Origin of the sequence: Spirosoma arboris (assembly GCF_009754945.1) — a bacterium.
Taxonomy (GTDB): Bacteria; Bacteroidota; Bacteroidia; order Cytophagales; family Spirosomataceae; genus Spirosoma; species Spirosoma arboris.
The window spans coordinates 288,358-346,028 of sequence record NZ_WPIN01000008.1 but is presented as its reverse complement, the minus strand read 5'-3'; the positions used below and the strand labels follow the sequence as shown (position 1 = coordinate 346,028).

Here is a 57,671-nt window from a genome sequence, read left to right as displayed (position 1 = left end):
TGCGTGGCTTTCGGCCTGCAAGGCGATATAGCCTTCGCCAAGGGGAGTATTCGCCCGACTAATCCAATAGTCAGCATTGTCGATGTGCGCTACTTTCCAGTCGCTTCCAGCACTTACGAATCCCCCTCCTACTTCGGGTCGTTCATAGGTCAACACAGTATCTCCCTCAACGATATGATGTATAATCGAATCTCCCAGCACGATGGCTTCGGCGGTTACCCATTGGTCGCCATCGTAGGTTTTCGAGTCTGAATCAATGCAATGTTCGGGGTTAAGTTTCCCATGCATATATACCTGCGTGCCTGGCGTGCATAGATTACCTGTATGGCGCGGACCTTTGCCTAGGCCACCCAATAACTGCACCTCCAGCGAGACAGGAAATGTCTGCCCAATTGAACAACTTGCCGCCGACTGAGAATGAACCATTACACCACTGTTTCGCACATTCCAGGTATCGCCACCAGGCGTTTGATTACCTACAAACCGATATGTAAACCGCACCCGGTAATACGAAAATGGCTTGTTATAGTACATGTGTCCGTATTTACCATCGAAGGTTTTATACTGATCGTAAGCAATACGCAGGATTCCGTTCTCGACGCGGAAGGTGTTTTTGTAATTGTCATTGAGCGGTTGACCCGCAATCTTGATGTCCCAATTCTTAAGGTCTTTCCCATTAAAAAGCTGCACCCATTCCTGACGAGTAGCTGCCGTTTGAGCCAATACAAGTTGAATTGTGATCAGTAAAAATACGAATGTGTGTATCAGTTTTTTCATGCTTTAAGTCTTGGGTTTCAGGTTTCATGTTCCAAGTTTCATGTTGCTTCGAAAACCTGGAACATGAAACCCGAAACAAGTATAACCTATTTCATCACTTCAACCGTGTTCAGCTCTGGTCCTCCACCATGATTGGCCGACCCGGCTACAATGTAGATTTGATTCTTGTAAACAACAGCCTGTGTGCCATGCCGCCCCTGTTTTAGCGTTGGACCTTTTGTCCATTGATTTGTTTTTGGATCAAGGGCTTCGGCTTCATTGTGCGCCAGTAATTGTACGGTTTCCCCGCCAATAATCCAGACTTTACCACCCTGAGTTACGGCTGTACCACCGGCTCGTTGCGTTGGAATATTTGAGGATGCAGGCAAGGTTGTCCATTTGCCTGTTTTGAAATCATAGACATCGACTTCAGCGATAGTGGTTTCCAGTACTTTATTGATCCGCGCCGTCGAATTGCGGCCACCCGCCAGATAGAGTTTATCATCAATAACGGCTGCACTGATATGGTCACGCGTGCGGGGAGCGTCGGGTAGTCGTTTCCAGGTATTTGTTTTGGGATCATATTCATCCAGCCAGGCTACGTGTCCATCGTAGTGTCCATCGATAATGCCGCAGGCCATGTAAATTTTATTTTTATAGACCACCACACCTGCCGAACCCCGGAGCCGTTCTTTAGGAATTTCCGGCCCCTTACGCCACGCTCCCTGTTTTGGGCTGTAGATGTATATGTTCGGTATTGGGGTTTCGTGCGGGTACTTACCCTCAAATGCGCCCATCACATACAGCTCCCCATTATAATTGATCGCCTGAAAATGATTCATTTCGAGCGGAGGGGTAGGCAGTGTTTGCCAAACCAGCGTTTTCAGGTTAAGAGCCTCCAGCGGTTTGATTCCCCGCCCGCCAACAGCATACAGGCTGTCGCCAATAAGGGCTGCTGCATTTTCGTGACGGGTTGAACAGGTATTTTGAGTAGTTACGGGCTGCCAGGTCTGGGCGTGAGCCGCAAAACCAGTACCAATCAGGCTTAAGCAAACGAGCGAAAGGACGCGCATAGATACAGGAAGAGAGATAAATGAGTCTGAATTGTAAACCGCAAATCTGGCGGTTCCTACTCTTTCGAAGTTTCTAAAGTTATCCTCAAATTTCCAAATCAGTCAGGAAATTTGCTCGTTAAAACTTGCCAAACAATCAGACAGGAGCTCCCGCTATCTGGCGAATCGCGTTAAAGCCTCTTCGGCAAAACGTTTGGTCAACTCCCTGGCTGGTAATTCGCGGCCTAAAGCAGCCGCCTGACCTGACCACAGCGACATAAAATCACCTGAACCGAACGGCTCGGTTTTGGCCCGCAAGGGCACGAGTGCACCACCCGCAAGCGGAAACTCGGGTGCACTGTTGGACATAGGGCCAATCTCACGCACCAGGCGATTGATAATACTACGCGCCGGACGCCCTGTAAATAGATTCGTGAGCGCCGTAGTATTGTCCTTCGCCCCTCGTAAAGCTGCTCGATGAACAGGCGATACAGTCGATTCCGGGCAGAACAGATAAGCGGTACCAATCTGTACGGCCGACGCTCCCAAAGCAAATGCCGCCACAATGCCACGCGCATCGGCAATACCTCCGGCGGCAATAATAGGTACCTTCACCGCATCAACCACTTGAGGTACAAGGGCCATTGTTCCCGCTTGCGTCGAAATATCCTGGCTAAGAAATATGCCGCGATGACCACCGGCTTCAGCCCCCTGTGCAATAATCGCGTCGCAGCCTTCCTGTTCCAGCCAGCGAGCTTCGTCAACAGATGTCGCCGAGGATAAAATTTTTGCGCCCGTCGCTTTAACTCTGGCAAGAAGATTTTTGTCGGGAAGTCCAAAATGGAAACTAACTACCTCCGGCTTCAATTCAGCTACCAGATCACACAGAGCAGCATCAAATGGTGCACGATTGGAAATTGGCGTAGGTGCCTGCGGATCAATTCCGAATTCATAATAATAGGGCTCCAGCCGTTTTTTCCAGCCACTCTCCCGATTTACATCAACTTGTGGTGGCTTATGACAGAAAAAATTGAGGTTAATTGGACGTGAGGTGTGTTGCCGGATTCGCGTAAACTCGTGCCGTATCTGTTCGGCAGTCAGTAGCGCACAGGGAAGAGAACCAAGTCCACCCGCTTCAGCGACGGCTATAGCCATTTCAGATGAACCTGACCCGGCCATTGGTGCCAGTAAAATTGGCAATTCAATGCCGAATAAATTCTGAATGCGGTTATCAGGCCAGGTGCTCATTGGTTTTCGGTTAATTAGAGTAAAAATTCGGAATTTTTACTGAGAATTCAGTGCCGACCGTCTCGGTCGGTTGTGGAGTTAACTAGCTCTCTCCTGACCGTCTCGGTCAGCACTTCAGCAAAAAAAGAAAGCCAGACGACCGAAGTCACCTGGCTTTTGTCTCACTTTCGATGGCACTCTACTACAATTCTGATACTACTGCCATCTCGAGCGAAATACAACTATATAACGGGTTGACGGTCGATGTTGTTTTAAAAATTTACAATTTTTTTATAAAATCGGCTCGGTTAACAAACACCTTAGGCCGTGGTCTTACTACCTAAAGCCCTGGCTAATTTCGCCCCATCAGCAACGCCCAGACCTGTACAGGCATCCCAGCCCGAAGCTGCCGAATAGCCCTTATTGCCAGTTGCCGTGCTGTTATTCCCTTGTGTAATATCTCGGAAAACTTTGGGATTGGCGTAAATAATCGGATGAATAAAGCCAACCGATTTCCCTTTTTGCTGATTAATCAGCGCTATTAATCCCGCCATAAGTGGTGCTACAGCACTGGTTCCACCAATGACCAAATTACTGCCGTCCACGCGCACGGCATAACCCGTGGCGGGGTCTGCCACAGCAGCTACGTCTGGAACTCCGCGACCCACACGGGTTTTATCATTGACAGACACAGGAACATGACTTTTCTGTTGGTAATCCGGCAAATCGAAGCTATCGCTTATGCCACCACCCGTAGCACTGGTTTTACTCTCGTGCCAGACAACTTCAGCCGAAACCGAATTTCCCGAAGCGGTAAGTTTTGTCCCTCCACAAGCCAATACATAGGGGCTCGAAGCAGGAAAATCAACGTGCACTTTGCCATCGCCTACACTATCATCAGAGCCCGTGTCGCCCGCAGCGGCACAAACGGTGATACCTAGAGCTGCAGCCGCCTGAAACGCCTGATTAAAGGAAGTAAGCGCCTGTGGCGTCCAGTTTTTTTCGGCAGAACCCCAGCTAATAGAAATTACCGACGGCTTATATTTTGTATCGTGCATAGCCGTAGTGATAGCATCCAGAAATCCCTGATCGGTATTGGGAGCGAAATAAACCACAATACTGGCTCCGGGAGCAACTCCCCCAGCTACTTCAATATCGAGCATGACTTCACCATCGGCTCCATCGGCTGTACTAGGTGCGTTATGCCCACCATCTACCGAAACAGCAACAACTGAGGGTGCCTTTAGGCCCAAACCCGAAAAGTAAGTTGTGATATCGGCTTTACGAAAGCCACCTCCCAATTCAATAATGGCGATACATTGACCTTTACCCGTCACGCCGGTTGGGTAATTATAGAGTCGGGCTAGTTGGGGCGGAGTAAACGAGGTTCCACTGGCACGCGGGGCAATCTGATCGCCTGTGCTTGGGTTGTAGACTTGAAAATGAGCCTGCGCCTGCGGTCGATTATCCAGTCCAAACACTCCTTCGATGCTATCGACCAGTTCAATAGGTACGTTAATGACGCCTGTTCGCCCTCGAAAGATAGTTCCGTCAGCCATTTGATAATTGGCGAGTGCCACCCCAAAGGCACGCTGCATCTGAGCAACCGTTCCCCGTAACAATACACTACGTCGGGCGGCATTTCGGTCCACCAAACTCAGATCGTAAGCCGTTGCAAAGGCCTCTACTTGCTTTATTACAATTGGGTCAGCCCCATATTGGCTGGCGTACTCACTGCGACTAATAACCTTGGATACAACAGATTCAGTGTTAACCAGGGGAGTTAATGATTGTCGTCGACGGATACGAATCGTAACTGTTAAAACTTCATTCGGGTCAAGCGTATCGAGAGGAGCGGCATCCGGGGCCGTTTTTTCGCTACCGGGTAGTGGAACAAGTTGATCAAAAGCACTCATAACAGCCGATTTATTGGAAGAAGTGAATCGTTTACACGCTGCTTAACGATTTTCCCCCTGTTTTGTCGGATTAAAATTCGTTAATGCACCTTCCTAAATCGTATTATGCTTGCTTCGTTAACGAATCAACACCAGAGTTCGCGCAATAATCAACTAAGCTATTTCCACTCAATTACTAAGACTCAAACGGGTATTGTAGTCGAATTTTTCACCTCGGACATGACGAAAAAACTACTAATGTGTAGCGTACCGGGAATAATCGACAATTGTTCCTGGTAAAAATGGTTGTAGGTGTCCATGTCCCGGCTAACAATTTTCAGCAAATAGTCGAAGGTACCCGACACCCGATTACATTCCAGCACTTCGGGCAACTCGCGCACATCGACTTCAAAGGCGGTAAATGAGTCGCGGGTTTGTCGGTCAAGGGTTACCTGACAATACACCATGAGCAGATTTCCAAGTTTTTTCTTATCGACAATAGTCACATACCGCTCTATAATGCCTTCGCGTTCGAGCCGCTTGATGCGCTCATGAACCGGCGTCTTCGAAAGGTTAATCTGCTTGCCAATATCCTGAATCGTTAAGCGCGCATTCTGCTGCAATAGATCCAGAATTTTTCGATCGGTGTTGTCAACATTATCCATAAACGGAATTTTTACGGAATAGCCTCTCTAATGGGCATTCTTATAGAATTATTTCCTATATAATAGCAAAATAACTACCAAATTTCCCAAAGAAAGAATTTCTATTAGAAAATAATTACACTGAATTTAACTTTGTCACATCAAAGTAACAATCTCTCAAACCACACAAGGCTCTATGGTCATTGGTGTTCCCAAAGAAATCAAAAACAACGAAAACCGTGTTGCACTGACACCGGCCGGTGTAACCGAACTCCGCAAATATGGACATGTTGTTTATATACAGGTTAATGCGGGCGAGGGTAGCGGTTTTGAAGACGAAGAATACATTGCAGCTGGAGCGACTATGCTCCCTACCATCGAAGATGTGTATGGTATCGCTGAGATGATCATGAAGGTTAAGGAGCCCATTGCTTCTGAATACGACCTAATTAAAGAGAATCAACTACTATTCACCTACTTCCACTTTGCCTCGTCGGAAGAATTGACGCAGGCAATGCTGGCCAAAGGTGCCGTTTGTTTAGCCTACGAAACCGTTGAGCGACCAGATCGCAGTTTGCCGCTTCTGGTGCCAATGTCTGAAGTAGCCGGTCGAATGGCCATTCAGGAAGGGGCTAAATATCTTGAAAAACCCCTGAAAGGGCGGGGCATTCTATTAGGAGGTGTGCCAGGTGTAAAGCCTGCTAATGTGCTTATTTTGGGTGGTGGCATTGTTGGAACACAGGCGGCTAAGATGGCTGCTGGTCTGGGTGCACACGTAACCATTATGGATGTTAGCCTGGCGCGCTTACGTTACCTGTCGGATATTATGCCGCCAAATGTGCAGACGATGATGTCGAACGAATACAATATTCGGGAGATGATTAAAGTATGCGACCTGATTGTTGGTGCCGTATTGATTCCGGGTGCAAAAGCTCCCCACCTCATTACTCGCCCAATGCTTAAGGAAATGCGGGCGGGTACGGTATTAGTTGATGTGGCTGTTGATCAGGGAGGTTGCATTGAAACCTGTCACCCTACCACCCACGAAAATCCAACCTTTATCATTGACGGCGTTGTGCATTACTGCGTAGCGAACATGCCGGGTGCCGTTCCCTATACCAGTACACTTGCGCTCACAAATGCTACCCTTCCTTATGCGCTGCAATTGGCCAATAAGGGCTGGCAACAGGCTTGCCGCGATAACACAGACCTTAAACTTGGGTTGAATGTTGTTGAAGGCAAAGTGGTTTACAAAGGTGTGGCTGAGGCATTTGGCTTACCACTCACGGATGTAAGCACGGTATTGATCGAAGAAGAATTAGCTCAATAAGCTACTAATAATATTACCAATTCATCGACAGACGCAGGTCGCACTTTTCGGAGTGCGGCCTTTTTTTTGCTCATTTTGCGTTATCTTACTATCGAATTAACCTGTTGACATATATGGAAGCTCAACCAAACAGAACAATCCCAACATTATATGAATGGGCCGGTGGCATGGAAAAGTTTGAAGCCTGGACCGAGCTATTTTACCAGCGCGTTCATCAGGATTCGATTCTGGAGCCAGTCTTTCGATCTATGGCACCTGAACACGCCCGACATGTGGCGCATTTCATTGCCGAAGTATTTCGTGGTCCAGATCAGTATAGCCGTGAAGAAGGAAGTCATTATGAAATGATTCACAAACACCTAGGCAAGCATTTGACCGAAACACAACGAAAACGCTGGATTGAGCTAATTTTGGACACTGCCGACACGATTGGTTTACCTGACGATCCAGAATTTCGTTCGGCTTTAGTTGGGTATCTGGAGTGGGGCTCCCGTTTGGCTGTTATTAATTCAAACGAAGAATCGGTCAGCGAACCCGTAGATGCGCCCATGCCAACCTGGGGTTGGGGCGAAACAGGCGGCCCTTACATTCCCTCGTAACTACTTATAAATACTGCTCTACCAGCAGTTTCCATTCGTCTTCCAGTGAACCATCAAAAAATGAAGCGCCTGCCCGTCGATACCAATAGTTGGCATTGAAGCGATCGCCTTCTTTCCGGTGTAGATAGGCATGCAACCGGTCGTAGGCCTGCGTACCTTCCCGGCTCTGGGCAATGTTGTGGGCAGCCTCCCAGTTATCGTTGGCATCATACCAAAGTCCCTGCAAAATTGGATGAAGGTTGGCAGGAGGCTGTGAGAGCGATAAGGAATCCGTAAATTGGTGTAGTGTCATAGAATAGGCAGATGTAAGTCTATAACCAATCGTCGCGCAGGATACCGTTGAGTTTTTCGTACGGCACCGTTACCTGAATAGGCCCAACAGCGTAAGCTGCAATTTCGTAGGGGTTGTAATAGAAAATCATGCCTTCCCGGCTCGTTCCCACATTGGCGGGTAAAAAGAAGCGACCGTCGCGTAAGAAATACCCCTGTTCTTCAAGATTAGCTTTGGGTAACAGATTCTGCTGCTGCCGAAACGCCTGTTCGAGTACGCCGAGCAAAGCCGTTGTATCGGCTATCATATCGCTCAACGTTAACATCCGGCCCGTTTCCCGGTCAAATGTATAAAAAGAAAGACTGGAGTTAGGATGAGCGCCCCCCGTATAGGCATAGGTTTCAACTTTAACCGTCAGGGCTTTTGAACCCGCATGAACAGTATCTGCTTTGGTGTCAAGTTCCCAACAGCCCCCTAAGCTACCCATTTCTTTCCGCATGGCTTCATAATCAGTAGCAAACAAAGAAGCTGCCATGGCCAGATCTGTCCGGGCATCAGGATGACTTCCTACGGTTGCACTATCGAGCCAGCCTATTACGCTGTTCACGGCCAAAAGCCGCAAACTATCATTAATTTTCCGGGCACCTTCGGTATCGTCGGTTAGCAGAATATAAGAGACGTCAACATCGACGCCAGTATTGCTGGTGGTATCACAACGAGTTGAACCTGCAAATGTATAATGTTGCCGTTCTAAAGCGGGCGGACCCGAATTTGTGGAGTGACAGGCGGAAAGAAAACCGATTAAGCCGAAAAGTAACGTTGCAAAAAGGTACTTCATGAAGAGTAAATATGGTAATTGAAGGAAACAGGTAATTAGCCAGTTAATGGACAGACTAATACCCATTTACATCGAATTGCCAGTATTACAAACTTAACAAATCTTTGAACCGAATAGCCTGTCGGCGGCTAATTTCGATTTTATCTCCTCCGCGTAAAGTAACGAGTAAGCCCCCACTAAACCAGGGTTCAATTTTCTCGATCCACTGCAGATTAATGATATGCTTTCGGTTAGCCCGAAAGAAAGTAGCTGGATTGAGTCGGTCTTCAAGTGCATTTAACGACTTAAGTACCAATGGCTTCTGGTCGTCGAAATAAAGCCGTACATAATTCCCCATCGACTCAAAAAGCCGAACTTTACCCAGTTTGACAAACCAGCATTTTTCGCCATCCTTCACGAATACCTGATCGTTTTCACCCAGAATTTTTGACGAAGTTCCCGACGAGATACCCGACGCTTCCGGAACGTGCTGTTCCTCTTCTACCCGATGAATGGCTTCTGAAAGGCGAGCCAGTTCAACAGGTTTGAGCAGGTAATCGAGTGCATTGAATTCGAAAGCCTTGATGGCATACTCATCATAAGCAGTCGTGAAGATAACTTCAGGCGTTTTGCCTTCGATAGACTGCAACAACTCGAAACCATTTTTGCCCGGCATCTGAATATCCAGAAACAACAGTTCAGGCTCCAGATCTTCAATCATAGGTAGCGCTTCGTCGGCGTTGGCGGCCTCACCAATAATCTGAATTTTTGGAAAGTTTTCGAGCAGCCGGCGCAATTCATTGCGGGCTAAACGTTCGTCGTCAATGATCAGGGTTTTCATAGTGCAAAGGAATGAGTCATCAGGAGCGAAAAGCGAGGAGTTACTAACTCTTCACTCGCCACTCCTCGCTCCTAACGACTGTTTTTCTCGTCGGAACATACCCTCCGACTGGGCGGGAATTATAATATCGGCGCAAACAACCGGGCCACTATTGGGTGTGCCGTCATCGCGATTATCGTCTTCCTGAAAAATATGAAACTGAGCCTCAGATCCATAAAGCAGTTCGAGTCGTTGAGCGGTGTTGGCTAGTCCAAAACCACCCGATGCTTTTTTATCGCCGAGCACGCCCGTATTACGAATAATGATATGCAGTTTGTCTGGGCCATCGTCACGAGATACAATACTGGAACGAACGTCAACAAATCCACCGCCAATGGCCGTTGAAACTCCATGCTTAATCGCATTTTCGACGAGCGTTTGTAGCATCATAGGAGGCACTTGCCAGAAAAGGGTTCGCCCATCTAGGTCAATATGCGAGGTGAGCCGATCTTCGTAGCGAACTTTTTCGAGCGCTAGATAATCTTCTACGGTTTTGATTTCTTCGCGCAGCTCGACAGTTTTCCGCCGGTCGGCCAATAACGAATTCCGAAGCAGGTTTGACAACTGGGTAATGCCTTGCTGGGCTTTGGTTGGATTTTCATACACCAATGCCCGAATACTGTTTAACGCATTAAATACGAAATGAGGATTCAACTGTGAGCGCAATACTTTGGCCTCTGTTTCGCGAATATTCGTTTTGAGCAAAATTTTCTCGATTTCAGCATTGCGATTTTCCTCAAAATAGTGGTAAGCGGTATAGCTAAGCACCCAGGTAAGCATGATTTTACCAAAATTCATGATATAACCAATGACTAACCAGGGTTCATCGACCATATGTTCGGGAACAAGAATCCTATCGACGGGTAAGTTGAGCATGGTCATAATCACGGCCATGACAAAAACAGAAAGCAGAACACGAGGGGCCAGGCGAAAAAAAGGCAAACGCACCCAATTCCAGCGTCGAATCATCAACCGGTAAAGATGCGTTAGCGTAATGCCCAGGAAAATATTGGTAATAGCCAGGTAAAGTGTATCGGGATCAAATCCATCTTCCAGCAAATAGGCCAGGTACTCTACAGCAATGAAGAGCGACCAGCCAAACAACTGACAAATCCAATATACTTTCTGCTTCGACATTCCCATTTCATTACACAGCCACTACCAGGCCATAAGCGAATATACGGCCTTTAGTCAGCAGTTATCAAGTTGCAGTTATCAATGGGTATATACATGGATTATCGGCCGATGCTGCTTGTTAACTGGTAACGCAGGCGATCAATAGTTTACTGCATAAGCGCCAGCGACAGCAGGTGTGCTGTATCGTTAGCCAGTTCAATCGTGAATTGGGCCGACGTGTAATCGTAAGCGAGTTTATAAAGACACAGGTTGCTATGCTCAAAATGATCCATATGGGCGAGCGGCTGATTCGTAATCCAGCAGAGCAAAATACGCATTGCCCGTCCGTGCATAGCCACTAGAATAAGCTCTTCTTCGGGATGCGAAAGAATCACATCAATAGCCACCTTCTGCCGCTCGACTACTTGTTCTGGGCTTTCTCCCTGATCAGTAGTCTGATCTGTGCGCCCTGACTCCCAGGCTTCGATCAGGGTACGATAATATTCGTTATCTAAATTACCCGGAGCCTTCCCTTCCATCGTGCCCCAGCTAATTTCATTCAGACCGGTGAGTTTTTCATAAGGCAAACCCATCTCAATAAACGGCTCGACTGTTTGATAGGTACGTTTCAGTCCGGAAATGTAAATTTTGTTGAATGGTACGTGCTGATAAGCCTGAAAAAATGCCATTGCCTGCGCTCGTCCCATCTCATTAAGGTCAGAATCGACCCCACTACCCTGTACTATCCCCCGGCGGTTATAGTCGGTTTCGCCGTGGCGAATCAGATAAATTGTTTTTTGTGCCAAGCCTTTCCCCTTGCCAACCGGCAATTTTTTCCAAATTTGAGCCGCAAAATTACACAAAACGTGTCAATTAACTGTTTCAAGTGCCAAGTTTCAGATTAATGTTTCAGTTAGTAAACCAGAACATCAAATTAGAAACATGACCATTGAAATTTTTAACCCTATAACACATGAAAGCTGGCTTCGATCTGAATGCGCTCGATTTTATTCATACTGACTCTCTCGGTAAAAACCTTGGTATTGAGTTCACAGAAGCCGGTGACGGCTACTTGATGGCCCGCATGCCCGTAGACAAACGGACACATCAACCGTTCGGTATTCTACACGGTGGTGCCTCAGTGGCGCTGGCCGAAACATTAGGCAGCGTAGCCTCCTTTATGCTCCTGGATGATCCGACTACGCAGCGTGCCGTTGGGCTTGAAATCAACGCGAATCATTTAAGATCGGTTCGCGAAGGCTGGGTATATGGTCGCTGTACACCGATTCATACGGGTCGTACCACCCACGTCTGGGACATCCGCATCACCGATGAACAAGGCAAGCTTGTGTGCGTGAGTCGGCTGACGGTCGCGATCATTAAGGGCTAGTAATACAGGTCTGCACAACGAATTGATTACATAACCCAGCTAACTTTTTCCGTACCTTCGCGCTCCCAACGAACTGTCCTCGACAACGAAACCGTATGCATCAGAAAATTCGGCGTGAAGATGCCCTAGATTATCATTCCAAAGGCCGTCCGGGAAAACTAGAAGTTGTTCCAACCAAAGAATACAGTACCCAGCGCGACCTCTCTCTGGCGTATTCACCGGGCGTAGCCGAGCCTTGTCTGGCTATCGAAGCCAACCCTGACGACGCCTTTAAGTATACAGCCAAAGGTAATCTTGTTGCTGTCATTAGTAATGGGACTGCTGTGCTGGGACTGGGCAATATTGGCCCTACCGCCAGTAAGCCCGTTATGGAAGGGAAAGGACTGCTGTTTAAGATTTATTCTGATATCGACGTATTTGACCTTGAATTGAATACGAGTAATATCGACGAATTTGTCCGAACGGTTAAGATTCTCGAACCCACCTTTGGCGGGGTCAATCTGGAGGATATCAAAGCCCCGGAATGTTTCGAGATTGAGGAACGGCTCAAGCGGGAGATGAATATTCCCGTCATGCACGATGATCAGCACGGTACGGCCATCGTGAGTGGAGCCGCCTTGCTCAACGCACTGGAACTAGTACATAAGCCTATCGAAACGGCCAAATTCGTGATTCTGGGAGCTGGTGCAGCCGCCATCTCCTGTGCCCGACAGTACGTTGCTCTGGGGGCTAAATGCGAAAACATGGTCATGTTCGACGTGAACGGCCCCCTCCGTACAGACCGAACAGATTTGAGTGACCTTATGCGCCCGTTTGCTACCACCCGTGACATCCACTCATTAGACGATGCCTTTGTTGGGGCTGACGTATTTGTGGGACTATCGAAGGGCAACATCGTGAGCCAGGATATGATCCGTTTAATGGCCGACAATGCCATTGTGTTTGCCATGGCAAATCCAAATCCTGAGATCAGTTACGACGACGCAATGGCCGCCCGACCCGACATTATTATGGCAACGGGCCGTTCCGACTACCCGAATCAGGTCAATAATGTACTCGGGTTTCCTTACATTTTCCGGGGAGCGTTGGATGTCAGGGCTACCGAAATCAATGAAGCCATGAAATTGGCTGCTACCTACGCGCTAGCCGATTTAGCCAAAAAACCGGTGCCTGATCTGGTCAATCTGGCTTATGGTGAGTCGAATATGATTTTTGGGCGAACCTATATACTGCCTAAACCTGTAGACCCACGACTGCTCTCGACGGTAGCTCCGGCAGTAGCCAAAGCCGCCATGGAATCTGGTGTGGCGCGATTATCAATTACGGATTGGGACGCCTACGAGCAGCAACTCGCTCGTCGTCTGGGCCAGGACAACCAGATTTCTAGGGTTATTCTGACCAAGGCGAAAGCCAATCCTAAACGGGTTGTTTTTGCCGATGCTGAAAATCTGAAAGTACTGAAAGCCGCGCAACAGGTTCGTGATGAGGGCATTGCCTATCCAATTTTATTAGGTGAACGAGCTAAAATTGAAAAGCTTATTGAGGAAAATAGCCTTGACTTAGGTACTATTCCGATCATTGATCCGCGTTCACCTGAGCAGGAATCACTGGTTCAACGCTTTGGCGATCAGTATTTTGAGAAGCGGAAACGGAAGGGCGTCAATGCGACCGAAGCCCGAAAAATGATGTATGTCCGCAACTACTTCGGCGCTATGATGGTAGAAACAGGTGAAGCAGATGCCCTGATTTCGGGCTTAACCCGCTCCTACCCTGACACGATCCGGCCGGCCTTACAAATTATTGGCAAAGAGCCGGGGGTGAAAAAAGTGGCGGGGATGTACATTCTGCTCACCAAACGCGGACCGTTGTTTTTCTCGGATACGACGGTCAATTTCAATCCGACTTCCGAAGAAATTGTCGAGATAACCGAACTGACCGCGCAAACGGTTGAACGGTTCAATATTAAGCCACGCATTGCGCTAGTTACCTACTCGAACTTCGGTAGTGCCAAAGGCGACGATGCAGAAAAAATGAACCGCGCTGTTGAACTCCTGCAACAACGAAATCCTGACCTGATTGTCGATGGTGAAATTCAGGCGCACTTAGCGTTTAATACTGAATTGCTGCAGCAAAATCACCCGTTTAGCAAGTTAGTTGGCGAAGGAGCTAACACACTCATTTTCCCAAACCTGTCGGCCGCTAACATTGCCTATAACCTGATGAGTGAAGCGGCTGGGTTCGATGCCATCGGCCCCATTCTGCTCGGAATCCGTAAGCCGGTATATGTGTTACAATTAGGTTCATCGGAACGCGAAATCGTTAACATGGTAGCCATCGCCGTCGTTGAAGCACAAGGAAAATGAATTATAAATTTTGAATGATGAATGATAAATAATGGATGATGTTGACGCCAGTTTTAGCTAGCGCAAGCATCATTCATCATTTATCATTCATCATTTATCATTCAAAAAGATGTCACGAATCTTAACAGGTATTCAGTCCAGCGGGCGACCGCACTTAGGTAACATTCTGGGAGCAATTAAACCCGCCATCGAGTTATCAAAACATCCTGATAACGAGTCGTTTTTGTTTATTGCCGACCTTCATTCACTCACGACGATCAAAGATGGTCCCATGCGTCGGGAGTTTACACGGGCCGTGGCTGCAACCTGGCTCGCCTTCGGATTAGATACTCAGAAAAATACTTTCTGGCGACAGTCGCGGGTGGCCGAGCATACAGAACTGGCCTGGCACCTGAGTTGCTTTACGCCTTTTGCGATGCTTAACAATGCCACCTCGTTTAAGGAGAAATCAGATCGGGCAGCTGCTGGTGTCAATGCGGGCCTGTTCGTATATCCGGTATTGCAGGCAGCCGATATTCTGCTTTATGATGCCGAGCTCATTCCCGTTGGCAAAGATCAGCGTCAGCACATCGAAATGACTCGCGACATTGCCAGTACGTTCAACCACCAGTATAACGACGAAGTCTTCGTACTACCCGAAGCTCGTATCGACGACCGGCTCATGACCATTCCGGGAATTGATGGGGCCAAAATGAGCAAGTCATATAACAATTACATTGATATTTTCCTACCCGAAAATGAGCTTTGGAAAGTAATCAAGAAAATCAAATCAGATTCAACACCCCTCGAAGAGCCGAAAAATCCAGATACGGATATTACGTTTCAACTGTATTCATTACTGGCATCTGCCGAACAGACCGCTGAATTGCGCCGATTATACGAAGGAGGCAACTATGGTTATGGTATGGCCAAAAAAGCGTTCTACGAGCTAATTCTGGAACAGTTTGCTACCGAGCGCACACGATTCAATTATTACACAATTGAAAATCCAGATGCCCTCGAAGCCGAACTTCAGGCTGGCGAAGAAAAAGCTCGTGCTGTAGCCGGGAAAACCATAGCACGAGTACGACAGAAGTTAGGCTTCTATTAGTAATCGGACAACATCGAACTCAATTCCGATCCATGAGTAGGATAAGCGAATAGCGTATGATTCAGCTCTTTCACGGAGATATTATGCTTCATTGCCAACGTGAATAGATTAATCAGGTCGTCGCTTCCCGAACCTAACAAATGCGCCCCTACTAGCCGACCCGTCTTGGCATCAACCAGCGTTTTGAAGGCAGTAAATTTCTCGTTGATACGTCGGCTAACATACCAATCGGCTGTTTCCTGAAACGTTACCTTCACATTTCGCTCCTGTTCTCTGGCCTGTTCTTCCGTTAGACCAACAGACGCTAGCGTTGGTACTGTGAAAACAGCCGATGGAATGGGAGCGTCAGTGTAGGTTTGACGATTACCCTTCAGGATATTTGCCGCAACGATCTTGCCCTCATACGACGCTAACGGAGTCAGTGGCGGGCCTTTGTCCGAAGCGTCTCCACATACATAAACCGCAGGATTGGAGACGCTTTGCAGGTATTCGTTAACCGTAACTCCTTTCTCATTTACCTCAACGCCAGCCTTCTCCAGATTCAATTCGGCAACATCGGCAACACGTCCGGCTCCGTGAACGGCCAACTGAGTTGATACCGAGTGTATTTTCCCGCTTTGCCTGTAGCTAACTGTTAGATTGCCTCCTTTGCTTTTTACTGATGTTACGCTGGCCTCCAGAATAATACTTATTCCGATGGCTTCCATAGCCTTCACCAGCAACTTAACCAAGTCGGCATCGAACCCTTCTAACGGACGTTTTCCCTGATGAAGAATCGTCACCTTCGCTCCGGCACGAGCGGCAATATGAGCGAACTCAAAGGCAATGTAGCCGCCCCCAATCATGACGATTTTCCTGGGGAGCTGAGTAAGCTCCATAAATCCGGTACTGTCTGTTAATAGTTCTTCACCGGAAATGTCGAGCGGTTTGGGGCGTTGGCCAGTCGCAATGACAATATGCTTAGCTTGCAGTTCATGACTACCAACGCGTATTGTATTCGCCGACAGAAACGTAGCAACACCATGAAAGGCAGTAATGCCTTCCTCAGCGAACTCCTTTTCGGTTCGTTCCGGCACCGATACTACAAATGTTTTTTTGAATTGAATCAGGTCCGACCAGTTCATGGATGCCTTGGTCTTAATCCCTTTCCCAATCATCTGCTCCGACCGGGCAATGATTTCGGCGGCCCCCACCAGCACTTTTTTGGGATCACACCCGCGCTGCGAACATGTACCTCCGAAAGGTAATTTATCAATGATTGCCACGGTTTTACCTGCCTGACGAACGGCTTCCGCAACCGTTTTCCCGGCCGATCCCGTGCCGATAACAATAAGGTCAAAAGACTGCATAGAATAGTGTCTGGTCGTTTTGTAGAGTATAACTACCAAACATGCATTAGTGGCTAAAAAGAAAATGGGTAATCCAGCAAATTTGCCAGATTACCCATTTTTGAAACGTTTGTTCTATGCTCTACGCCACTGCTTCGTATAACTCCTCACGCTGTTGTTTCACACGTGGGTCGGAGATGAACTCGTCGTAGGTCATCAGTTTGTCAAGAATGCCCGCTGGGGTTATTTCGATGATGCGAGTGGCAATCGTTTGCACGAACTGGTGATCGTGGGAGGTGAATAGAATCGGACCTTTAAAGTCAATCAGCCCGTTGTTCAGCGATTCGATCGATTCGAGATCAAGGTGGTTTGTAGGCTCGTCGAGCATCAGGACGTTAGCTCCTGATAACATCATTTTCGACAGCATACACCGCACTTTTTCGCCCCCACTCAATACCGTTGCTTTCTTCAGCGATTCTTCGCCTGAGAACAGCATCCGGCCCAGGAAGCCCCGAATAAAGCTTTCATCTTTCTCCACCGAATATTGTCGCAGCCAGTCGACCAGGTTAAGATCGGTCTGGAAGAATTTCTCTTTTTCAGCATCCGTCGGAAAATACGACATGGTAATCGTGATTCCCCAGCGGAACGTACCCGAATCGGCTTTACGCTCGCCTGCCAGAATATCCAGCAAAGCTGATACGGCCAGACCATCGCGACTATACAGGAAAATCTTATCGCCTTTGTTCACCGTAAACGACAGGTTTTCAAACAGCTTTGTACCGTCTTCGGCAGTATAGGTCAGGTTTTCAACTGTCAGAATCTGATCACCAGGTTCGCGTTCGGGTTTGAAGTTCACATAAGGATACTTCCGTGACGACGGTTGAATATCTTCCAGTGTGAGTTTTTCGAGCAGTTTAGCCCGGCTGGTAGCCTGTTTTGATTTCGACGCGTTGGCCGAGAATCGGCGGATAAACTCTTCCAGTTCCTTACGTTTGTCTTCCGTTTTCTTGTTCTGATCCTGACGTTGTTTCAGGGCCAGTTGACTCGACTCATACCAGAACGAATAGTTTCCGGCGAAGAGCTTCACTTTGCTAAAATCTACGTCCACAATTTGCGTACACACCTGATCCAGGAAGTGTCGATCGTGAGAAACCACGATGACTGTGTTACTGAAATTAGCCAGGAAGTTTTCGAGCCAGATTACTGATTCTACATCGAGGTTGTTGGTAGGCTCGTCAAGAAGCAGTACGTCGGGGTTACCGAAGAGGGCTTGTGCCAGCAGCACCCGCACTTTTTCGGAGCCATTAAGATCACTCATCAACGAATAGTGCAGGTCTTCCTTAATGCCTAAGCCCGATAATAAAGTGGCCGCATCAGATTCGGCATCCCAACCATTCATTTCGGCGAATTCCGATTCGAGTTCGGCAGCTTTTTCGCCATCAGCATCCGTAAACTCTTCTTTAGCGTATAGGATATCCTTTTCCTGCATAATGTCGTACAGGCGTTTGTTACCCATAATGACCGTTTGCAGAACTGGAAACTCATCGTATGCAGCCTGATTCTGGTTCAGCACCGACATCCGTTCGCCAGGAGTCATCGTTACTGAACCAGTTTGTGGCTCAATTTCACCCGACAGAATCTTCAAAAGTGTTGATTTCCCCGCTCCATTAGCGCCGATAACGCCAAAGCAGTTACCAGGTGTAAATTTTATAGTTACGTCGTCGAAAAGAACCCGCTTACCATAGCGAAGTGAGACGTTTTGTACCGATAGCATGACGTGATTTTGCGTTCAGATTGAACCACAAAGATACGAAATTTTAGCGGGATTTGGGGCAGGTTTACTATCAGCCCACCGCTTTAGCTGTGGGTTTTAACAAAGGGAGTTCACGATGAGGAACCGTTTCAACGGTTTTAGTAAGCAAACCGTTAAAACGGTTCAATTTCATAAATCCAGCGGATTTCTTACCCAAGACTAAAGTCATGGGCTAATACTGTATTTTCATTTATCCCGTACGCACCGAAAGCCAAGGTTATTGCTCCCACTACTTACTTCGCCTTTGCCCCGGCTACCCGCTTTGTAACGAATGCAATACTCATCGCTGCACAGGAACGAGCCTCCCCGTTGAACGCGCTTTACGGCTCCTGGTTCATCAGGGTCGTAGCTGTCCGATGGTCCTTGTGGGTTATTGGTAACCAATTTCGTGTAGTAATCCGGGCGGTAAAAATCCTGGCACCACTCCCACACATTGCCATCCATATCGTACAATCCGTAGGAATTAGCCGGAAATGATTTTACAGGAGCAACGCCCACAAAACCGTCTTCGGTCGTGTTATGATCGGGAAAACTGCCCTGATAAATATTGGCGACCCATTTGCCAGCCGGTTTAAGTTCACTTCCCCAATAGTACGTTCGATTGCCTTTGCCACCTTGCGCTGCAAACTCCCATTCGGCTTCGGTTGGCAAGCGTTTTCCGGCCCATTTCGCATACGCAAGCGCATCGTCATAGCTTACGTGAATAACGGGCTCGTTCTCATGTCCCTTCAGATTACTCGACGGCCCTTTGGGGTGCTGCCAACTCGCTCCTTTGACATATTCCCACCAACGTAATGGGTTCGCCAGTGATACTTTTTCGGCAGGTGGCGTAAAAACAGCTGATCCTGGCACGAGTTGCTCGGCAGGAACACCCGGATAATCACTCGGATTCAGCGGACGCTCGGCGATGGTTTTGTAACCCGTTGCCGCTACGAATTTGGCAAACTCGGCGTTCGTAACTTCGTGTTCGTCCATCCAGAATCCCTTCACCATTACGGAATGTACAGGCCGGGCGTCAGGAAATTCATCTGAACCCATCAGAAACGTGCCACCCGGAATCAATACCATCCCCTCCGTACTGCCCGCTCCCGATTCAACCCCAGCGGCTGCATTACGAATAGCAGCCGATCGGGACGGCATTCCTTTCGCGATACAGGCAGCAGCCGAGTCTTTCGATGCCTGCGCCTGTTCATCCTTCGATTTATTGGTTGAATTACATCCGGCGATTCCTGCCAGCAGTATACAACTCACTAAAACATATCTTACACACATACCATCTACGTCTTTGAACGCTTGATTTAAAACAAATCCACCATTTTCTGTCCTCTCGACGTCAGGAGAGATCTTGAGGTTGACTAATGAGAAAATTGAGATCTTTCCCGACGTCGAGAGGACAAAAACAGCTTATCATGGCTTACTTTCCAATAATTTGAGTGCTTCATCATCCTTGTATTTCCGCATCTGATCCTTCAGTTTCCCTTTCAGATCAGTCGTTATTGCTTCGTAGCCTTTTGTTCCGTACAGGTTGTTCAACTCGTTTAGGTCTTTTTTGAGGTCGTATAATTCCCAAAAGTCTTTAGGGCCATAAAACCGAACCAGCGTGTATTGTTCCGTTCGAAGACCAAAATGCGGATAAACATGATGCGGTTTCGGGAATTCGTAGTAATGATAATAGGCTTCTTTACGCCAGGGTACTTTTTCACCTTTCAATAAAGGCAGGAACGATTCGCCCTGCATTCCGCTGGGAATAGTGGTCCCGGTTAGGTTCAGGAGCGTGGGCGCCCAGTCGATGTTTGACACCAATTCATTGACTTGCGTACCTGCTTTAATAACACCCGGATAACGAATGACAAACGGCGTTTTCAGCGATTCTTCGTAGATAAACCTTTTGTCGAACCAACCATGTTCGCCCATGTAAAAACCCTGATCGGACGCATAAATCACCACTGTATTTTTAGCTAAACCCGTTTTATCCAAGTAATCCAATAACTCCCCGATGTTCCGATCCAGTGAATTCGCTACCGATAAGTAATCTTTCAGATATCGCTGGTATTTCCATTCGATTAATACTTTACCAGTCAGCTTCTTGGCGTCGAACTCTTTACTGATTTTATTTTCGTAATAGTCGTAAAAGGGCTTTTTCTCCTCAGGTGTAAAGCGGTTATAAATGCCACTTTTTTCGTAGTCGGCATGTACTTTAAGGTCTTCCTTCAGGCGCATCGTTTTGTCGATGGTCATGTCCTGATCGTGAGCCGCTATACGCCCTTTATAGTCATCATAAAACGAAGGCGGCAGCGGAAACGTGACCTTATCGTAGGCCCCCAGATCAGGCAAATCGGGTAACCACTCGCGGTGAGTCGCCTTATGGCCTACGACCAGAAAGAACGGCTTTGAGTTATCGCGCTTCGTCAGCCAATCCAGCGATAATTTCGTGACGACATTCGTAACGTAGCCGGGATATTGAACCGTATCGCGCTTCGAATTGACAAAGTCTGGGTTATAATAGTGTCCTTGTCCAGGCAGTACATTCAGATAATCAAGCCCATTCGGTAACGCACCGAGGTGCATTTTGCCAATCCAGGCCGTCTGGTAGCCGTTTTTCTTCAACTCCTCTGGAAAAACGGGCTGATTAACATCAAATACTTTCTCGTTTAGCTTATAGCCGTTCAGGTGGCTGTATTTCCCCGTCAGCAAGGTAGCCCGACTCGGCCCACAAATGGAGTTGGTCACTACATTTGTATGCAAAATGGCCCCTTCACTGGCAATTCGGTCGATATTCGGCGTTTTGGCCAGTTTGCTCCCATAAGCACTAATTGCCTGATACGCATGATCATCGGAGAAAATAAAGATAATGTTAGGCCGATCTGTTTGGGCAATCTCGGCCTGCTTTTTGGATGAACAGGCCGAGATCGTTAGCAGCGCCAGAAAGAGTTGACTAAGGGAATAGAAACGGTTTGTTGCCATGTGTTTAAACGCAGAGAGCGCAAAGGTTTTTATTACTCTACGTACCGTTAAGTACAGGTATCCCTGTTTTTACTTTCAGGCGAATAGAGACTGCGGAGAGAGGAGCATTAACTTAAAAAGCCTGCGCTAGTTCTTGCCACGAAATTAATCCAATGGCCAATACAGCCAATGCCAGGCCAATTCTATTGGCGACTGAGAGCTGTTCCCGGAAAAACAGAGCGGCCATGATAGCCGCCAAAAGTATAACTCCGATGTTATAAATCGGATAGACAAAAGCACCATTGCCACCAAAAGCTGACAGGGCCAGAACCAGCGTATAGAAACTCAGAAAGTTTGGTATTCCCAACGTAACTGCACCAAGCAGACTCCGAGGTTGAAACGTTTCCTTACCCTGAATTAATCGCACAGTCAGCATCAACAATCCAGCCACAATAGCCCCAATAACCATCGTCAATGTTACCTGAATAGTTTTGTCGGCAGATGGAATATAACGCAGGTTCATGTAATTGATCATCGTATTTGTGGCCCCGTAAAACAAAAATACCGCTACTGGCAGCAATACATAAGCTCCCAATCGGCGCGATGCTGGCCTGGCTGATGAGTCGGGATCAACGACTGGTGGTTCTTTTTTATAGGTACTCAGTCCTACCGCGATTACGGCCAACACCAGCCCCAGATAGTTCAGCGCATCGAACGTTTTACCACCCGTCTGAAAAACGAACAGACTGAAACAGACCGGAATAACTAACGATAGATTATTAGCTAAAGACGTAGCCGTAATGCCCATTCGCTGGGTAGATGCACCCGACAGCAGAAAGGTTAAAATAAAGCCTACGCCTAAGCCAAAGGCCAGCCACGTCCAGGTCTGAGAAAAATCGATCGAGAAGGATTGACCAGCAGGCAAGAGCAACAGTCCCGTCAGAAAACAAACCGGGTAATTGAATACAATGGCCTGAAACGTATTGACTTCATAGCGGGGGAATACCCGAAAATTCAGCAACAAGAGCACCGAAAGCAGGATGCTAAGACCTAGAAAAAGCATGAGTACAGAAGTGGGCTGGTAATTTTGAGGCTAAGTTAACCGCTCGATTCGGTTACGGGCGTATCTTTCCGCCCCTCAACTGGCCGTTTTGTCATGAACAGGAGTTTCCTTCTTCTGGTTGCCTTTCTGCTTTTTTCAATGACTCTCTCCTGGAGTCAGCAAACATTATCTATTTCGGCAACACTATTACCAACATTTTCACATACCTATTACACGAACCGATATCTATACCCCGAAAGTGATGGACAGATTGTGGAACCGGTTTATTTAAGCGGTTCCCGTTGGGCGACCGGTTACTCAGCGGGTGTGTCGGTAGCTTATAATTATACTCCCGGCTGGTCTGTATCATCAGGCGTCTGGTTTCAGCAATTAAGCCTTCGTCAGGCGCGCCAACCCATAGCAGGGCCCGGAACGGTGGTGCTTCATAACCGGGTTATCCGCTTTCCACTTTTGCTAAACTATTACTCCTCAGCGCAACGTCTATCACCTTACTTTTCACTAGGCCTATTTGTCGATTTGCCAATCACCTCAAGAGTAGTCGTCACACGGACTGGCGAATCAACACAATACCTACGGCTTCTATCAACGCCACGCCCTATTTTCCATGGATTGTTAGGCGCTGGAGCCCGGTATAAATTAACCAACCGATATACACTGATGGCACAACCTGTCTGGATATACAAGTTTGGGCAATTAGGTGGTGCCACTACCTATGATTCGTCCTTTGAACTTAGTTTATTAACACAACTCGCTTATACGTTCTGAATCAGACAGCAAAAGCTATCCATTGCAAACCACTCAAAAGCCGCGCTATGCAACTGTACTACATTTACTTGCATCTATCGGACACACATTTCTCTCTCAGATTATGAACATAATTTTCCAATTTCGCCCCAATAGCCTATTGATGGTGACTTTAAGCTGGTTAGCATTAGTAACGACTCAAGCCTATTCCCAACAATCGGATCTCAACCCTGTCCAGGTTGATCAATTCATTACGCAACACATGGATAGTGCCAACGTACCCGGACTCTCTATTGCCATTATTCGCGACAACAAACTTGTCTACAGCAAAGGGTATGGCTTCACCAAAGCTGGCTCAACTCAACAAGTAACATCAGCCACCATTTTCGATGCGGCTTCGCTAAGCAAACCAGTTTTTGCCTATGCTGTGTTACAATTAGTTGAAGAAGGAGTTCTGGATTTAGATAAGCCATTATATGAATATCTCCCCTATCCAGACGTTGCGGCCGACGAGCGCTACAAAAAGATTACAGCCCGGATGGTGCTCAGTCACCGAACAGGCTTCCCCAACTGGCGCAAAAACAGGCGATCATCAGAATTGGCCATGCGCTGGGCACCCGGCGAACGCTTTGGCTACTCAGGTGAAGGATTCGTTTATCTGCAAAAAGTAATTGAAAAGATTACAGGTCTTCCGCTAAATGACCTCATGACCAAGCGCGTGTTTATCCCTTTGCAGATGACCCGTAGTAGTTATATTTGGAATTCTACATTCGATGATAATTTCGCCTTTCCACACAATGAAGCGGGTAAAGCAGAATCGCATTATAAATCCAATCAGGCCAATACAGCTTATTCTCTGCAAACCACTGCCGATGACTACGCCCGATTTCTGATCGCTATCTTAACCCCAAAGGGCCTCAAAGCGGCCACGGTTAGCCAAATGCTAACACCCCAGGGTCAATTACCCCAAACATTTTCGGGTAATACCGATACGCTCTCACCAACGCTCAGTTGGGGATTAGGCTTTGGCTTAGAACACGGCCCGAAGGCTGATTATTTCTGGCACTGGGGCGATAACGACACCTACAAATGCTACATGACCGGTTGCCAGAAAAGCCAGGACGCCGTGGTCTATTTTACCAATTCGACAAACGGCTTAACTTTGATTGGCGATATAACCCGACAGTTTATGGGATTCGATCCAACGACAGTGGCGTTTCTAGGCTATAAGCCTTACAAAAAGCGGAAGTAATCACGAGGGCGCAAGAAAATCAATTAGCTGATTGACTGCAAGGAATGTAACTACAGTTTCAAAATTTTTCTTATACGTAACTATTAGTATGTTTTCAAGTAAAGACTACTCTAAAATGACACTTGATGAATTAGTGGCAGAAGAGAAAAAAATGAAATCACAAAAAATCACAACTGCTGTGTTCATAGGTGTTCTAATCGGCATTGCTGTTTATGCTGCTACACATAAAAGTTTTGTCCTTCCTGTTATTTTGCTAATTTTTTCTTTTCTGATTGGCTCCAGATATTCACAAAACCTAAAGAGCATTCAAGCAGAAATAAACCGCAGAGATACTACTCGTTAATTAGCCATACCGTGTTAGGGTATGTCGGACAGGCAGCACTTCTATTGGATGGCAAGAAATTACTTACCAGGATGATTAGCGGTTTCATAAATGGCTATTTTTCAGTACTATTAGCCACTCTTTCGTACTGACTACACGCTAATTTCCTCATCTCCTTGAAAACATTTCTCCTCTTCCTTTTTTTGATGCCTGCTCTGGTCGCTGCTCAGTCAGCGAATCCCTACCCATTTACACTGGCGCAGGATTCGGTTTATCTACGCGAAAACTACCAGAAGTCTGAATTTATGGTGCCCATGCGCGATGGCACCAAGCTGTTTACGCAAATCTATGCGCCTAAAGATCAAACGGTAAAGCATCCAATTCTCATTAATCGTACGCCTTATAGCTGTCAACCCTACGGTCCGGATAGCTTCCGTCAACGTGTAGGACCAAATCCGTTTATGCTACGGGAGAAGTATATTGTCGTCTATCAGGATGTGCGGGGCCGCTGGGCATCGGAGGGAACATTTGTGGTACTAACCCCACATATCGACGTTAAGAAAAGTAATGCTGATCACGATGAAGCGTCTGATACGTATGACACGATCGACTGGCTGCTGAAAAATATTCCCAATCACAATGGCAATGTAGGCCAGTGGGGCATTAGTTATAATGGCTTCTTTACGTCAGCGGGCTCCATATCTGGGCATCCGGCATTAAAAGCCTCTTCTCCCCAGGCACCTATTGCTAATTACTGGCGCGATGACTCTTTCCACTATGGTGCTTTTCAACTTTCCGCCAACTTCGGTTTCTATGCCTTTTTTCAGGAACGTAAGCAGCCTATTAAACAACTATCATCTTCGCTATTTGAGAACCACGATCCTGATGGATATCATTTCTATCTGAACATGGGCCCGACGGCTAATTCGGAAAGTAGCTATTTTAAAGGGCGGAATAAGTATTATTATGAGCATTTTGAGCATCCAGACTATGACGATTACTGGAAAAAACGGACTATTCTTCCACACCTTAAAGGCATCAAACATGCCATAATGGTTGTTGGAGGCTGGTACGATGCAGAGGATTTATACGGCACGTTTAATACCTATAAGGCTATTGAGAAGCAAAATCCAGGGATACAAAACATTTTTGTGGTCGGCCCCTGGCGACATGGAGGTTGGGCTGGCCCATCGGGTCAAACGCTGAATGATCTGGATTTTGGTTCTGCTACGTCGCCCCATTATCAGGAAACGATCGAAGCTAAATTTTTTCGGTATTACCTATTCGATGAAGCGAACCGTCGGACAGCCAACTCAGTAGGCTTACCTGAAGCTACCCTGTTCGAGACCGGCACCAATCGCTGGCGTACCTTTGATACGTATCCACCCAAAGGCATTGAACAGAAAAAAGTATACCTGCAAAGCAGTGGCAAGCTTGCCTTTACGCCTTCGACAACCGGTGCAGCTTTCTCTGAATTCCTTTCCGATCCGGCGCACCCCGTTCCAATGGCCAGCAAAATCAATAGAGGCTTTTGGGCCGAATACATGGTGGATGATCAACGATTCGCATCGGCTCGCCCGGATGTTCTAACCTTCCAGACCGATACACTGACGGAAGATCTGACATTGGCGGGTCCAATGATGGCCCACCTTATTGTATCGACCACCAGCACCGACGCCGACTGGATGGTAAAAATCATTGACGTGTATCCACCTTATGCACCCCAGAATCCCCAAAAGAAAGAGATTGTCTTCGGCGACTACCAGCAATTAGTACGTAGCGAAATTATGCGAGGACGTTACCGTAACAATGTCAGTAAACCCGAAGCGTTTACACCTAATACGCCCACACAAGTGGCCCTGGAGTTACAGGATGTACTGCATACATTCAAAAAAGGCCACCGCCTGATGGTGCAGGTGCAAAGTAGCTGCTTCCCCTTAGCAGATCGAAACCCGCAAACGTTTGTGAATATTTTCACGGCAAGAGAGTCTGATTATCAAAAAGCAATGCACCGTGTTTATCACGGTAAGCAGGGTGATAGTTATGTAGAAATTGGTGTGTTAGCGAAGTAAGAAGTGGCCGCAATCGATCTTGACTATACGTTTATTAAACCAGGTCCAGCACTTTCCGACTTTGTGGAAAGTTTCTGGATGCTCGCAAATCCTACCAATACTGAAAAGGAGGTAGTTGTTTTGCCGGATGGTCGGTTCGATATTTTCTTCTCCTGTTCATCTAAAGAACCCTTCCACGTTACAATTGCTGGCTTAGGTAGTGAGCCTTCGCAAAGTGCCATTGCTCCCGAATCGGTCATTTTTGCCGTTAGTTTTAAATTACTGGCGCTTGAATATCTCCTCGATACAACTCTTTCGTCGCTAGTCAATAAAGTCGATTACTTGCCCGCCGACTTTTGGGGAATCACAGTGGATGACCTGAGTGATTTTGATGGCTTTTGTGCCAGAGTTTCCGACAAAATGATTGGACTATTAAAAGGCAATGTCGATGAACGAAAACGAAAACTTTTTGATCTGATTTATACCTCACAAGGCTCATTATCGGTTAGCGAACTCTCCGAAGCTGTTCATTGGACTAGCCGACAGATTAATCGCTATTTTAACCAATGGGTTGGCATTTCATTAAAAACGTACTGCAACATTTTAAGATACAAGGCTTCGTTTAATCAGATTAAAGAGGGAAAGCTTTTTCCCGAACAACATTTTACCGATCAGGCTCATTTTATTAAAGAAGTCAAAAAATTCTCCGGCGTTACCCCCAAAGAACTTACCCAAAACAAAAACGACCGATTTATACAATTTTCAACATTGCCCAGGAAGTAGTTTTGTCTCACAATAAACTAATTCAGCCATGTTGATTAACAATAAACGAATAGCTATAGTGGGCGGTGGGCCGGGTGGATTGACACTTGCCAGACTTTTGCAACTGAATGGTGCCAACGTAAAAGTCTACGAACGGGATCTAAATAAGGACGTTCGGGTACAGGGAGCGACGCTTGACCTGCATGATGATTCAGGGTTAATGGCGCTCCGGGAAGCTGGATTGATGGAAGCCTTTAAAGCTAACTTTCGTCCGGGAGCCGATAAGATGCGGCTCGTCGATAAAAATGCAACGATCCTCTATGACGACGATATAAACGAGGGATTTGAACCACTTCGCCCAGAAATTGATCGGGGGCCCCTAAGAAAAATTTTGCTGGAATCATTACAACCAGACACAGTTGTCTGGAACAGCTACCTGATTTCCCTGTCGGCGGTTGGGGATTCCTGGAAGCTTGACTTTCAGAATGGTACATCTGCCCTTGCCGATATTGTTATTGCCGCCGATGGGGCAAATTCTAAAATAAGGCCCCTTATTACACCGATCAAGCCTTTTTATTCTGGAATTACAGTGGTTGAAGGAGCAGTCTATAACTCTGAAACAGCAGCGCCCGCCATACATAAACTCTTAAACGGGGGCAAAATATTTGCGCTGGGCGATGAAAAAACCCTGATCGTAAGTTCTAAAGGGGATGGTAGTCTGGTTTTCTACACTGGTTGTAAAACCGATGAAAATTGGGTCCGCTCGAGTGGGATTGATTTCAATAGTAGAGCGCAGGTCCTGGCCTGGTTTCAGCAGGAGTTTTCAGGCTGGGACAGTAGTTGGCTTGAGTTATTCGAAAAAGCGGACGCCCACTTCATACCCCGTCCGCAATATTGTATGCCTTTAGATCAAAGTTGGCCTACTTTACCAAACCTAACCATGTTGGGTGATGCAGCCCATCTAATGCCCCCCTATGCCGGAGAAGGTGTCAACATGGCTATGCTCGATGCGTTAGAATTAAGTAATTGCTTACTCAATGATGAGTTCCCGAACATCCAAACTGCAATAGCTAGTTATGAGAAACAGATGCTGGCTAGATTTGCCGAAATTGGGCAACTAACATTAGAGCAAACAGCTTCCATGCATTCTCCGCATGGGCTTTCCGATATGCTGGATATGTTTAGTTAGCCACCCAATTTATCTCAATAGCTACCGACAAAATCTGACTACATATGCCCAAATTAGGCGATTCAAAAAGCTACGAAAATATATTTATTTCTCCAGTCGCAGCTGTTTTTAAACGGGACGAAGTAGCTAATGTGCCAAGGCAATTTTATGCAGACTGGGTTGATTTAGTGGTCAAGGTCGCTAAAATTATATATCCCCCATTTTCGATTCCTCCGTTGCCTGAAACGATTTCGTTTAAAGAGGACGCTTACGAAATAAATCCAATTACTGAAGTCTATTATTTTATTTCAGTTAACGAATTTATTCTAAAAGGGGAAGGAGATTTTTCTGTTACTATAAAAGCCTATTATGGCTATCAGACATGGGATGGTTCTGACCATATTGAGATAACGCTAACTGGAATTCCATCCAGCTATCCTGAGTTCCTTGGGGTATCGTCCAGTATTAAATTTGAGTCAAATCCACCTTATGCCAGATTTCATATGTGGGCAGACCCAGCGCAACTCGTGGAAATTGAAACGCTTTTTGCGGATCAGTTAAAAAGGCAAGGTGAGAATGCTTAGCCGGTTCATGTTATTTTCTCTCCAGTAACGCCGGATTTTCACTCAGCAATCGCATCCGATAAGCATTCATGGCAGTGCGGCCAAGCTGATTCACAAGCCGGTAGTTGACAACAACGCCAACTGCGGCTCCAATACCCGGAATCAATTGCGCCATTTTTGCCAGATCAATGTAATCTCGGTACTCCTGCTGAAACGTCAGCCAGTCAAACTGATTAATATCTTCGGGTAATTGACGGCTATGTTCAGGCCAGTTGGCAACATATTCATAAATCACTTGCCGACGCTCCTGGCTCGAAAAGGCCAATTGAAAAATATAGAGAATGAAAACCCGCTCCCGGTAATCGCTCACCGAGAAACCATATAAACTGGCAATCTCGAACAGCATTTTCATTTTTAAACCAAGCAATATTGGAAAATCGGCCATACTGAGCCAAAATCCACCTGCGCCCGTAACGCCCCCTTCGGCAGCACTTGTTTTTCGATAAAAATCAATACGTTTCGCCACCGCAGAATCGCGCTGGGCAAGCGTTTCGCCAACCACAGGTGTGCGGTTAAGAAACTCAGCCCCAAACAAAACGGCCCGAGTCATTTGTTTGATCGTAGCCGTAATAACAGCATGTACGCGGTCGGGAATGATGCGATTAATCCGGTGCTGGAGCGATGTAGAGATCCGGCCAAAGGCTGATGGCGGCTTTTGCATGGCCTGCTGCCAGCGGGTTAGTTCATTGCGAACAGCCTGTTCATAAGCAGTCATACGGCTATTATTTTAGAGAAAAGTAGTATCTTCATCGAATTAAAACTCGCATGAGTCTGTTGTCATTATACATCCTCATGAACCCGTAAACACGTCTATTTGTCGGTATGAAGAATGTTCTTTTGCTTCTGGTTGGTTTAGTAGTTATTTATTTTGCTACCACCGGACTCAAATCTACCCGTAACGTTGTAGCTGCAGCCCCTATCTCAGCCCCCAAAACCGTTAAATCTGTTGGTCATCTTGCTGTCTATGACGAGCTTAATCTAAGCCAGACTGGTTTAGAACGATCCGTTTTCGAGTACGCACTACGCGGCTGGCAGAAAATGGATACCGCTAAGTCAATGCTAACCATTGTTGACCTAAGCCAGCCGTCAAATCATAAACGGCTATACGTTGTCGATTTGTTCAACAAAAAGCTGGTTTTTAACACCTATGTCGCGCATGGACGTAACTCCGGTGATTTAACTGCCAATCAATTTTCCAATACTCAATCGTCGTTTCAGAGTAGTTTGGGATTTTACCAGACGCTTAACACCTACATGGGCAAACATGGGCTGTCGTTGCAATTGAAAGGTCTGGAAAAAGGCTTCAACGACAACGTATATAATCGAAATATTGTCCTGCATGGGGCTGATTACGTTTGCGAAGATATCATTCGCAAAACGGGTCGGTTAGGCCGCAGCCAGGGCTGTCCCGCTGTCCCTTATGCTGACTCAAAAGGCATTATTCAGGCAGTTAAAGGCGGATCATGCCTGTTCGTTTATGCGCCCAATCCCGACTACTTAAAACAGTCGACTTATTTGTCCAGCGCATACACATCTTTATAAAACCGGAGTTTGCCCGTTGCATCTACATCAGCAATGTTGTAGGTAATAAAAACCGGAAACGGTTTTGGAATGCTTAGTGTCCGGGGTTTCTGGTCTACTAAGCATTTATTCATAAAAGTGGCATCGAAGGTTGGCGTTCCCAGAATCAAGTTAGCTAACTCAACCGGCTTCTGCACCCGTACGCAGCCATGACTCCGCCAACGATCGTTGGTTTGGGTAAATAGATCACGACTATTGGTATCATGTAGGTAAATCGCCAGCGGATTCGCCAGATCGAATTTCAACAGGCCCAGCGAATTCTCACAGCCCGACGCCTGCCGAACCCGGTACGGGAAATTGGTCGTTGATAAGCCATCCCAGTCAATTTCTTCGGGGTCAATTTCCTGATTCTTTTCATCCAGAATCTGTAGATTTTGATTGTAGATGAATGCTATATTTCGCTTCATGCGGGGGAGCATTTCGTCTAACGCTATGTTGCGCGGTACATTCCAATAAGGATATGCCACAATATCCTGAACATAGGTTGTCATGCAGGGGGTGCGCTTGTCGGGTTTGCCGGTAATAACCTGCATCGGCAGCAGACGTTTGCCTGCTCGGTCGAATACATTCAATTCGCCTGCGGGAATATTGACGACCACAAACCGGTCGGCATCAAAGCGGTTGACGTATCGGTAAAAATTAAGCGTCTGCCGAATTAGTCGTAACGAATCGGCCATTACGGGATTCGATTTAACCAGTTTTCGGAGTCGATTATAATGGCCAACCAATTGGTTATAGGGACCAAACGGCGACAGTTTTGCCAGCGATTCCGGCTTGGTTGCCTCGTCACTGTCCTTGGTCCAACTAGAGTCAACGGCTTCCTTTAAGCCACTAAATTCCAGACGGGATGGTTTTTTACCGTAGCGAATTTCTAACAATAAGTCGGCTAGCTTAGTAGCGGTTTCGGTATTCTGGCTACCTGCCTTAGCACCAAATCGGGTGGTGTCAATACCAACTGAATCAGCGTAACGACAGACCTGATGCAAGGTCAATAAAGCTTGTTTAGCCCGCTTCTCTGCCTCTTTACGAGCCTGTTCAACCTGCGCCTGCTCCTTTTTTATCGACTTCTGTTTGCTATACCATTTACCAACAAAGAACAGGAGTACCAGACCAGCTACCACCGCAACACCAATTCCAATTCTTCGTTTATCTATGCGATCCATGTGTATTATTATGTCTACTTATTGATAAAACTGGGCAACCCTGTCATTGGTTTGCGATTTGCAGTAGAGCAACAAGAAGGGCAACCCATTTCGAGTTGCCCTTCTTGTTGTTTAGCTATAAGCAGGCTTGTCGATATCTGGCTTAGGATTTGGATTTCGGTTCGGGTGCGTCATGCGCACGTTGGCAGCTATATCATCGCCGTCCATATAGTCGTCTTCCAGCGCGTCAGGTTCCAGTTCTTTAGCGTCGATTTGGCTACCTGGCCCACTAGTTCCTTCAGCGGATTGATTGGCCAAACCAGCGGGCGAAATGGCTTGCTTTGCCCGAATGATGTCTTCTTTTTCCTGATTTTCCATAACGATCTTACCTATCAAGTTTCTATTTAATCATTAGTCTATCAAACCAGTAAACAAAGCTATTGTTTACTCTTTTCACCAAGAAGGCCGGGTAGTGGCATAAACGCTACTACCCGGCCCAAATAGAGTTTCCGATTATGGCACTTAATGAATTACCATTAGCTGTCCTCGGTAAGACGTTGCAGCTGTACCATCGCCAATATGAATTTGATAGGTATAGACCCCCGTTTGTACCCGTTCCTGCTTATAGGTACCATCCCAGGGTTGGGCATACCCGCGTGAAAAGAAAACCAGTTCTCCCCAGCGGTTATAAATAGACACTTCGCAATCTGGAAAAACCCCGATATTGGGCAGTACCCATACATCATTAAGCCCATCGCCATTGGGCGAAAATGCAGTGGGAATATCGAGCAGATCAGAAACGACAACCAGTAACGATAAGGTATTGCTACAACCCATTGTGCTGGTGGCCGTTAAGGAATAAGCTGTTGTTTCAAGCGGGCGGGCAATGGGGCTACTTACATCGACCTGACTTAGAGAGGCAGGCGGTTCCCATTGATAACGGCTAATAGGCTGATCGGCCTGAATCAGGAGCTGTACATTTTGACCTTTTGCCAGTTTATAGGTAGTTGGGCCTGTTAAATTGACCCCCGGCGACACCTCTACCCACCGACTTTGTTCGGCCTGGCAACCCTGACCGGAGGTAAAGTTGTAGGTTAGTTTATGTTTCCCAACACCAGCAACTGCTGGATCGAACCGATTTTCCTGAACGCCCGTTCCCGTATAGACTCCCCCAGTGGGTTGGGCGGCCAATGAAATTAGCGTGGTGCTACTGGTAAGGCAAATCGGGAAAATGGAATCAAACTGCACAATCGGACGATCGTATTGCGTGAGTGTGACGAGGGATGAAGTGGCCGTACAACCACCTGGAGCTGTTACAGTAACCTGATAAGTACCTGCCTGACGAGCCAGTAAGCGACTGGTCGTATCGCTCAATTTCGTACCGTTTTGCTGCCATTGATACCGTGAGGCTCCTGTCCCATCAGCCGTGAGTTGAATGGATTGATCTGGGCAAAAGCCTAGTGCTGGTGCATTAATTTTGACTGTTGGTCGAGAGTTTAGGGTTACCTTCAAACTGTCTTTCCCCTCACAAGCGCCTACAGTTGTTCGGGCCAATACACCATACGTCCCAGACTGATATACCCTGAGCGTAGTTTGCTGTTCGCCCGCGATATCCTTCCCATTATATTGCCATTTATACTGATAATCAAGCTGTCCAGTGGCTTTCAACGTAAGCGTATCTCCTAAACAATAGGGCTCCAGAGTTGCCAGCGACAAGCTGATGGCAGGCGCCTTTATAAAGCTAATCTTGACTGCCTGCGACGTAGTATCATTAGCACACGCTTTTGCCTGGCTCTTGACAACTGTATAAACCCCTGCTTCCCGTACCTGTAGCGTGTCGCTGGTAGATCCGCGGATATTATTCCCGTCTTTTTGCCATTGGTAAGCCCAGACTGGATCTTTTTCGACGGCTAATATTAGGGGCTGGCTATTGCATGAGACAAGATCGGCAGCTACTTTCCCACTGGCCATTATAACCGCAGGCGGGGGCGTGTTTTTCGAGCAATCTACCACTGGCAGCATAAAATCCCGGCGCACACTACCAATTCGTTCGCCATTCCGAAACTCCTCACATTGAACGGAGAATAGGTACAAACCTTCGGCAGAAGCCCGGACACGCAAAACTCCCGTAGCGGGATCGATACTCAATGGAGGGTTACCAGGAATAACATTAGCTAAACTAAACCCCGGTGCCCAGCTAATAGGTGGGTAACTATCTCTGGGCGAAACGTCTGTAACGCCAGGTGATATGTTGGTAGTGTAGCCATTCAATGGTGTTACAAGCGAATAACGAAGCTGGTCACCATCTGCATCCGTCGCCCCTGCATCGAACGTAAACGGTTTGTTAATACATATGTAGTCTCCGTTGGGTAAGCGAAATTCGGGAGCGGAGTTCGTAAAATTCACGCCATTTTTGAGCATTGGCGGGAACTCTAAATAAAATGTCATGGCAACCCCAGTTGCTACGGCATTATTTACATTGGTCAACCCATCATTTCGGCAGCACCGCTCCCAGACTATATAATAGCCTCCAGGATCGGTATAGAGCGTGGGATCAAACTGATGATTATCGTAGTATCGGGCCTGCGAAAAGTTTAATTGACGAAGGTTCGCACAGGCAGCATTGCCGAAGGTAAGGGGTAGCGTTTCCTTAATATATAGTGTAATTCGCTCAACCAATATCGGATTTTGCTTGCGGTAAATCAACAAGGTTACCAATGCATCCCGGTTGCCGGAAACGACTTTGGTTTCATCCCAAAATTGGTTCAACTGGATTCTAAACAAGCCGGGTTTTGTACCAACAGCACGCATGCTCATGTCACCCCCAATGATATGGTTTGCCTGAACATGCAGTGCCAACAGCCATGCTATTACCAACACTCCTATGCCAAACCAACGGCTCATTTCTCCCCTCACCACTTGCATAATAGCCGTACCGGATTTCGGATTCATTCTGCACGTGTCTCGAAACACAGCAATGAATATACACGGATTTATCAAATCCAGAAGTACGACAACCTGATTCTATTAGCGTACGGTCTTATAGAAACTAGCATTTTACCCCCTTATTTGATAGGTTATTTAGAGAAAACTCCCTTCGCAATGAGGTATGGAATTATCAACCAAAGAAGACCTTTGATGAGAAAGAAGAAAAAGCCAAGCCAGCCAACGCGCTTAAGCCACAATTTGAACCGCTCATTCATAAAGCAAAGATAGCGATTTCTGAATGTGCGCCTTTCAGTCAGCAGTAATGGATTAAAAATCCGTTAAGTCAGTAGATTCGTTAGTCAACTCACAAAACAAATAGACACAACCTACTATTAATCAATTATTTACTTACAAATAGAAGTTAGTTATAGTATACACCTTTCCCTTAGATTTGTCGGCAATTGAACTTTATTGGCGTATATAAAACAAAAGTAAGTGCCTGGAAATAGCTATTACAACAAATCCGAATGGATTATTAGAAGGAGATTATAAAGGCAGTCGGCGAATGGCCATCTTTACGAATATGGATGACAGTAACGCGAAAGAAAAAGCGTTACAACACGTGATCCACGAATGGCTGAAGCGGGTGAAAAAATAATGACTTACAGTCGATTTAGTTTTCGTTCGATCAGTTCTTTTTCAGCCATAGAGGCTGTTAGCTGGATAGCTCGCCGATAATGAATTCGGGCCGGTTCAGGCTGACCGTTCTTTTCGTATAGATCGCCCAGAATTGCGTGATAATGGTGCATTGTATCCAGTCCCGACAGGTTAACAACTTCATCGATAGCGGTCACAGGTCCGCGTACGTTTGCTACCGCCACTGCCCGATGGAGTGCCACAACGGGCGACGGTTTTCGGGCCAGCAACAAGTCATAATAAAGCAACACGGTTGGCCAGTCGGTTGTATCATACGATGAAGCGATGCAATGTTGCATGGCAATACCGGCTTCGAGATGATACTCACTAGGCGTTGAGCCTTCGGCAGAGCGATTGAGATACAAATGCCCTTTCCGAATCAACTCCTGATTCCAGCGGCTCCGGTCCTGATCGGCGAGTAAAATAATGCCGCCAGTATCGTCGGTGCGAGCGTCGAAGCGAGCGGATTGAAAACACATCAAAGCTAATAATGCATCAACGGCAGGCTGCTGGGTTGGCGGGGTTTGGGCCAACAGCAAACAAAGTCGCATGGCTTCTTCACATAAATCCTGGCGAATAAGCTGGTCAGGGTGCGACGAATTGTAGCCTTCACTGAACAGGAGGTAAATACTTTTCAGGACGGAATCCAGTCGGGATGCTAAGTGCGGTCCAATTGGCACTTCTAGTTGAATGCTTTCCTGACGAATTTTCTCTTTGGCCCGGTAAATTCGCTTCGAGATTGTTTCATCGGTCGTCAGAAATGCCGCAGCAATCTCCCGGACACTCAGCCCGCAGAGAATTTTCAGGCACATAGCCATCTGCGACTCAACACCAATAGCTGGGTGGCAAATGGCAAACAACATTCTCAATTGACTATCGGTGATGTCATCATCGAAGAAATAGGCATTGCTCATTAGTTCGGTAGTTTCCTGCTGACGGATATACTCCACATCAGCACTAATCTGCCGGAATCGACTTTCGCGCCGAACAACATCCAGGGCTTTATTTTGGGCAACCCGGTAAAGCCACGCACTCGGATTATCGGGAATACCCTGAAAACGCCAACTCTGCAAAGCCTGCACCATTGTATCCTGCACAATATCCTCGGCCAGATCGAGTCGATCGAACCCAAGCATACAAGTCAGGACAGAAGCAATTCGGCCCGCTTCGTGCCGAAACAGGTGGGCGACTAACTGGTTGGATTCAGAGGGTGGTTCGCTGGACATCAGGAGTAAAAAGCTCTCCTCATTTCTGCGAAATAAGGAGAGCAACTTGACTTACTCAAAGTTAATAATTGGGCGAACTTCTACGGTTCCGTCCATCTCGAACATAGGACACCCCTGAGCCAGGTCAACAGCTTCGTCTAAACTAGCAGCGGTTAAAATCATATAGCCCCCAACAATCTCTTTCCCTTCGGTAAAGGGCCCATCGGTAATAACCTGTCCTCCTTTTGTCATTATTTTGCCAACTGGAGCCAGTGCATCTGTAGCGATTAGTTTACCTTGCCCCGCAATGCCGCCTATCCAGTTATTCCACTTCTGGATCTCGGCCTGCATCGCATCGGGCGATAGTTCGGCAAAGGCGGTTTCCTGAGAATAAGGCGAATGGAACACGAGCATAAATTTGTTCATGGTATTTGATTGGTTATACAGGTAGTAAATTTGTTTTCGTCACTAAGACGAACGGCAACGCCTAAATCGGACAGGAAGTGAAAAAAAAATTTCTGTCAATCAAACTTATCAAGGCTGGGAGAGCTTATGAATTAAATCTAAAGCACAAGCAGCCTCGCAACGTCATTTGTTGCGAGTAAAGAACCAACATAGTGCAACAGAAAATCGGTATGAATATTACAAAAAACAAAGTAGCTGCCATCCATTACACCCTGCGCGATAGTAGCGGCAATATACTGGATTCCAGCCAGGGCAGCGATCCCTTATATTATCTACATGGGGCTAACAACCTCATCCCAGGCATGGAAGAAGGATTGGAAGGCCATGCAAAGGGCGATCATCTCCAGTTAGATGTTTCGCCTGAGAAAGGCTATGGCAAACGCGATCCGCAACTGGTCGAGGCCGTGCCTCGTCGGGCATTTGGAGGACAGGAGCTTGAAGTTGGGATGCAATTCGAAACCAACGACGGGCAGGTCGTAACTATAACAGCCGTTGGACCCGATACGGTCACTGTTGATGCTAACCACCCTCTGGCTGATCAGAACCTGTATTTCGACGTCGAAGTGCTGGACGTTCGGGATGCAACCGCCGACGAACTGGCTCATGGCCATGTTCATGGTCCGGGTGGGCATCATTAAAAAGTTAGCGCTTATCAAGAATAGTCAGGGGTTGTTCAGTATGGTTAGTAAACGAACTATATTAGGCAACCCCTGACTATTCTTGACAACACATGCCCAATCCTACCTATCTTTGCACCACAAAGTCATGGCACAGATTGGTAGAGATACGCAGCTAGCAAAAGGGTTTCTGGAATCAGGTAATGTGGTGGGTATACCCACTGAAACAGTGTACGGATTAGCAGGTAATGCGCTTAATCTGGATGCTGTTCTGACAATTTTTCGCGTAAAAAATCGACCTTCCTTCGATCCGCTCATTATCCATACAGACTCGCTCAAAAAACTCGACCAGTTCGTTACTGATATTCCTGGGCCAGCCCGAAAGCTGGCAGAAACCTACTGGCCAGGTCCGCTAACGATACTCCTCCCAAAGCGCAATCTGATTCCTGATCTGGTTACGGCAGGCTTATCCAGCGTTGCCGTTCGTATTCCAAATCATCCGCTTAGTCTTGCTCTGCTACGTTCGCTCGATTTCCCGTTAGCAGCTCCGAGTGCAAATCCTTTTGGGTATATCAGTCCAACTACAGCACAACACGTTGCCGATCAATTGGGCGATCAGATTCCCTATATTCTGGATGGTGGTCCGGCAGGCGTCGGTATAGAATCGACTATTGTTGGTTTTGAGAACGGCAAAGCCACCGTATTTCGATTGGGGGGAATGGCTTTGGAACAGATCGAACAGGTAATTGGTCCAGTTTCGGTGCAAACCCATTCGACCTCAAATCCGAAAGCGCCGGGTATGTTGAGTAGCCATTACGCCCCTCGCAAACCACTGATTCTTATAGCTCCGGGCAAAACGCCTGAACCCAATAAGCAAGCGGGAGCGCTAGTGTTTAGGGAGCCTTTCGGTGGCATTTCTGCTCAACATCAGCGTATCCTCTCTCCCACTGGCGATTTGAATGAAGCCGCCAAAAACCTTTTTGCTCACTTACGAGACCTGGATTCGTTACCCATTGATATTATTTACGCAGAACCTTTGCCTAATCAAGGACTAGGTTGGGCTATAAATGACCGACTACGTCGGGCGAGTGCGCACTAAACTTCCCCATTTTCAACAGCTTTTGCCGCATTTGTAGCTAACTCAATAATCATAGGTAGCAAATGCCCAAAGCGGACGTCTTTGCTGTGCCCCTGTTTCCAGCGAGCATAAATCTGCTGGGCAATTACTGCGTTTTTGTAAAGGCCAAATACGTAATAGAAAAGAATGCCGCTCAGATCGCGACCACTTAATTCAGCGTACCGAGTGATAACTTCCTGCCGGGTTAGATTGCCCGGAAGCCACGTCAGGTTGAAGTTTTTGTAGGCTGGACTATCCTCCGCTTCTGACCAATACGCCAAAGTTGCTCCTAAATCCATGAGCGGATCGCCGACGGTTGCCATTTCCCAGTCCAATACGCCTTTAATTACCGGTAGCGGATCGCCCGTATCTTCGTTAGAAGCGAATAGTACATTGTCGAATTTATAATCGTTGTGCAGAAAAGCAGGAGCCTGGTCGATGGGATAGTTTTGTTGAAGCCAATAACCAACGCTATTCATGGCTTCAATTTTATCGGTTTCGGCAGTACGATAGCGTTGGTTCCAGCCTTCTACCTGCCTTTGTACGTAGCCATCGGGTTTCCCTAATTGACTAAGCCCGGTTGCCTTAATATCCAAACTGTGAATAGCCACTAAGTTATCGACTAATGCTTCTGATAACTGATGCATCCACTCGGGTGCGAGGTTTAGTGTTGGGGCCATTGGCGCCCGAAGAATCACACCCAGCACCCGTTTCATGATGTAGAAAGGTGCACCAATTACATCAGACGTTTCACAGTAAACAATAGGTTCAGGAATTTTGTCGTAGTGTCCTTTTAGCAACGACAACACCCGAAACTCACGGCCCATATCGTGCCCACCTTTTATATTAGCCCCAACTGGAGGTCGGCGCAGGACATATTCCTGGTCGTCGGTTTTGAGGCAATAGGTCAGGTTTGAGAACCCACCCGGAAACTGTCTGACCTCCGCGATTATCCCCATTTCAGGCGCATGGTCGCGGAGGTACTCATTCAGACGATTCAAATCCAGTTCTTCGCCTGTTCGAACAGAATGAGGTGCATCGGGAGCAATCATTTGATGTATGATGTATGGTCTAGGATGTATGTTCGCGAAAATACATATATCCTACCGCACGGGTAGCCCCTATCATACATTATCCCTAAATCTCCTCTATCGTTTTTTGAATTTACTGACGATTTTATCCAGCGCGTAGCCTACGTTCACGCTTAAGGCACGATTGTGCGTTTTATCGTAGTCAGGTCCTGATGGCCCCGATTCAATATTAGCTAAACCCAAATCGTAAGCCAGTCGGATACGCAAGCTGCTGGGAAATTGATAGCCCGCGGTCAATGCCAACCCCGCGTCGAAACGCTTGTAGCCTCCGTTACCGCCAAAAGCAGGTGTGCTAAAGGATTGCCCGCTGAAGGAAGACTTAAACGAGCCTGACAAGCCATAGGCAAAATAAGGGCCCAAGCCACCAAAGATCCGGCCTTTGTTAGTCAAATCATGGTGGTAAATCGCATAGACAGGTAATTCCAGGTAAAGCAGGCGTGTATTCGTTGTGCCACCTGCATCACTTTCTCTAGCGCCTTTACCGATTAACTCTAAGCCGGACATGATTGCCAGATGCGTTTTTATATCATCGGCTTTGGGTCGGGCAGGGCTATACGGCCGGTAAAGCCCTGGCTGGAGGCCGGGTCGGTTGCTCGCAAGTAACGATCCATACGAAGGCTGTTTATTCTCACTTGATTTCCCATCGTTATCCAACATACCTGCTAATTCAAACACACCAATAATCCCGAAATTAAAGGCTAACTCATCGCTAGAGGCTTGACTACCCGATCCGTTGGATTTGTAAGAAGGCCCATAATATTCCTGATTCACTTTATCAGCGGAGGCTTCCGGCATTAAGTAGCTAAGTTCTCTTGGTGTACAGGATTCAATTAGTATAGCGACCAGTAACAGGCATAAGTAGTGAAAGAACGTAGCAGTTTTCATGGGTGTAAGCAGTTAGAATGAGAATCGAGAGATTAACCAAATTTCTCGTCTAACGTGCAGGCACTCAATAGTTAGTGCTAACTATTTTACACTCCAACATCTTCTATGTGTCAGCGCTGGTTTAAAGCGATGATTCAGCCGCCATCATTTGTCGAAACTGGCGCAACTCTTTGGCTTTTTGTCTAATATCCAGCCCGTATTTTTTCAGAATACTAATAGCCAGGCTCTGCTTGTGTACTTCGTCGGCCCCATCCCAGATACGGGCACCCCGCTCATGCCGGTACATAGCCGATAGTACCGTATCGTCTGTAACACCCAGCGCACCATGCACTTGAATGGCCCGATCGAGCACCCGCAGGAACGCGTTAGCGACATAGAATTTTATGGCAGAAACGGCATCACGCACATTACTCACGCCAACTGTATCAATCATATGGGCCGTGTTTAGCACATACAAACGGCAAGCGTCAATCTCAGCCCGACTTTCAGCAATGAAATCCTGAATAAACTGCTTTTCACCCAGCATCACACCATCCTCAATTTCGCGGGTAGCCGCCCGTTTGCACATTAGATCCAGTGCTTTTTCGGCATTACCAACCCAGCGCATACAGTGGTGAACGCGTCCTGGCCCCAGACGCTCCTGCGCCAGTCGAAAACCCATCCCCTCGCCCGCAATCACATTGGAGATAGGCACGCGGCAATCGGTATAGGTCACTTCGGCATGACTGAACCAACCTTCACCTGCTTCACCGAATACGGGGATATTCCGTTCGATTTTGAAACCAGGTGTATTGGTCGGGACGATAATCATGCTGGCTCGCTGGTGGGGAGCCGCATCAGGATTCGTAACCGCCATAACCACCGCAAACGCAGCGCCATCGGCCGATGAGGTGAACCATTTGCGCCCATTAATTACATAGTCGTTGCCGTCTCGTACGGCAAGCGTAGCCATTCGAGTCGGATTTGAACCTGCAAAATCAGGTTCGGTCATTGAAAAACAGGAGCGAATTTCACCGGCCATCAGTGGCTTCAGGTACCGCTCTTTCAACTCATCCGAAGCGAATTTGTGAAGCAGTTCGGTATTGCCGATGTCGGGAGCCTGACAGCCAAATACGTAATGCCCGAAAAACGGCGCATGGGCCAGCGCTTCACTAATCTGTCCAAATTCGCAGAGAGTTAGGCCATGCCCCGGTCCGTCGTCACGGCCTTCTTCTTTGGAAAGATGCAGACCCCACAAGCCGGCGGCTTTAACCAGTTCCCGTTTTTGGTCGAGAATTGGAATCAGGCTACTCAGGTTGTTATGCGAAAAGCCGTCTTCGAGGGGAATCAGTTCAGTTTGAACAAATTCGCGAACGCGTGCCAATAATGGTCTGACCCGCTCGGTGGTGAAAATCGTTTCCATAGAAGCAATTTATGGCATTTTACTGATTGATCGTATCTAACATTGTACTTCTCCCCTGCAAGCCACCCGTATGAACGGCCACGACGGTTGCCTCATCCTGAAAAAACCCTTTTCGAGCAAGGTCATAAATACCGTAAAGCATTTTGCCGGTGTAAATCTGTTCAATGAACACGCCCGTTTTCTGTTCAAATGACCGGATAAACTGGATTAATTCGGGGGTAGTTTTAGCATAGCCTCCAAAGTGGTAGTCCTGAATGAGTTTAGGTAAAACTTCAGCCTGGCGTGCTGCAAAACCAGACGGGCCAGGCTGAAGATTAGCCCAATCAATGCCTTTCAACGCCATAAACCCCAGTATGCTCGTCTCTGCCGGAGCAGATTGCGCCAATCCAGCCACCGTACCGCCCGTACCAACCGGACAGCATACATAGTCGGGAACATAGCCCAATTGCTCTACAATTTCGGGGATGATCTCAGCCGTTCCTTCGATGGCCAATTCGTTTGTACCTCCTTCAGGCAGACGATAACATGGACCAAATTGGTGAACTAAATATGCCAGAAAATCCGGATCTTCTTTGCACCGGTACTCAGCTCGATTGACGAAATGAAGGTGCATTCCACACGATTTGCAAAAAGCCAAGGTACGATTTAACGGCATCGTAGCGAGTTCTTCTCCGCGCACGACGCCAATAGTTTGGAAACCAAATGCTTGCCCAGCCGAAGCCGTAGCAGAAAGATGATTAGAATACGCCCCACCAAAGGTCAGCAACGTAGTAAAACCCTGCTCGCGAGCAGCTAACAGATTGTACTTGAGCTTACGCCATTTATTCCCCGATACCAATGGATGGAGCAGATCGTCGCGCTTCAGAACTAAGCGAATGTTTACGGGTTCAGGAAATGGATTATCAAGCACTTGCAAGGGTGAATCAGCCGGAAACGTTTGCAGGTGTTCAGCAAAATCACGTATCATCCCGTAAATTCGCCAAACTTTTTGAGATCGTACCCATTATGACCGAAGCGGCTGAGGATTTTTTGGAAGAGGAAGAATTATACGAGCACCATCGCATTGTGGTCGATAAAGGCCAGAGCCTGTTGCGGATTGACCGCTTTCTGATGGACCGATTGCAAAATGCGACTCGTACCAAAATTCAGGCAGCCATTGATGCAGAGTCGGTTCGGGTAAACGACAAACCAACCAAAGCTAGCTACAAAATAAAGCCGCTGGATATTATCACGGTTTCGCTAGCTCACCCGCCCCGCGACACCGATGTTAAGCCCGAAAACATTCCGCTCACTATTGTTTTCGAGGATGAAGATCTACTGGTACTCAATAAACCCGCCGGCATGGTTGTCCATCCGGCCCATGGAAACTGGGATGGTACGCTGGTCAACGCACTGGTCTATCATTTTCAGAATCTCCCCACATCTCGTAACGGCGAAATTCGCCCTGGTTTAGTACACCGGATTGACAAAGACACATCGGGGCTGATGGTAATTGCCAAAACCGAATACGCCATGACGCATCTGGCCCGGCAGTTTTTCGAGCACAGTATTGAGCGGACCTATAACGCTCTCACCTGGGGTGTGCCGAATCCACCCGAAGGCACTATTACTGGCTTCATTGGCCGGTCCATGAAAGACCGGAAAGTACAGGTGATTTACGACGACGAGTCGAAAGGCAAGTGGGCAATTTCCCATTATAAAACTCTGGAAGCGCTACGCTATGTTGCTCTGGTACAATGCAATCTGGAGACCGGTCGCACCCATCAGATTAGGGCTCATTTCAAACATATTGGTCATCCGTTGTTCAACGATGCCATGTATGGTGGTGACCGAATTTTGCGAGGAAACCCGGTCGGGAGTTATAAAGCGTTCGTTGAAAACGCCTTCAAGCTGCTACCCCGACAAGCCTTACATGCTAAATCGTTAGGTTTCACCCACCCTCGAACAAAAGAATGGCTCCAGTTCGACTCCGATTTACCCGATGATTTTCAGGCAGCGCTGGAGAAATGGAGGAAGTTCGGAATGATGAATGATGAATGATGAATTATTTACAAATAAACCGACTTGTGCTTTGAAAAAAGATAATATTGTTCTCGATAAGAGTTTTCGCTTCGCAGTTCGCATTATTCGACTTTATCAACATCTCAAAGAGACCAAGAAAGAATATATTTTAAGCAAACAAATGCTGCGTTCCGGCACATCGGTCGGAGCCAATGTACGCGAGGGGAATAATGCAGAAAGTAAAGCTGATTTCATCCACAAGCTAGGAATCGCTCAAAAAGAAACTGACGAGACTATTTACTGGCTTGAGTTATTAAAGGAAACGGATTATTTAAATCAAACCGAATTCAATAGTATATATGGTGATGCTGACGAACTACTAAAACTAATTCGTAGTATTATCCTTACGGCTAAGAGTAATCGCTGATAGCAACATCATTCATCATTTATCATTCATCATTAAAAATGATTTCAATCCGCCCTGGCACCCTCGAAGATATACCGGAAGCCTTCGCCTTAGTTATGGAATTAGCTGTTTACGAACGAGCTGCTGATCAGGTTACCAATACCGTCGAACAAATGGCCCTCGATGGCTTTGGCCCGAATCCTCTTTTCGGGATGATCATGGCCGAGGACTCTGATACTAAGAATATTGTCGGTATGGCCTTGTATTTCTTCCGATACTCGACCTGGAAAGGCAAACGCCTATATCTGGAAGACATCATCGTGACGGAAGATTTTCGAGGTTATGGGGTTGGAAAGTTGTTATTAGATGCCACTATTGAGATGGCTCGCGATACCAACTGTACCGGTATGATGTGGCAGGTATTGGACTGGAATGAGCCAGCGATCGGCTTCTACAAACAATTTGGTACTCGCTTCGACGACGGTTGGACGAACTGTCATTTGGATTTTTAGGTAATGTAAATAAGTGTAGTAAGTGTAATGGTGTAGTAAGAAAAGTAAGGGAATACTCATTACACTTACTTCATCCACTTCACTTACTACTCCACTTACTCAGACTTACTGCACTTACCCCACCAATTCCCTATCTTTGCAGTTCGAGAATAGAGACTAAGCATGACGTATCGTCAACAGAAAGCTCTGCGTATTGCTGGCTGGATATTTTTAAGTATTTTTTTATTGGCCTTTGTAGGTGGTGTAGTTGCTTATTTTAAGCGCGAAAGTCTGCTAAAAACCGCCCTTGAACGCGGAATCCGTAAAGCAAAGCGAGACTATCATCTTGATGTTCGTATTGGCTCGGCCAAATTTACTGGCTTGAGTTCGTTGGCGTTTACCGATATTTCGGTTGTCCCCGAAAAGCGCGACAGTCTGGCTCGCATCCAACGGGTTGAACTGGCTGTTCGGTTCTGGCCTTTACTGGTTGGCAAAATCGGGTTGTCAGGTATGACCCTCGAAAATGGTCTGATTCAGGTCGTAAAGCGGGATTCGCTGACGAATATTGATTTTCTGCTTCACAAAAAGCGTGACTCCACAGCCACTAGTGAGCCATCTGCCGAAACAACACAGCGTACAAATCTGGCCGACGTAACCGAAAATCTAATTGACAATATTCTGTCCAAGATCCCTGAGGATCTGAATATCAGCAATCTGGAGTTTCGGGCTATGGATACGACCGATACGCTCAGTTTAATTACACAAACGGCAGTCATCAACAACGAAGACGTAACGTCAACCCTGAAACTAAACGGCAATCAGGCAACCTGGCACATTACGGGCACGGCAGACCCTGCCGATAGAGAGTATAATCTTGCGCTCTATGCAGAAGGCAAGCCGATTGAACTCCCGTATATTCAGAAGAGATTCAACTTAAAACTTCAGGCCGACACGCTACGAGCTGAGCTTCACGAGGTTGACCGTTCAGGAAGTGAGTTTCGCCTGGAAGGGGCTGGCTCTGTCCGAAATCTGCGCATCAACCATCCGGCTATTGCTCGTACCGATGTACTGATACCGCGAGCAGCCATGGATGCGCATCTATTTGTTGGTGAGAATTATGTGGGTGTCGATAGCTCGTCAACTCTGCATCTTGGTGAAGTTAGCGCCCATCCGTTTGTAAAATATACGCTTAAGCCAACAAAGATTTACGAAGCCCAGCTCCATACGGGTTCCATGGATGCACAAGCCTTGTTCAATTCATTTCCACAGGGTTTGTTTGAGTCGCTAGAAGGAATGAAAGTATCTGGAAAGCTCAGGTATGATGTTGATTTCCAATTAGACTCCTCTCTTCCCGATTCCGTAAAATTCGATTCTGGCCTGACGTCTGAAGGCTTTCATATCCTGCAAATGGGTCGCACTGATTTCGCGTCTATCAACCAACCGTTTGTGTATACGCCCTACGAGAAAGGCAAGCCTGTTCGGGATATTGTCGTTGGACCGGAGAATCCGGATTATACACCGCTTAATCAAATTTCGCCTGATCTCCGCAATGCGCTGCTGACATCAGAAGACTATAATTTCTTCACGCACAAAGGGTTCAATGAGAAAGCGTTCCGCGTGTCGATTGCCACGAATTTTAAGCAGAAATCGTTTAAACGTGGAGCCAGTACTATTTCGATGCAGTTGGTTAAAAATGCATTTCTGAGTCGAAATAAAACGATTTCGCGTAAGGTTGAGGAGATTCTGATTGTCTGGTTGATTGAGAACGAACACATCGTTCCGAAAGAACGGATGTATGAAGTTTACCTCAATATCATTGAGTGGGGACGTAATATTTATGGCATCGGCGAAGCGGCTCGCTATTATTTCGCGAAAAGTCCCTCTGATCTCAATCTGGGAGAAAGTATTTTTCTGGCCTTTGTAGTTCCACGCCCCAAATCGGCCTTGAATTGGTTCGTACCAGGCGGATACCTACAGGTTCGTAATGTTCGGGGGTACTTCAAACTAATTGGCCGTATTATGGCCCGGCGTGGCTTAACTACCCCTGATTCAGGATCGTACGGTTTCTACGATGTTCGACTCCGTGAAGGTCTTCGCCGAGAAGTGGCTCCTGTAGACTCGTTATTTCAGAGCGACAGTTTGATGACAGACCCGGCAGAGGTCGATACAGATGAAGACGAAGGTGGCACAGGTATCGGCAACTTTTTCCGCCGGCTATTCAAAGGTAAGAAAGCCGATGAAAAACGTACTGATGAGGCACCAGCGACCGTCCAGCCAGAACGTCGGACCACTCCAGATGTACTCCCTAGCGAAGCTGCCCCAACAGACACCGTTAAAACTCGTAAGCAGCTACGACAAGAACGACGCGAGCAAAAACGCCGGGAGAAAGAAGCTAAAAAGGCCCTTGAAGCCAACAACCCATAACAATTCCTATGAAAGCACTGGTGAGATTGATTGTGCTTATCGTTATTATCGGTAGCATTGCTCTGTATGTTATCTCAAAACTGAACAATACATCGCTTACTTTACAAACCATTGATTTAGGCGTTGACTGTTCTGAGGTAGACAATGTACTCGTTACCTCAACTGTCAATGTGGTCGTAAAGAATCATTCATCCCGCTCACACAATGATGTGTCTGTAAAAATCATCGCCTTTGATGAATCGGGAAATAAGCTCAAAGAAAAATATACAACCTTCACCCGCACGCTGGCGCCCAATAGTAGTTTCGACAAACCGGTTACGTTACCAGCCGCCACAAAGCGTTGTGATTGCAAAATCGTTAGCTCGCATCCAGAGTAGGTTGGTTGATAACAGGCTTTATTTCCCCGTAATTGTAACAGCTTTTCCTAGATAATGGTCTTTATCTAGTTGGTCGAGCAGGAAAGCTGCGACGTCAGCGCGACTGATTTTGGGTACAGAAAATAGTGGAAATGGTAAATGCTCTCCTAGTTGATAGTGCCCTGTAGCTGGCCCGTTTGTAAGTCTTGTCGGGCGTGCAATTACCCAGTCTAGATTACTCTGACGAACAGTCTTCTCCTGCTTTTCTTTTTCGGCAATAACTCCGCTTAAGAATGTTTTGATAAACAATTTACTGGGAAGTGATGCCTCTTCATAACTCGTTCCTACTCCTAGAGACGATACAATCAGTAGCCTTCGAACGCCCACCTGCCGCATGGCTGTGATCAGATTTCTCGTACCGTCAGCTACAGCCTCATCGTGCTGACCAGGCCGACTGCCAAGCGCACAAAACACGGCATCTTGTCGCCGGACGGCGTGGAGAAGTGTGTTCGGTTTGAGTACGTCGCCAGTTTGCACTGTTAAATTCGTGTGCTTAATAGGCAATTTAGTAGGGTCGCGCACAAAAGCTGTAACAAAATAACCACGCTGAAGTGCTTGTTCAACAGCCTGTCGACCTGTGCCTCCAGTGGCTCCCACAACTAATAGCTGCATAAAAAATGACTGATGTTGAGCTTTTATAACCCAAAATCAGCCATTCGGTTTATCAGATCCTTTTTATCTTTACTCTTCCAGCAAATCAGGTCGTCGGGTTCGGGTGCGTTCCAACGCCTGTTCATGCCGCCATTCGTCAATCTTAGCTTCGTGGCCCGACAGCAGAATGTCTGGGATACGATGGCCTTCAAATTCCGCTGGGCGGGTATAAACAGGTGGCGCTAACAAATTATCCTGAAACGAATCGGTCAGGGCCGATGTCTCATCATTCAAGACACCTGGCAATAAACGAATGATGGCATCCGATAGCACACAGGCAGCTAGTTCACCACCCGAAAGCACGTAATCGCCAATACTGATTTCTTTGGTGATGAACAATTCCCGAACTCGCTCATCGACACCTTTATAATGTCCGCATAGGATAATCAGGTTTTCCCGCAACGACAACGTGTTCGTCGTTTTCTGGTTTAGCCGTTCCCCATCGGGAGTCATATAAATGATTTCGTCGTATGTACGATCGGCTTGTAGTGTCCGTATGCAGCGAGCAATTGGCTCGATCTGCATGACCATACCGGCTCCCCCACCAAACGCATAATCATCCACGCGACGATGCTTGTCGAGTGTGTAATCACGCAGGTCGTGAACAACAACTTCCACATACCCACCCTGCTGTGCTCGCTGCAGAATGGAATGGGCAAAAAAGCTATCTAAAAGCTTGGGCAGGCAGGTAATGATATCAATCCTCATCGGTATCGTCGTCGGCTTCGTCGCCGTTGATTTCAGACTTGTCGTCTTTGCTGGCGTCTTCCATATAAATAGCGAGAAGACCGTCTGGCAGGGCGACATTGAGTTTCTGATGAGCACGATCAACTGTCTTTACGATGTCGCTGTTGATTGGAATCAGGACTTCTTTACCTTCATAATCCATAGCGATCAAATCCTGCGCGTTCATAGCATACACGCCCCGAACAGTACCTAGCTCACCAGCTTCGGCATCAACAACCTGATAGCCAACAATTTCGTGGAAGTAAAAACGGGTTTCGTCTGTGATGGGCTCCAATTCATCTAGTGGCAGATAAGCTCCGCAGTTGATGAGACGCTCCGCCTGCTCAATGGTGTCGACATCCTCAAAAGCAATGATCGCCCGACTGCCTTTTACAATAGCAATTGATTCTATAAAGTATGGAATCAATTCGCCTTTCACTTCCAGCAACACGGACTCCAGGTCGGCATATTCGGCTGCGTTGTCAACGTCCAGAAAAAGCACTAGTTCACCACTAACGCCATGCGTTTTGGTGATATGACCTACTTGATAACAATCGTCTTTTGTCATAATATAACGCGGTTGGTAGCCGCATTTATAGCTGTATCCCGATAAGCTGGTCAGCCACGTTAGTTACAGAAAGAGCCTGTCCAGAAACGAACAGGCTCTTTCTTCACAAATTTACGGAAGCGCTGGTTACCAGAGCCGTCGAAAAATTATTCCGCAGCGGGAGTTTCTTCAGTAGAAGCGGCAGGTGTTTCAGCAGCAGCCTCTTCAGCTACTGGAGCTTCCACAACTGGCTCTTCAACTTTGTTTTTCTTGGCGATAGCTTCAGCACGAGCTTCGTTCACCTTTTTCTCCGCTTCCAGACGAGCAGCACGATCTTGCTCTTTGGTTTGCGATTTTGTGTCGGCAGCGCCGGCTTTACGGCTTTGCTTTCCTTCTTGCCAGGTCGTGTATTTTTCATCGGCCTGTTCTTGCGTTATAGCACCTTTGTTGACACCCACTTGTAGGTGTTTACGATACATGATGCCTTCATGCGACAATACCGAACGCGCGGTATCAGTCGGCTGAGCACCAACCATGAGCCAATAAACAGCCCGCTCCGACTTCAATACAACCGTCGAAGGGTCGGTGTTGGGATTGTACGAACCGATTTTTTCAATAAAACGGCCATCGCGAGGAGAGGTTGACTCTGCTATCACGATATCGTAAATCGCTCTTTTTTTGCGTCCACGACGCGCTAAACGAATTTTAACACTCATTTGTGCTTGCTTGGTTTTGATGGGAGACGCATCCCCCTTGTAAAACGTGGCCGCAAAGGTACGAAAAAAGTGGAGGCAATGTTAATTTGAGGCAGGAAATAGTTTAGAGTTTCTGAATGGGTAGTAATGAGTTCGGTCTACTAGTTTCCATGTCAAATTTGAATGACAATAAATTTTGCCTAAACTTTACTAATCAGGAAGCCTACTTTTCTATTAATCTACACTACTATGAAATCGTATTTAATTTTTGCGAGTCTGTTTGCCTTGATACTAAATTCAAGCGTAGCTCAAAGCAAAAAAGAGAAACTAGATGAACTAATGAAGGCCTATCATAACTATAACATGTTCGACGGAAGTGTTTTAGTTGCTGAGAATGGCAAAGTCATTTATAAAGCTGCTTTTGGATTGGCCAATAGAGAATGGGATATCCCTAATACTACTGATACTAAATTCATGATTGGTTCTGTTTCAAAGCCGTTTACGGCTGTACTAATGCTTATTCAGGTTCAGAAAGGATTAATAAATCTTGATAAAACAATTTCAGATTATCTTCCTGAATTTTCTAATAAACCCGCAGCGAAAGTCACCATCAGGCAATTATTAAGCCATACATCAGGAATTCCGAATTATGACATAATAAAAGATTTTTTCCCGAGGATTAGTCGTCAGAATTTTGCAAGAGAAGACTATGTAAATATATATATAGATTCTTCTCTGGTTTTTGAACCGGGCACAAAATACGCGTATAGTAGTTGGGGATATTTTACGCTTGGTTATATTATGGAAAGAGTTACCGGCAAATCATATTCACACTTAATGAAAGAAGATATTTTTGATAAAATTGGCATGAACAGTTCAGGTTCTTATTTTCATACTCAGATAATAAATAAACGAGCTACAGGATATGATTATAGTTTTGGAGGATATACCAGTTTAGATTTTCGTGATCAATCAAATACGATGGGAACAGGAGATTTATATTCTACCGTTGACGATATTTTCAAGTTTCATACAGCACTTAGCACTAACACATTGCTCAACAAACAGCTCACTGCAGAGATGTTTACACCAGGCATTAGGCCCGCTCAATACGGCTATGGCTGGTTCAACAAACAGTTTAAATACACGCCTACAGATAGTGTAACTTCGAATTTTCACTTAGGAATGACTGAAGGTTTTATATCATTTGTCGTTCGTATTCCTTCCACAAACGGTTTAATAGTCATTCTTTGCAATAGTTCTCCTACTGATTTTTTTGGAATCACAGGTAATTTGGCAAAAGTGTTATACAATAAGCCAATCCATCTGAAACAACCCGTTCATAAAGTTATTGAGAAGTTAATAGCTGAGCAAGGAGCGCTAAAAGCAATTGAAAAGTATAAGCACATGAAAACGGATTCTGCTCATTATTATACTGATTGGATCTCGATGAATTTCCTGGCTGAACAATTACAAACATTGAAACGGCATGAAGATGCAAGAATCATTGCTGAAAATAATGCAGCAGAATTTCCTAATCGAGATTTAGTAATGGTAACAATGGGTAATATTTATTCGGCATTGAACCGAAAAGCCGATGCCATAATCTTTTATAAAAAAGCGCTTGCTATTTATCCAGGTTATGAAGAAGCAAAAAATAAATTAAAAGAACTCGAAGGAAATAAATAAAAAGAAAAAAATTATCGCCAACAACGTACTGTCCCAATGCAGGCGAATAGTACCAGGATGCTTCATCGAATCTAAAAAACCCTCTCAATACGAGTCTATAAGCCGGGTTCTGTCCTCCCACAAAAATGGAATGGCTTATCATTTATCTGGGATGGCCGTCACCGACCACCTCGTTCGACCTACCCGCGTTGGCATCTGGATTTCTCCAGAACGGGAACGAGCCGCCCCACATCCAACGCTTATTTGGTCTTTCAGCCCCTAAGGTTTATCCTGCCCCTCCGGTCACCCGTTGGGCGGTAGGCTCTTACCCTACCTTTTCACCCTTACCAAGACTTAATGAGTGAACGAATGACCGGGCCGCCGAAGCGGTGTATAGGAGAATAATAGCATACGCCAGCTATTCACACATTCGCTCATTCATTCGCCATTAAAAATTGGCGGTATATTTTCTGTGACACTGGCTGTCGAATGGTCGTTCCCAACCATCCTCCTTCCCGTTAGGAAGTAGGGTGCCCTATGCTGCCCGGACTTTCCTCGCCTAATTGCTCAGACGCGATAAGCCAACTCGTATTGATCAGGGACCACAAAGGTACAGAATTTGTCAGGAATTGTCGTCGGCCCTTTATTATCCTTGACCGTACCTGGCAATCCCTGACAATAGTTATTGTAATCCTTCTACTTTCACATTAATCCGCCCATGAGCGTTCACAACGGCCAGCAAAGCAGTGGGGGTCAGATAAACCTGATCTGGCTTAATTTCGTCAATCTGGCCATTGATAACGACGCCTTTGGCCAGCTGATTATTTTTGAGTTGCTGCTGCAATCGTTTCTGCATATCGGCAATCTGTGAGCCAACCGGAATGGTAAGTTGCTTTTCGAGCGTTCGGGCGAACGTACCTTTCAACAACCAGCTCGCCGATCGTGCCAATACATTTTTGGTATCTAAATCGAACTGAAGATCTTTCAGTGAAATGGTCTGATCGTGAGCGTCGTAATAGGGTCGTCCACGCAGATAAACATCGCCATTGATCGTTCCTTTAATGCCGGCTTTGATAATCAGGTTATCATTTTGGCCGTATAAATCCATACTGGTAATGGTAACGGTATAACGGTTATCGCTAAATGAAAACGACTTCCCAACGAACTCTTCGGCAGCAATTTTAGCCACTTCCGGATAGCTCGCTTCACTCAGCAAACCAATCTGAAAATCATCCTTCACCTGAGAAACAACTGTCAGATCAGGCAGCGAAACCGCCGGATGAACATCAGGCTTGGTGCCGGTCGTAGTAAGTGTGTAGCCTTCTATGCCTATGGTAGCTCGAATGACTCGTCCCTCAAAGCGCAATGGCGTAATGAGCACTCGTTTAGGAACAACCTGTAGATAAGTCCGGTATTTTTCAGATAGCAGATAGGGTTCGCGAAGAGTATTCCAGGCTTTTAGAACCGGGGTTCGAAGGTCTACATTCCGGCGCACCTGCTGATCAATCGTTTTGGTAATATCACCCAGGTTTTTGTCAATCATCCGCCCCACAAAGTTCGTAATGGGAATATTAACCCCCACAACACTTATAGTTGGCCGACGCACCCAGCCGTACCCATCCGCCTGCGTTTGCGTATGAACAGACCAATCCCGATCAAGATCAAATTTGGTTTTGAAGCGAAGATCGATTTCAAATTCGGTTTCTTTATACTGCGTAAAGCCCAGCACCGACATTCCTGCTTTCACCCAGATGCGCAACGGAACCGTGAAATGAAATAGACTGTCCTGTGCCGTAACGAGAATGGTGCCTCGTTTCCAGACCTTCGTCATGAATTGGTCGCGGTTATTGTCTTCCAGGCTGTTATCCTCGTAAATCAGGCCATTGACCTGGGCGTTAATCTGCCGCTCAACATCACCTAGCGCAATGGATACGGGAACGTGGACGGTCGACAAAAAGCGTTCATTACGGACTTCCATTTCGGTGGTGTTGTAGGCTTCTTTGGGCGCTTTAGGGTTCAGGCGATTGCCGGATGGCTGACAAGATAAAACAAAAAAACTAAGCCACAGAGATGCACCAAGCCGCACAGAGATCCACAGAGAAATTCTGATATATCTCTGTGGCAAAAGACCCTCACTTAATCGTAACTTTCGTGGCACCATAGCCGAATTTCTGTTTCTGAGCGTCTTCAAAGAATTTAACATTGGGGTGTTTCCCCAATCGCTTGTGTAGTTCTGTTCGTAAGGCACCGCTGCCAACCCCGTGAATGAATGTAATATCGCTCATGCCGCTAGCAATCGCGTTTTCAAGGGCTTTCTCGAACGTATCAAGCTGAAGTTTTAACAGATCGGCAGGCGAGCGATTCGAAGATGATCCGGCATTTCGGCCTTTGGGTAACAGTTCCTCAATATGCAAGTCTACAACTGCTGTTGGCCGTTCAACTGAAACACCGCTCTGTTCTGATTTGGACTTAAGCATTTCAGCTTTTAACTCCTCAGGTCGAATGACTATTGGCTTCGGTTGGCTACTCGTCGGTGTTTGCGATTGTTCGGTCGTTTCTGCATCCAACTGGGTCAGAAAACCGGGCTGATTCAGGACTGGCACTGTTGTTTTGCTCTTGAAAAGGGTAGTTGCCCGTGCTTTAAATCGTTTCATCAACGGTTGCCGTAATGACGACTTACCGGCTCTAAACCACAGTCCCTGTACCACAAACGTTGGCCATTCTTCGAATTTGGCGTGGGCATAGAGGTCATTCATTTTCTGTTGCGACTTGGGCTTAAGCAATCCACTATGTAGGCCTCTAAATTGAACTCCTCCTCCAACACCAGTTGATTCTTCGCCCAACGCATACGGAAACTCCCAGTCTGTGTTGTTAATAAGATGAAGCGTGTATTCACGGTCATTGACTGGCACAAATGCCAGATAAATACCTTGATTCGATAGAATAGCTGGCGCTGCCGGCGTTACCGTTTTTTGTGGTTCGTAGATACTCGGCTTAAGTAATCGCTCGGCTTCCATTGGTGAAACCAGCACCAATTCGGAGCGCATAACCGGAATGCGAAACCCATCCTCAATTTCTATTTCAATCATATTGCCGGGCAAAAACCGCGACACAACACCTTGTTCTTTTGCCCGGAGTAGCCGGACTTTATCACCAATATTCATACTAGTAGTCAGTCAAGAGTCGATAATTGTCAGTTTCTGAATCCGTTTACTATCGACTAATAATTATTGCACGCCAAAAGTATAACGCAGATAGTCAAAAATCCCTTCCATCAATTTTTAAATCATCTAGACAGAGATCATCCTTCGTAACCTACGGCGAATTAACTCACTCTAGAAGTCCGTTGTTATCTTTCAATGTCACGCCCGTTATCTGCAAACGGAAAGCCGAATTGATCAGATACATGAGCTTATCTACAGCAAGTATTGGTGGCAAACCCTGCTCGCGGATATTGGATATACAATTCCGGCGCTCATCTGTCAGGCCGGGCTGGGGTGCATAGGTGATGTATGCACCCATACTATCGAACGCGCTCAATCCTGGGCGTTCACCAATCAAAATAATAGCAAGTTGAGGACGAAGTATTCCGCCAATAGAATCGGTAATAGCGACTCGCCCCTGTTCAACCAATAACAGTGGCGCCAGCGAATAACCAGTTTGTCGGACTTTGTCCACCAATCTAGTGACAAAAGGCCCGGCATAGGTGTTGATCGCTGTTGCCGATAAGCCATCCGCAATAATAATACTGATATCGGCTGGCGAACTATCAAGTTGTCGAAGTTTCGCTACCGAATCAGGCGCTAACAAGCGCCCCAGATCAGGACGTTGTAAATAGATATCTCGGCTCTCGGCTTGACTGTGAATCTGATGAATGGGTAGACTGGTGCCTGCCAGATCGGCCTGCAAACTAGCTATAGCTAACTGAGAGTAAACGGCGTCTTTAGCATGGGCATGCGCCATTTTGAATTGAAGCGACTCTTTTAGCGGAATGGAAATGCCGGTTTTGCCAAGTGCAATCCGAGCATTTGTATACGCTTTCAGCGGCTCCCATTCGTCAGGTTCTACACTCGTTTTTTTTACCTCATTCATGCTGAAATGCAGGGGGCTTAAGCGCTGGATTCTCCCCTGCTCCGGGCACCTTGCTCCACGCTCCTAGCCCACTAAAGTCGTATAAAGCTGTTTTTGTAATCCTGTAGACAGGCGATTTCCCAGCGCGTCCATGATGCCTTGTTGCAACAGCCATTCTTCAAATTCAGGTGCTGGCCGCAAACCAAGTACCCGACGAAGATACAAGGCATCGTGGAATGATGTTGACTGGTAGTTCAACATAATATCGTCGGCGCCGGGAATTCCCATAATGAAATTAATACCCGCTACGCCTAAGAGCGTCAGCAACGTATCCATATCGTCCTGATCGGCCTGTGCGTGGTTGGTATAGCAAATATCCATGCCCATCGGTAAACCCATCAGCTTCCCACAAAAATGGTCTTCAAGTCCGGCCCGGATAATCTGCTTTCCATCGAACAGATATTCTGGACCAATGAAACCAACAACCGAATTGACTAAAAACGGTTTATACTGACGAGCAACGGCATACGCTCGCACTTCGCAGGTTTGCTGGTCGACGTTATGATGAGCTCCGGACGATAAGGCGCTCCCCTGTCCGGTTTCAAAATACATGATGTTGGTTCCAACCGTACCTCGTTTCAATGATAAGCCCGCTTCGTAGGCTTCCTGTAAAAGTGATTGACTTATCCCAAAACTGGCATTTGCCTTTTCGGTTCCGGCAATCGACTGAAAAACCAGATCTACGGGTACTTTCTGTTCAATTAATTCCAGCGTTGTGGTAATATGACTCAGTACACAACTCTGAGTGGGTATGGCAAATCGTTCGCGGACCCCATCGATCATGTGTAACAAACGAGATGTTGCGGCCGGGCTGTCTGTTGCCGGATTGATACCAATTGTGGCATCTCCGCTTCCATAGAGCAATCCATCAATAATACTGGCTGCCA

54 protein-coding genes and 1 other RNA gene (2 of these 55 only partly in view) are annotated in these 57,671 nt (G+C 46.7%); 21 read left to right on the top strand and 34 right to left on the bottom strand.

Annotation, left to right across the window (positions count from 1 at the left end; all coding sequences use genetic code 11):
• From GO755_RS22365 to GO755_RS22345, 5 genes are all read right to left on the bottom strand, one after another.
• A protein-coding gene (locus tag GO755_RS22365) for a 3-keto-disaccharide hydrolase (RefSeq protein ID WP_157587508.1) crosses the window boundary here: on the bottom strand, positions 1-777 show its 5' portion. Its footprint begins 120 nt before the window's first position; the window shows 777 of its 897 coding nt (coding positions 1-777); the start codon lies at positions 775-777; the stop codon falls past the left edge of the window.
• Between the two features lie 86 nt (positions 778-863).
• Positions 864-1,829, bottom strand: coding sequence for a Kelch repeat-containing protein (locus GO755_RS22360; RefSeq protein ID WP_157587507.1), 966 nt, complete (start codon positions 1,827-1,829; stop codon positions 864-866).
• A 153-nt stretch (positions 1,830-1,982) separates the two neighbouring features.
• Positions 1,983-3,056 carry an NAD(P)H-dependent flavin oxidoreductase gene (locus tag GO755_RS22355; RefSeq protein ID WP_157587506.1) on the bottom strand — a complete coding sequence of 358 codons (1,074 nt, stop codon included), beginning with the start codon at positions 3,054-3,056 and terminating at the stop codon, positions 1,983-1,985.
• Between the two features lie 299 nt (positions 3,057-3,355).
• A complete protein-coding gene (locus tag GO755_RS22350; RefSeq protein ID WP_157587505.1) occupies positions 3,356-4,951 on the bottom strand; it encodes a S53 family peptidase in 1,596 nt (531 codons plus the stop codon).
• A 182-nt stretch (positions 4,952-5,133) separates the two neighbouring features.
• Positions 5,134-5,595, bottom strand: a complete 462-nt coding sequence (locus GO755_RS22345) for an Lrp/AsnC family transcriptional regulator (protein ID WP_157587504.1) — start codon at positions 5,593-5,595, stop codon at positions 5,134-5,136.
• Positions 5,596-5,770: 175 nt separating this feature from the next.
• On the opposite strand from GO755_RS22345, the gene ald reads away from it, so the two are divergent.
• Together ald and GO755_RS22335 are read left to right on the top strand one after the other, a co-directional pair.
• Complete coding sequence (ald, locus tag GO755_RS22340) at positions 5,771-6,904, top strand: alanine dehydrogenase (RefSeq protein WP_157587503.1); 1,134 nt, start codon at positions 5,771-5,773, stop codon at positions 6,902-6,904.
• 113 nt (positions 6,905-7,017) lie between these two features.
• Positions 7,018-7,503, top strand: coding sequence for a group II truncated hemoglobin (locus GO755_RS22335; protein ID WP_157587502.1), 486 nt, complete (start codon positions 7,018-7,020; stop codon positions 7,501-7,503).
• A 4-nt stretch (positions 7,504-7,507) separates the two neighbouring features.
• On the opposite strand, the gene GO755_RS22330 is transcribed toward GO755_RS22335, so the two are convergent.
• The 5 genes from GO755_RS22330 to GO755_RS22310 form a co-directional block, all read right to left on the bottom strand.
• The gene (locus GO755_RS22330) at positions 7,508-7,795 is read right to left on the bottom strand and encodes a hypothetical protein (protein WP_157587501.1); all 288 of its coding nucleotides are present in this window, start codon (positions 7,793-7,795) and stop codon (positions 7,508-7,510) included.
• A 19-nt stretch (positions 7,796-7,814) separates the two neighbouring features.
• A complete protein-coding gene (locus tag GO755_RS22325) occupies positions 7,815-8,612 on the bottom strand; it encodes a DUF3298 and DUF4163 domain-containing protein (protein WP_157587500.1) in 798 nt (265 codons plus the stop codon).
• An 85-nt stretch (positions 8,613-8,697) separates the two neighbouring features.
• Positions 8,698-9,432, bottom strand: coding sequence for a LytR/AlgR family response regulator transcription factor (locus tag GO755_RS22320; RefSeq protein ID WP_157587499.1), 735 nt, complete (start codon positions 9,430-9,432; stop codon positions 8,698-8,700).
• Positions 9,433-9,483: 51 nt separating this feature from the next.
• Positions 9,484-10,608, bottom strand: a complete 1,125-nt coding sequence (locus tag GO755_RS22315) for a sensor histidine kinase (protein ID WP_157587498.1) — start codon at positions 10,606-10,608, stop codon at positions 9,484-9,486.
• Positions 10,609-10,754: 146 nt separating this feature from the next.
• Positions 10,755-11,393 carry a histidine phosphatase family protein gene (locus GO755_RS22310; protein ID WP_157587497.1) on the bottom strand — a complete coding sequence of 213 codons (639 nt, stop codon included), beginning with the start codon at positions 11,391-11,393 and terminating at the stop codon, positions 10,755-10,757.
• A gap of 167 nt (positions 11,394-11,560) precedes the next feature.
• Between GO755_RS22310 and GO755_RS22305 the strand changes: the two genes are divergently transcribed.
• From GO755_RS22305 to trpS, 3 genes are all read left to right on the top strand, one after another.
• Positions 11,561-11,977, top strand: a complete 417-nt coding sequence (locus tag GO755_RS22305) for a hotdog fold thioesterase (RefSeq protein ID WP_157587496.1) — start codon at positions 11,561-11,563, stop codon at positions 11,975-11,977.
• 95 nt (positions 11,978-12,072) lie between these two features.
• A complete protein-coding gene (locus GO755_RS22300) occupies positions 12,073-14,340 on the top strand; it encodes an NADP-dependent malic enzyme (protein ID WP_157587495.1) in 2,268 nt (755 codons plus the stop codon).
• A gap of 109 nt (positions 14,341-14,449) precedes the next feature.
• On the top strand, positions 14,450-15,430 hold the full coding sequence (trpS, locus tag GO755_RS22295; protein WP_157587494.1) for a tryptophan--tRNA ligase: 981 nt from the start codon (positions 14,450-14,452) through the stop codon (positions 15,428-15,430).
• Here the strand turns inward: trpS and GO755_RS22290 are convergent.
• From GO755_RS22290 to GO755_RS22270, 5 genes are all read right to left on the bottom strand, one after another.
• Positions 15,427-16,779, bottom strand: coding sequence for a dihydrolipoyl dehydrogenase family protein (locus GO755_RS22290; RefSeq protein WP_157587493.1), 1,353 nt, complete (start codon positions 16,777-16,779; stop codon positions 15,427-15,429). The two genes, trpS and GO755_RS22290, sit on opposite strands and share 4 nt — an antisense overlap.
• Positions 16,780-16,900: 121 nt before the next feature.
• Positions 16,901-18,532: an ABC-F family ATP-binding cassette domain-containing protein gene (locus GO755_RS22285; protein ID WP_157587492.1), complete on the bottom strand. Its 1,632-nt coding sequence runs from the start codon at positions 18,530-18,532 to the stop codon at positions 16,901-16,903.
• A 225-nt stretch (positions 18,533-18,757) separates the two neighbouring features.
• Positions 18,758-19,843: a formylglycine-generating enzyme family protein gene (locus GO755_RS22280; RefSeq protein ID WP_157587491.1), complete on the bottom strand. Its 1,086-nt coding sequence runs from the start codon at positions 19,841-19,843 to the stop codon at positions 18,758-18,760.
• Between the two features lie 135 nt (positions 19,844-19,978).
• Complete coding sequence (locus GO755_RS22275; protein WP_157587490.1) at positions 19,979-21,535, bottom strand: sulfatase family protein; 1,557 nt, start codon at positions 21,533-21,535, stop codon at positions 19,979-19,981.
• 112 nt (positions 21,536-21,647) lie between these two features.
• Positions 21,648-22,577: an EamA/RhaT family transporter gene (locus tag GO755_RS22270; protein WP_157587489.1), complete on the bottom strand. Its 930-nt coding sequence runs from the start codon at positions 22,575-22,577 to the stop codon at positions 21,648-21,650.
• Positions 22,578-22,670: 93 nt separating this feature from the next.
• On the opposite strand from GO755_RS22270, the gene GO755_RS22265 reads away from it, so the two are divergent.
• The 7 genes from GO755_RS22265 to GO755_RS22235 all read left to right on the top strand — a co-directional run bounded on the left by GO755_RS22265 (position 22,671) and on the right by GO755_RS22235 (position 29,460).
• Positions 22,671-23,342, top strand: coding sequence for a PorT family protein (locus GO755_RS22265; RefSeq protein ID WP_157587488.1), 672 nt, complete (start codon positions 22,671-22,673; stop codon positions 23,340-23,342).
• Positions 23,343-23,445: 103 nt separating this feature from the next.
• On the top strand, positions 23,446-24,573 hold the full coding sequence (locus tag GO755_RS22260) for a serine hydrolase domain-containing protein (protein WP_157587487.1): 1,128 nt from the start codon (positions 23,446-23,448) through the stop codon (positions 24,571-24,573).
• Positions 24,574-24,661: 88 nt separating this feature from the next.
• Positions 24,662-24,916, top strand: a complete 255-nt coding sequence (locus GO755_RS22255; RefSeq protein WP_157587486.1) for a hypothetical protein — start codon at positions 24,662-24,664, stop codon at positions 24,914-24,916.
• Positions 24,917-25,071: 155 nt separating this feature from the next.
• On the top strand, positions 25,072-26,967 hold the full coding sequence (locus tag GO755_RS22250) for a CocE/NonD family hydrolase (protein ID WP_227687046.1): 1,896 nt from the start codon (positions 25,072-25,074) through the stop codon (positions 26,965-26,967).
• A 3-nt stretch (positions 26,968-26,970) separates the two neighbouring features.
• On the top strand, positions 26,971-27,729 hold the full coding sequence (locus GO755_RS22245; RefSeq protein ID WP_198174896.1) for a helix-turn-helix domain-containing protein: 759 nt from the start codon (positions 26,971-26,973) through the stop codon (positions 27,727-27,729).
• Between the two features lie 28 nt (positions 27,730-27,757).
• Complete coding sequence (locus GO755_RS22240; RefSeq protein WP_157587485.1) at positions 27,758-28,897, top strand: FAD-dependent oxidoreductase; 1,140 nt, start codon at positions 27,758-27,760, stop codon at positions 28,895-28,897.
• Positions 28,898-28,941: 44 nt separating this feature from the next.
• Positions 28,942-29,460 (top strand): hypothetical protein, encoded by a 519-nt coding sequence (locus tag GO755_RS22235; protein ID WP_157587484.1) that lies wholly within the window; start codon positions 28,942-28,944, stop codon positions 29,458-29,460.
• A gap of 10 nt (positions 29,461-29,470) precedes the next feature.
• Here the strand turns inward: GO755_RS22235 and GO755_RS22230 are convergent, their stop codons facing one another.
• Entirely contained in the window at positions 29,471-30,214 is a 744-nt protein-coding gene (locus GO755_RS22230) for an EcsC family protein (protein WP_157587483.1), read from the bottom strand.
• Between the two features lie 107 nt (positions 30,215-30,321).
• Between GO755_RS22230 and GO755_RS22225 the strand changes: the two genes are divergently transcribed.
• Positions 30,322-31,041, top strand: coding sequence for a murein L,D-transpeptidase catalytic domain family protein (locus GO755_RS22225; RefSeq protein WP_157587482.1), 720 nt, complete (start codon positions 30,322-30,324; stop codon positions 31,039-31,041).
• Here GO755_RS22225 and GO755_RS22220 read toward each other — a convergent pair.
• The 5 genes from GO755_RS22220 to GO755_RS22200 form a co-directional block, all read right to left on the bottom strand.
• Positions 31,011-32,243, bottom strand: a complete 1,233-nt coding sequence (locus tag GO755_RS22220; RefSeq protein ID WP_157587481.1) for a L,D-transpeptidase family protein — start codon at positions 32,241-32,243, stop codon at positions 31,011-31,013. The two genes, GO755_RS22225 and GO755_RS22220, sit on opposite strands and share 31 nt — an antisense overlap.
• A gap of 111 nt (positions 32,244-32,354) precedes the next feature.
• Positions 32,355-32,600, bottom strand: coding sequence for a hypothetical protein (locus tag GO755_RS22215; RefSeq protein ID WP_157587480.1), 246 nt, complete (start codon positions 32,598-32,600; stop codon positions 32,355-32,357).
• A gap of 144 nt (positions 32,601-32,744) precedes the next feature.
• Positions 32,745-35,174, bottom strand: a complete 2,430-nt coding sequence (locus GO755_RS22210; RefSeq protein ID WP_227687045.1) for a gliding motility-associated C-terminal domain-containing protein — start codon at positions 35,172-35,174, stop codon at positions 32,745-32,747.
• Positions 35,175-35,812: 638 nt separating this feature from the next.
• Positions 35,813-37,072, bottom strand: coding sequence for an RNA polymerase sigma factor (locus tag GO755_RS22205; protein WP_157587479.1), 1,260 nt, complete (start codon positions 37,070-37,072; stop codon positions 35,813-35,815).
• A 51-nt stretch (positions 37,073-37,123) separates the two neighbouring features.
• A complete protein-coding gene (locus GO755_RS22200; protein ID WP_157587478.1) occupies positions 37,124-37,477 on the bottom strand; it encodes a YciI family protein in 354 nt (117 codons plus the stop codon).
• A 209-nt stretch (positions 37,478-37,686) separates the two neighbouring features.
• On the opposite strand from GO755_RS22200, the gene GO755_RS22195 reads away from it, so the two are divergent.
• Positions 37,687-38,154 carry an FKBP-type peptidyl-prolyl cis-trans isomerase gene (locus tag GO755_RS22195; RefSeq protein ID WP_157587477.1) on the top strand — a complete coding sequence of 156 codons (468 nt, stop codon included), beginning with the start codon at positions 37,687-37,689 and terminating at the stop codon, positions 38,152-38,154.
• A gap of 127 nt (positions 38,155-38,281) precedes the next feature.
• Positions 38,282-39,232 (top strand): L-threonylcarbamoyladenylate synthase, encoded by a 951-nt coding sequence (locus GO755_RS22190; RefSeq protein ID WP_157587476.1) that lies wholly within the window; start codon positions 38,282-38,284, stop codon positions 39,230-39,232.
• Here GO755_RS22190 and GO755_RS22185 read toward each other — a convergent pair.
• From GO755_RS22185 to GO755_RS22170, 4 genes are all read right to left on the bottom strand, one after another.
• Positions 39,229-40,302: a phosphotransferase family protein gene (locus GO755_RS22185; RefSeq protein ID WP_157587475.1), complete on the bottom strand. Its 1,074-nt coding sequence runs from the start codon at positions 40,300-40,302 to the stop codon at positions 39,229-39,231. The two genes, GO755_RS22190 and GO755_RS22185, sit on opposite strands and share 4 nt — an antisense overlap.
• A 96-nt stretch (positions 40,303-40,398) precedes the next feature.
• Positions 40,399-41,226, bottom strand: coding sequence for a porin family protein (locus GO755_RS22180; protein WP_157587474.1), 828 nt, complete (start codon positions 41,224-41,226; stop codon positions 40,399-40,401).
• A gap of 121 nt (positions 41,227-41,347) precedes the next feature.
• Complete coding sequence (locus GO755_RS22175) at positions 41,348-42,628, bottom strand: acyl-CoA dehydrogenase family protein (protein WP_157587473.1); 1,281 nt, start codon at positions 42,626-42,628, stop codon at positions 41,348-41,350.
• Between the two features lie 19 nt (positions 42,629-42,647).
• Positions 42,648-43,595: a 1-aminocyclopropane-1-carboxylate deaminase/D-cysteine desulfhydrase gene (locus GO755_RS22170; RefSeq protein ID WP_157587472.1), complete on the bottom strand. Its 948-nt coding sequence runs from the start codon at positions 43,593-43,595 to the stop codon at positions 42,648-42,650.
• A gap of 38 nt (positions 43,596-43,633) precedes the next feature.
• On the opposite strand from GO755_RS22170, the gene GO755_RS22165 reads away from it, so the two are divergent.
• The 5 genes from GO755_RS22165 (at position 43,634) to GO755_RS22145 (ending at position 48,327) form a co-directional block, all read left to right on the top strand.
• Entirely contained in the window at positions 43,634-44,668 is a 1,035-nt protein-coding gene (locus GO755_RS22165; RefSeq protein WP_157587589.1) for an RluA family pseudouridine synthase, read from the top strand.
• A gap of 31 nt (positions 44,669-44,699) precedes the next feature.
• Positions 44,700-45,056 carry a four helix bundle protein gene (locus GO755_RS22160; RefSeq protein ID WP_227687044.1) on the top strand — a complete coding sequence of 119 codons (357 nt, stop codon included), beginning with the start codon at positions 44,700-44,702 and terminating at the stop codon, positions 45,054-45,056.
• Positions 45,057-45,094: 38 nt separating this feature from the next.
• A complete protein-coding gene (locus GO755_RS22155; RefSeq protein WP_157587471.1) occupies positions 45,095-45,547 on the top strand; it encodes a GNAT family N-acetyltransferase in 453 nt (150 codons plus the stop codon).
• Positions 45,548-45,709: 162 nt separating this feature from the next.
• Complete coding sequence (locus tag GO755_RS22150) at positions 45,710-47,950, top strand: transglycosylase domain-containing protein (RefSeq protein ID WP_157587470.1); 2,241 nt, start codon at positions 45,710-45,712, stop codon at positions 47,948-47,950.
• Between the two features lie 8 nt (positions 47,951-47,958).
• Positions 47,959-48,327: an FxLYD domain-containing protein gene (locus GO755_RS22145; protein ID WP_157587469.1), complete on the top strand. Its 369-nt coding sequence runs from the start codon at positions 47,959-47,961 to the stop codon at positions 48,325-48,327.
• Positions 48,328-48,345: 18 nt separating this feature from the next.
• Here GO755_RS22145 and GO755_RS22140 read toward each other — a convergent pair whose 3' ends face one another.
• The 4 genes from GO755_RS22140 to GO755_RS22125 all read right to left on the bottom strand — a co-directional run bounded on the left by GO755_RS22140 (position 48,346) and on the right by GO755_RS22125 (position 51,006).
• On the bottom strand, positions 48,346-48,978 hold the full coding sequence (locus tag GO755_RS22140) for an NAD(P)-dependent oxidoreductase (protein WP_157587468.1): 633 nt from the start codon (positions 48,976-48,978) through the stop codon (positions 48,346-48,348).
• 69 nt (positions 48,979-49,047) lie between these two features.
• The gene (gene trmD, locus GO755_RS22135; protein ID WP_157587467.1) at positions 49,048-49,725 is read right to left on the bottom strand and encodes a tRNA (guanosine(37)-N1)-methyltransferase TrmD; all 678 of its coding nucleotides are present in this window, start codon (positions 49,723-49,725) and stop codon (positions 49,048-49,050) included.
• Positions 49,715-50,311, bottom strand: coding sequence for a ribosome maturation factor RimM (gene rimM / locus GO755_RS22130; protein ID WP_157587466.1), 597 nt, complete (start codon positions 50,309-50,311; stop codon positions 49,715-49,717). The genes trmD and rimM overlap by 11 nt, the downstream gene beginning before the upstream one ends.
• 146 nt (positions 50,312-50,457) lie before the next feature.
• The gene (locus tag GO755_RS22125) at positions 50,458-51,006 is read right to left on the bottom strand and encodes a 30S ribosomal protein S16 (protein ID WP_157587465.1); all 549 of its coding nucleotides are present in this window, start codon (positions 51,004-51,006) and stop codon (positions 50,458-50,460) included.
• A 228-nt stretch (positions 51,007-51,234) separates the two neighbouring features.
• On the opposite strand from GO755_RS22125, the gene GO755_RS22120 reads away from it, so the two are divergent.
• Entirely contained in the window at positions 51,235-52,674 is a 1,440-nt protein-coding gene (locus GO755_RS22120) for a serine hydrolase (RefSeq protein WP_157587464.1), read from the top strand.
• A gap of 82 nt (positions 52,675-52,756) precedes the next feature.
• On the opposite strand, the gene rnpB is transcribed toward GO755_RS22120, so the two are convergent.
• The 5 genes from rnpB to GO755_RS22095 all read right to left on the bottom strand — a co-directional run.
• Positions 52,757-53,246, bottom strand: an RNA gene (gene rnpB / locus GO755_RS22115) — RNase P RNA component class A.
• Between the two features lie 89 nt (positions 53,247-53,335).
• Entirely contained in the window at positions 53,336-54,631 is a 1,296-nt protein-coding gene (locus tag GO755_RS22110) for a DUF4403 family protein (RefSeq protein ID WP_227687053.1), read from the bottom strand.
• Positions 54,632-54,785: 154 nt separating this feature from the next.
• Positions 54,786-55,817 (bottom strand): Smr/MutS family protein, encoded by a 1,032-nt coding sequence (locus GO755_RS22105; RefSeq protein ID WP_157587462.1) that lies wholly within the window; start codon positions 55,815-55,817, stop codon positions 54,786-54,788.
• Between the two features lie 166 nt (positions 55,818-55,983).
• Entirely contained in the window at positions 55,984-56,745 is a 762-nt protein-coding gene (gene eutC / locus GO755_RS22100) for an ethanolamine ammonia-lyase subunit EutC (RefSeq protein WP_157587461.1), read from the bottom strand.
• Between the two features lie 63 nt (positions 56,746-56,808).
• Positions 56,809-57,671, bottom strand: the 3' portion of a protein-coding gene (locus GO755_RS22095) for an ethanolamine ammonia-lyase subunit EutB (RefSeq protein WP_157587460.1). 517 nt of this gene lie beyond the right edge of the window; the window shows 863 of its 1,380 coding nt (coding positions 518-1,380); its start codon lies off the right edge, out of view — the gene reads right to left on this strand; it ends in the stop codon at positions 56,809-56,811.

Bases quoted from the DNA above. Each gene is read 5' to 3' on its own strand.
- GO755_RS22305 (WP_157587496.1), top strand. From the start codon at position 11,561: ATGAAAGCTGGCTTCGATCTGAATGCGCTCGATTTTATTCATACTGAC.
- GO755_RS22240 (WP_157587485.1), top strand. From the start codon at position 27,758: ATGTTGATTAACAATAAACGAATAGCTATAGTGGGCGGTGGGCCGGGT.
- GO755_RS22275 (WP_157587490.1), bottom strand. From the start codon at position 21,535: ATGGCAACAAACCGTTTCTATTCCCTTAGTCAACTCTTTCTGGCGCTG.
- GO755_RS22345 (WP_157587504.1), bottom strand. From the start codon at position 5,595: ATGGATAATGTTGACAACACCGATCGAAAAATTCTGGATCTATTGCAG.
- ald (WP_157587503.1), top strand. From the start codon at position 5,771: ATGGTCATTGGTGTTCCCAAAGAAATCAAAAACAACGAAAACCGTGTT.
- GO755_RS22155 (WP_157587471.1), top strand. From the start codon at position 45,095: ATGATTTCAATCCGCCCTGGCACCCTCGAAGATATACCGGAAGCCTTC.
- GO755_RS22290 (WP_157587493.1), bottom strand. From the start codon at position 16,779: ATGCAGTCTTTTGACCTTATTGTTATCGGCACGGGATCGGCCGGGAAA.
- GO755_RS22200 (WP_157587478.1), bottom strand. From the start codon at position 37,477: ATGAACAAATTTATGCTCGTGTTCCATTCGCCTTATTCTCAGGAAACC.
- GO755_RS22285 (WP_157587492.1), bottom strand. From the start codon at position 18,532: ATGCTATCGGTACAAAACGTCTCACTTCGCTATGGTAAGCGGGTTCTT.
- GO755_RS22175 (WP_157587473.1), bottom strand. From the start codon at position 42,628: ATGGAAACGATTTTCACCACCGAGCGGGTCAGACCATTATTGGCACGC.
- GO755_RS22265 (WP_157587488.1), top strand. From the start codon at position 22,671: ATGAACAGGAGTTTCCTTCTTCTGGTTGCCTTTCTGCTTTTTTCAATG.
- GO755_RS22360 (WP_157587507.1), bottom strand. From the start codon at position 1,829: ATGCGCGTCCTTTCGCTCGTTTGCTTAAGCCTGATTGGTACTGGTTTT.
- GO755_RS22105 (WP_157587462.1), bottom strand. From the start codon at position 55,817: ATGAATATTGGTGATAAAGTCCGGCTACTCCGGGCAAAAGAACAAGGT.
- GO755_RS22220 (WP_157587481.1), bottom strand. From the start codon at position 32,243: ATGGATCGCATAGATAAACGAAGAATTGGAATTGGTGTTGCGGTGGTA.
- trmD (WP_157587467.1), bottom strand. From the start codon at position 49,725: ATGAGGATTGATATCATTACCTGCCTGCCCAAGCTTTTAGATAGCTTT.
- GO755_RS22165 (WP_157587589.1), top strand. From the start codon at position 43,634: ATGACCGAAGCGGCTGAGGATTTTTTGGAAGAGGAAGAATTATACGAG.
- trpS (WP_157587494.1), top strand. From the start codon at position 14,450: ATGTCACGAATCTTAACAGGTATTCAGTCCAGCGGGCGACCGCACTTA.
- GO755_RS22145 (WP_157587469.1), top strand. From the start codon at position 47,959: ATGAAAGCACTGGTGAGATTGATTGTGCTTATCGTTATTATCGGTAGC.
- GO755_RS22335 (WP_157587502.1), top strand. From the start codon at position 7,018: ATGGAAGCTCAACCAAACAGAACAATCCCAACATTATATGAATGGGCC.
- GO755_RS22300 (WP_157587495.1), top strand. From the start codon at position 12,073: ATGCATCAGAAAATTCGGCGTGAAGATGCCCTAGATTATCATTCCAAA.
- GO755_RS22170 (WP_157587472.1), bottom strand. From the start codon at position 43,595: ATGATACGTGATTTTGCTGAACACCTGCAAACGTTTCCGGCTGATTCA.
- GO755_RS22355 (WP_157587506.1), bottom strand. From the start codon at position 3,056: ATGAGCACCTGGCCTGATAACCGCATTCAGAATTTATTCGGCATTGAA.
- GO755_RS22225 (WP_157587482.1), top strand. From the start codon at position 30,322: ATGAAGAATGTTCTTTTGCTTCTGGTTGGTTTAGTAGTTATTTATTTT.
- GO755_RS22195 (WP_157587477.1), top strand. From the start codon at position 37,687: ATGAATATTACAAAAAACAAAGTAGCTGCCATCCATTACACCCTGCGC.
- GO755_RS22320 (WP_157587499.1), bottom strand. From the start codon at position 9,432: ATGAAAACCCTGATCATTGACGACGAACGTTTAGCCCGCAATGAATTG.
- GO755_RS22205 (WP_157587479.1), bottom strand. From the start codon at position 37,072: ATGTCCAGCGAACCACCCTCTGAATCCAACCAGTTAGTCGCCCACCTG.
- GO755_RS22140 (WP_157587468.1), bottom strand. From the start codon at position 48,978: ATGCAGCTATTAGTTGTGGGAGCCACTGGAGGCACAGGTCGACAGGCT.
- GO755_RS22190 (WP_157587476.1), top strand. From the start codon at position 38,282: ATGGCACAGATTGGTAGAGATACGCAGCTAGCAAAAGGGTTTCTGGAA.
- GO755_RS22210 (WP_227687045.1), bottom strand. From the start codon at position 35,174: ATGAATCCGAAATCCGGTACGGCTATTATGCAAGTGGTGAGGGGAGAA.
- eutC (WP_157587461.1), bottom strand. From the start codon at position 56,745: ATGAATGAGGTAAAAAAAACGAGTGTAGAACCTGACGAATGGGAGCCG.
- GO755_RS22110 (WP_227687053.1), bottom strand. From the start codon at position 54,631: ATGGAAGTCCGTAATGAACGCTTTTTGTCGACCGTCCACGTTCCCGTA.
- GO755_RS22125 (WP_157587465.1), bottom strand. From the start codon at position 51,006: ATGAGTGTTAAAATTCGTTTAGCGCGTCGTGGACGCAAAAAAAGAGCG.
- GO755_RS22270 (WP_157587489.1), bottom strand. From the start codon at position 22,577: ATGCTTTTTCTAGGTCTTAGCATCCTGCTTTCGGTGCTCTTGTTGCTG.
- GO755_RS22180 (WP_157587474.1), bottom strand. From the start codon at position 41,226: ATGAAAACTGCTACGTTCTTTCACTACTTATGCCTGTTACTGGTCGCT.
- GO755_RS22330 (WP_157587501.1), bottom strand. From the start codon at position 7,795: ATGACACTACACCAATTTACGGATTCCTTATCGCTCTCACAGCCTCCT.
- GO755_RS22260 (WP_157587487.1), top strand. From the start codon at position 23,446: ATGAACATAATTTTCCAATTTCGCCCCAATAGCCTATTGATGGTGACT.
- GO755_RS22255 (WP_157587486.1), top strand. From the start codon at position 24,662: ATGTTTTCAAGTAAAGACTACTCTAAAATGACACTTGATGAATTAGTG.
- GO755_RS22150 (WP_157587470.1), top strand. From the start codon at position 45,710: ATGACGTATCGTCAACAGAAAGCTCTGCGTATTGCTGGCTGGATATTT.
- GO755_RS22350 (WP_157587505.1), bottom strand. From the start codon at position 4,951: ATGAGTGCTTTTGATCAACTTGTTCCACTACCCGGTAGCGAAAAAACG.
- GO755_RS22185 (WP_157587475.1), bottom strand. From the start codon at position 40,302: ATGATTGCTCCCGATGCACCTCATTCTGTTCGAACAGGCGAAGAACTG.
- GO755_RS22280 (WP_157587491.1), bottom strand. From the start codon at position 19,843: ATGTGTGTAAGATATGTTTTAGTGAGTTGTATACTGCTGGCAGGAATC.
- GO755_RS22120 (WP_157587464.1), top strand. From the start codon at position 51,235: ATGAAATCGTATTTAATTTTTGCGAGTCTGTTTGCCTTGATACTAAAT.
- GO755_RS22315 (WP_157587498.1), bottom strand. From the start codon at position 10,608: ATGTCGAAGCAGAAAGTATATTGGATTTGTCAGTTGTTTGGCTGGTCG.
- GO755_RS22325 (WP_157587500.1), bottom strand. From the start codon at position 8,612: ATGAAGTACCTTTTTGCAACGTTACTTTTCGGCTTAATCGGTTTTCTT.
- GO755_RS22215 (WP_157587480.1), bottom strand. From the start codon at position 32,600: ATGGAAAATCAGGAAAAAGAAGACATCATTCGGGCAAAGCAAGCCATT.
- GO755_RS22230 (WP_157587483.1), bottom strand. From the start codon at position 30,214: ATGACTGCTTATGAACAGGCTGTTCGCAATGAACTAACCCGCTGGCAG.
- rimM (WP_157587466.1), bottom strand. From the start codon at position 50,311: ATGACAAAAGACGATTGTTATCAAGTAGGTCATATCACCAAAACGCAT.
- GO755_RS22235 (WP_157587484.1), top strand. From the start codon at position 28,942: ATGCCCAAATTAGGCGATTCAAAAAGCTACGAAAATATATTTATTTCT.